This window comes from Streptomyces sp. JHA26 (assembly GCF_002005565.1).
Classification (GTDB): Bacteria; Actinomycetota; Actinomycetes; order Streptomycetales; family Streptomycetaceae; genus Streptomyces.
Genome location: NZ_BDJC01000019.1, coordinates 56,771 through 109,075, shown reverse-complemented (window position 1 = coordinate 109,075; position 52,305 = coordinate 56,771). Strand labels below are relative to the sequence as shown.

Below are 52,305 nucleotides of genomic sequence, written 5' to 3'. Positions count from 1 at the left end.
CTGATTCCCCGTCGGCGGGATTTGTCCAGGCTTTCGGGCTTTCGCTCGTCGGCCTTTCGACATTCACTACGTTAGCCGATCTCTCTGTCGACTCATAATCGAGCCGGTGAGTCGAAATTCAGGCATGCGGACACGCCGAAATCCGCCCCGCGAGGGGAATCGTTGTAGTGGGTTGGCCGCTCCGGCTGCAGGCGATCGCCGTACCCGGTTCAGCGGCTCGGGCTACGTTACGCGCCTCGTGGGGGCGAGTCAACTTCGGCGGCGCCGGGGCACGTGCGCGCGGTACGGGCTGACCGTCGGGTCGTCAGCGACCCAGTAGCGCCAGGGGTGGACGCCCCCCTCTCCGGCCACGCCGGTTCGCGGACCGTTGCGCACCTGGTCGCGGAGCACGGGGGTGCCGGTCAGGATGCGCAGCGGGGAGTCGTCGGTGCCGCACGCGTCCGTGCCGTTCAGGGCGCGGTCCACGCCGAGGGCGGTGGCCAGGCGGGCCGGCCCCTTGGCCAGTTCCTTGTCGTTGCGGGCCGAAAGCCGACGGGTACGGGCCAGCTCGGCGCCCTCGGTGATCTCGCCGGCGCGGAGGAGGACGGCGCTCGCCCTGCCTTCGGGGCCGCAGACCAGGTTCATGCAGAACCACATGCCATAGGTGAAGTAGACGTACACGTGTCCGGGGGGACCGAACATCACGTCGTTGCGGGGGGTGCGGCCTCGGTAGGCGTGGGAGCCGGGGTCGTTCTGGCCGTCGTAGGCCTCGACCTCGGTGAGGCGGAGGGCGATCGGACCGTCCGGGGTGTTCCGCAGGAGGATGCGACCCAGGAGGTCGGGGGCCACCTCGAGGACGGGGCGGTCGAAGAATTCCCGGGGCAGGGGCGTACGGTCAGGGGTCGCGATCATGCCGTCCGAGCGTAACGCAGGGGGCGGGTTCCCAAGGGTGGTCAGCGGACGCCCGCCTTGTCGGGGTGGGGGGCGCGGAACCGGACACGGCCTGATCGCGTTTCTAGGGACCGAGGGTTCACACACAGCCTGGAGAGGGAGAGACATGGCGTTCAAGAAGCTGCTCGCGAGCCTGGGGGCCGGCGGAGCTTCGGTGGAGACCGTACTGAGCGAGGTCAACGTCGTTCCGGGCGGTGTCGTCCAGGGTGAGGTGCGGATCCAGGGTGGTTCGGTCGACCAGCAGATCGAGGGCCTGTCGGTCGGTCTGCAGGCCAAGGTCGAGGTGGAGAGCGGCGACCAGGAGTACAAGCAGGACATCGAGTTCACGAAGGTGCGGCTCGGTGGTGCCTTCGAGCTGAAGGCCGGGGCCGTGCACGCGGTGCCGTTCGGGCTGGAGATCCCCTGGGAGACGCCGGTCACGATGATCGACGGGCAGCCGCTGCGCGGGATGGACATCGGGGTCACGACCGAGCTGGAGATCGCTCGTGCCGTGGACTCCGGTGACCTGGACCCGATCAACGTGCACCCGCTGCCGGCGCAGAAGGCGATCCTGGACGCGTTCATCCAGCTGGGCTTCCGCTTCAAGAGCGCGGACATGGAGCGCGGCCACATCCGCGGTACGCGGCAGAAGCTGCCGTTCTACCAGGAGATCGAGTTCTTCCCGCCGCAGCAGTACCGCGGGCTGAACCAGGTCGAGCTGAGCTTCGTGGCCGACGCGCAGGCGATGGACGTCGTGCTGGAGATGGACAAGAAGCCGGGCCTGTTCAGCGAGGGCAGCGACACCTTCCGGTCGTTCAAGGTGGGGCTGAACGACTACCAGGGGACCGACTGGGCGGCGTACCTCAACCAGTGGCTCTCCGAGGTCGGCAGCAAGCGGAACTGGTTCTAGTGGTTCTAGGCTCGGTCATCTCAGCACCACACGATCAGGAGGTACCGAGGTGACCGAGCTCAAGCGGCGTCCGCTCCCCCATGACTTCCACCCGCCCGTGCCGTCGTTCACGGTCACGAGTGACGACGTCCAGGAGGGGGCGGCGCTCAAGGACGCTCAGGTCTACGCGGCCGGCAACACCTCTCCGCACCTGCGGTGGGAGGGCTTCCCCGCCGGGACCAAGAGCTTCGCCGTCACGTGCTACGACCCGGACGCCCCGACGGGCAGCGGTTTCTGGCACTGGGTGGTGTTCGACATCCCGGCGTCGGTGACCGAGCTGCCGGCGGGTGCGGGCAGCGGCACGTTCGAGGGGTTGCCGAAGGGTGCCGTACAGGCGCGCAACGACTACGGCAGCAAGGAGTTCGGCGGTGCCGCGCCGCCGGCCGGGGACGGGCCGCACCGGTACGTGTTCACGGTGTACGCCGTGGATCAGGAGAAGCTCGGCCCGGACGCCGACGCGACGCCCGCCGCCGTGGGGTTCAACCTGCGGTTCCACACGATCGCGCGCGCCCAGCTCGTCGGTGAGTACGAGGTGCCCGCCGGCGACTGAGCAATCGGGCGTTCATGGAACGTTTGCCCGCCTCTGGTCTTGGAAGTGATCAGGGGCGGGCATTTTTGTCGCCGGGGAGCCTGGAGGTGATGCGGGGCGGCTCCCGTGATGAGCGGCGGATATTGCGTTGTCCATCCCGGCGTGCCCGGCCAGAGTTGATCCCAGCCCGCCAGGGGGTGGGCCGGTGCGCACGGGAGGTGGGCTGGTATGCGGGACACGCTGGTGCTGAACGCGAGCTTCGAGCCGCTGTCGACGGTGACGCTGAACCGAGCCGTCGTTCTGGTGCTCCAGGACAAGGCCGTCGTCGAGCAGGCCCATCCCGAGCTGCGGATGCGCGGAGCCGCACTGGACATACCGGCGCCCCGGGTGATCAGGCTGTGCCAGTACGTGAGGGTGCCCTTCCGAAGACGTGCGCCGTGGTCGAGGCGGGGTGTGCTGGTCCGGGACCGGCACCGGTGCGCGTACTGCGGTGGGCGGGCGACGACCGTGGACCACGTGGTGCCGAGGTCGCACGGCGGGCAGGACACGTGGCTGAACACGGTGGCGTCGTGTGCGGAGGACAATCACCGCAAGGCGAACCGGACTCCGGAGCAGGCGGGGATGCCGCTGTTGCGGGCGCCGTTCGAGCCGACGCCGGCCGACGCGATGCTGCTGGCGCTGGCCCGGGACGACTTCGACGCGCTGCCGGAGTGGCTGGCGTTGGACGCCGCGTGAGGGCTTCGCCGTAGGGGCTGGTGCGCGTCGTCGGCTGCCGGTTCGTCGTGGCTGGTCGCCCTCACGCGGCGAAGCCGCGATTCGACACGGTCCCGCGCCCCTCTCGGGGCGCGGGTGCGGCCTGGTGGCCCCGGGAAGGCGCTGTCAGTCGATCGACGGCTTCTCGCGGCGTTCCTGGGCCGGGACCGAGCTGCTCGTGGAGTTGCCGCCGCTGCCCGAACCGCCGCCCAGGCCACCGAAGTTGCCCATGGCGCCGGACAGGCCCTTGAGTGCGTCGCCGATCTCGCTGGGGACGATCCAGAGCTTGTTGGCGTCGCCCTCGGCGATCTTCGGGAGCATCTGGAGGTACTGGTAGGAGAGCAGCTTCTGGTCGGGGTCGCCGGCGTGGATCGCCTCGAAGACCGTGCGGACGGCCTGGGCCTCGCCCTCGGCGCGCAGGGCGGCGGCCTTGGCCTCGCCCTCGGCGCGCAGGATCTGGGACTGCTTCTCGCCCTCGGCGCGCAGGATCTCGGACTGCCGGACACCTTCGGCCTGGAGGATCGCGGCGCGCTTGTCACGGTCGGCGCGCATCTGCTTCTCCATCGAGTCCTGGATGGAGGTGGGCGGTTCGATGGCCTTGAGCTCGACGCGGTTGACGCGGATGCCCCACTTGCCGGTGGCCTCGTCGAGGACGCCGCGCAGAGCCGCGTTGATCTCCTCGCGGGAGGTCAGGGTCCGCTCCAGGTCCATGCCGCCGATGATGTTGCGCAGGGTGGTGACGGTGAGCTGCTCGATCGCCTGGATGTAGCTGGCGACCTCGTACGTGGCGGCGCGGGCGTCGGTCACCTGGTAGTAGATGACGGTGTCGATGTTGACGACCAGGTTGTCCTGGGTGATGACCGGCTGCGGCGGGAAGGGGACGACCTGTTCGCGCAGGTCGATGCGGTTGCGGATGGTGTCGATGAAGGGGACGACGATGTTGAGTCCCGCGTTCAGCGTCCGCGTGTAGCGGCCGAAGCGCTCGACGATGGCGGCGCTGGCCTGGGGGATGACCTGGATGGTCTTGATCAGGGCGATGAAGACCAACACCACCAGGATGATCAGAACGATGATGACCGGTTGCATCGTGGCTCCGCGTACCCTTCTCCGCCTGAGCGCTTCGGCGGATGTCCAAGGAATCTGTCGGCCCTGGTGACCCTGGTGACTGCTGATCCTACGGCTGTTGAAGATCTTGCTGGTCGAGTCTGACAGACCGTCGCATGCCCCGGGGCACGTTCGGGCCACTTGCGTCGGCAAGGGTTACATGATGATCGCCGTGGCCCCCTCGATGTCCACGACGTCCACTTCCTGGCCGGCTTCGTAGGCGCGGCCGGTGTCGAGGGCGCGTGCCGACCAGATCTCGCCGGCGAGTTTGATCCGGCCGCCGTTGCCGTCGACCCGCTCCAGCACGACGGCCTGTCTGCCCTTCAGGGCGTCGACTCCCGTGGCGAGTTGGGGCCGTTGGGAGCGGTGCCGGGCGGCGACGGGCCGTACGACGGCGATGAGGGCGACCGAGACGATGACGAAGACGAGTACCTGGACGACGAGGTCGGCCCCGACGCCGGAGGCGACGGCGGCCGCGACCGCACCGACGGCGAGCATCCCGAACTCCGGCATCGCGGTCACGACGAGCGGAATTCCGAGCGCTGCCGCGGCGACGAGCCACCACACCCATGCGTCGATGTCGTTCACGTCGTCATGGTAGGTCCGTGACCCGTGCCGGGGACAGGGCGCACGGGGGCGGTCAGGACAGGGGCAGCCCCTGTGCCGTCCAGCGGTCGCCGACCCGCTCGACGACGAGCGGGAGGCCGAAGCAGAGGGAGAGGTTGCGGGAGGTGAGTTCGAGCTCCAGGGGGCCCGCGGCCAGGACCTTGCCCTGGCGGATCATCAGGACGTGGGTGAAGCCCGGGGCGATCTCCTCGACATGGTGGGTGACCATGATCATCGAGGGGGCGATGGGGTCGCGGGCGAGGCGGCCGAGGCGGCGGACGAGGTCCTCGCGGCCGCCGAGGTCGAGGCCGGCGGCCGGCTCGTCCAGGAGCAGCAGCTCGGGGTCGGTCATCAGGGCGCGGGCGATCAGGGTGCGCTTGCGCTCGCCCTCGGAGAGGGTGCCGAACTTCCGGTCCAGGTACTCGGTCATGCCGAGGCGGTCGAGGAAGGCGCGGGCGCGCTGCTCGTCGATGTCCTCGTACTCCTCCTGCCAGCCGGCGGTCATGCCGTAGGCGGCGGTGAGCACGGTCTGCAGGACGGTCTGGCGCTTGGGCAGCTTGTCGGCCATGGCGATGCCGGCCATGCCGATGCGCGGGCGCAGCTCGAAGACGTCGGTGCCGGGCTTGCCGAGGGTCTCGCCGAGGATGGTGGCGGTGCCCTTGCTGGGGTAGAGGTAGCTGGACGCGACGTTGAGCAGGGTGGTCTTGCCGGCGCCGTTGGGGCCGAGGATGACCCAGCGCTCGCCCTCCTTGACCGACCAGGAGACCTGGTCCACCAGAGCCCGGCCCTCGCGGACCACGGATACGTCCTGAAGCTCCAGAACATCGCTCATGAGCGCAGTGTCTCCCCTTGCAGTGTGGCCGGTCTCGGCTGTCGCGTACGCCTGTGGCTCGGGCCGCCGCGCCGGTGGGCGCAGGCCCTCCAGGAAATCTACGCCACCGGTCGGCTTCGCTGTTCCATCGGTCCGGTCCTTAGGGTGGGGGCATGCTCTCGGAACCACGCGCAGGGCGCCTTGCCGCCTGGGGAAATGCCCTTATCGCCGGAATCGTCTCGCCGGATGACGCCGCGGTGGCGATCGTCGGCGAGGACGCGGTGCACCGGGTGGAGGGGTTGCCCGGTGAGGCGGGGCCCGTCGGTCTCACGCTGGCGCTCGGGCGGTTGCGCGTGCTCGGGGTGGCCGGGCTGCGGGTCGCGCTGCCCGCGCCGGGGCATCCGCTGGGGCTGAGCGGGCCGCCGGAGTTCAACGCGCGGGCGTTGGAGGCCGAGGAGGCGGTGGTCTGTCACGGCGTCGCGCTGGGGCTGGTGCCGGAGGTGTACGAGGCCGGGCCCGCGGGTGATGTGCACGTCGAGGTGGTCTGGCACTGTCTGCCGGTGCGGGAGGCCCCGCCGGCGGACGTGCCGTCGCTCGGGGAGGCGGAGCGGGAGCTGGCGGAGGCGTTGCGGGACGCGACGGAGGTGCTGACGCGGCTGGACGTGGCCGGGTCGGGGCCGGTGGCGGAGGCGGCGGTCGCGGCGTACCGGGCGAGGGCCGAGCGGGGGCGGGAGGTGCTGGCGCCGGGGTATCCGCCGCGGGCGGTGCGGGTGCTGGAGTTGGCGCAGCGGGTGGGGGCGTTGGTGGCACTGGCGTACGGGAGCGGGCACGGGGGTGCGGTGAGCGCGTCGGAGATGGCGGCGCGGGGGGAGGCGTTGCGGCCGGTGGAGCGGACGGCCCGGCGGGCGCAGGTCGCGGCGTACAACTCCGTTGTGGAGGAGCGGGGGCGGTGACGTCCCTTGGTGGGGGTGCCCGGCGTCGGTGGGGTGCGGGGGTGGGGAGCGCGGCCCGGCGCTGACGGGGTGCGGCCGGTACGGCCCGGGGGCGGGTGGGTGCGCGGCCCGGCGCTGACGGGGTGCCTCCCCCAGAGGGGGTAACCCCCAGCGCCCACCCGTGCCGCCCTGGGGGCACCTCCCAGGCCGTTCAGGCGCTGGGGGAGGCACGACTGCCCGCAGGCTGGGTGCGGGGTGTGCGAGCGGCCTCCCGGGTGGGGCCGGGAGGCCGGGGCTGTGGGGTGGGTCAGTGGTTGAGGCCCAGGTTGCCGAAGGCCGGGTTCAGGAGGCCGATGACGTTGACGCTGTTGCCGACGGCGTTCACCGGGATGTGGACCGGCGCCTGGACGACGTTGCCCGAGACGATGCCCGGGGAGCCGACGGCCTCACCGTGGGCGTGGGAGCCGTCGGTGGCGGAGGCCATACCCGCGCCGGCGGCGATCAGCCCGCCGGCCACCATCGTCACGGCCGCTGCCTTCTTCAGGTTCTTCACTTGCGAAACCCTCCCTAGCGATTGCCGCGGCACTCGCCGCGGCACGCACTGGAGAACGGCCGGGCGCGGGGGAGGATGCGCCATGTGGGGGACATTCCCACGACAGTATGAATCTCGGACCGGAGGGGAACCCTCCGAGTCACCGCGGCGTACCGGTCGGGCGGTCAGCCGGCCACACCGTGGCGCACGGCCCACAGCGCGGCCTGGGTGCGGTCCGCGAGGTCGAGTTTCATCAGGATGTTCGAGACGTGGGTCTTCACGGTCTTCTCGGAGAGGACCAGCGTCCGGGCGATCTCCCGGTTGGACCGCCCGTCGGCTATCAGGCCCAGCACCTCGCGCTCCCGCTCCGTGAGGGAGCCCCCTCTCCCCTGGCCGGAGCCGCTCTCCTCCTGGGACAGGAGGGCGCCCGCGATCTCGGGCTGCAGCAGGATGTGCCCGGCGTGGACGGAGCGGATCGCGCCGGCCAGCGCGTCGGGGTCGACGTCCTTGTACACGTAGCCCGCCGCGCCCGCCCGCAGGGCCGGGACGACCGTGCGCTGCTCGGTGAAGCTGGTCACGATCAGTACGCGCGCGGGGTGGTCGAGCTCGCGGAGCCTGCGCAGCGCGTCGACGCCGTCCATGCCCGGCATCTTGACGTCCATGAGGATCACGTCGGGTTTCAGCTGCTCTGCGCGCTCGACGCCCTCGGCGCCGTCGGCGGCCTCGCCCACGACCTCGATGTCGTCCTGCACCTCCAGGAAGGTGCGCAGCCCCCGGCGGACCACCTGGTGGTCGTCGACGAGCAGCACCTTGATCGCATCAGCCACCGGGAACCTCCATCTCGATCGTGGTGCCCTTGCCGGGCGCCGAGTCCACGGTCAGTCTGCCGCCCGCGCCGTTCGCCCGGTCCCGCATGGAGACCAGGCCCAGGTGGCGTCCCGCGCGGCGCACCGTGCGCGGGTCGAAGCCGCTGCCGTCGTCGGTGACCCGCAGCACGGCTCCGGGACCGCGCCGGTCCAGCGTCACGTCGACGTGTTCCGCCCCGGAGTGGCGCAGCGCGTTGTGCAGCGCCTCCTGGGCGACGCGCAGCACCGCCTCCTCCTGGGCGGCGGGCAGCGCCTTCACACCGCGGCCGGCGAAGGTCACGCGCGCGGTGTGGGCGCGGTCGAGGACCTGGACCTGGGTGCGGAGGGTGGCGACGAGTCCGTCCTCGTCCAGGGCTGCGGGGCGCAGCTCCACGACGGCGGCGCGCAGCTCGTCGGCCGCCTCGGCCGCGAGCGCGGCGACCTGCTGGAGCTCGCCCTTGGCCCGCGCGGGGTCGCGGTCGACCAGGGTGGCGGCGGCCTGGGCGGTCAGGCGCAGGGAGAACAGTTTCTGGCTGACGGCGTCGTGCAGTTCGTGGGCGAGGCGGGAGCGTTCCTCGGCGATGGTCAGCTCTCGGCTGCGCTCGTACAGGCGGGCGTTGGTGAGGGCGATCGCGGCGTGCTGGGCGAGGATGCCGAGCAGTTCCTCGTCCTCCTCGGTGAAGCCGCAGCCGCCCTGGGGCTTCTCGCACGGGGGGTGTGGGGGGTGTCCCCCCACAGGGCGCAGCTTGTTCGCCAGGAACAGCGCGCCGATGACCTCGTCGCCGTCGCGGATCGGGAGTCCCAGGAAGTCGGCCAGGTCGGGGTGGGCGGCGGGCCAGCCCTCGAAGCGGGGGTCCTCGCGGACGTCGGCGAGGCGCTCGGGCCGGGCCTCGTGCAGCATCGCGGCGAGGATGCCGTGCTGGCGCGGCAGGGGGCCGATGGCCTTCCACTGCTCGTCGCTGACGCCGTCGACCACGAACTGGGCGAAGCCGCCGTGGTCGTCGGGGACGCCGAGGGCCGCGTACTGGGCGTCCAGCAGCTCGCGGGCCGAGGCGACGATCGTCTTGAGGACGTCGCGCACCTCGAGGTGCCTGCTCATGGCCAGCAGCGCGGAGCTCACCGCGGCGAGGCCGGACCGGGGGCCGTGACTCATGTCCTCACGGTACCGGCGGGCCGTGACGGCGCGGATCGGTCGGGTGACGGCCGGGTCCTGGGGCGTTGGACCTAGGACCGGGATCCGGTCCGCGGGGCCTAGGGCGAAGGACCCCGCGGGGTTGGGGCCCGTGCCCGAGGCGGGTGGCGCGAGCCGGTTCCTAGGTTGGGGCCACGCCGATCAGGAGGCGCCGACGACGAGGAGACGGATCATGCCGGTGGCGATCATCACAGGGGCGTCGAAGGGACTGGGCCGGGCGCTCGCCGAGGGCCTGGCGGAGCGGGGCTGGGACCTGGTGCTCGACGCCAGGACGCCGGAGGTGCTCGAGGGGACGGCGGCGGCGCTGGCGTCGTACGGCACGCGGGTGGCGGCGCTGCCCGGGGACGTCACGGACGCCGGGCACCGGGCGGAGCTGGTGGCGGCGGCGTGGCGGCTGGGCGGGGTGGACCTGCTGGTCAGCAACGCGAGTGCGCTGGGCGCGGAGCCGCTGGTGCGGCTGGAGGAGCTGCCGCTGGACGGGCTGCGCCGGGCGCTGGAGGTGAACACCGTGGCCGCGCTGGGGCTGGTGCAGGAGGCGCTGCCGCTGCTGCGGTCGGCCGCGGCGGGCGCGGTGATCACCCTCAGCTCGGACGCCGCCGCCGAGGCGTACGAGACGTGGGGCGGTTACGGGGCGTCCAAGGCGGCCCTGGACCGGCTGGCGGCGGTGCTGGCCGTCGAGGAGCCGGGGCTGCGGGTGTGGGCGGTCGATCCCGGGGACATGGCGACGGACCTGTACGCGGCGGCCGTACCGGACGACGACGGTCCGCGGCCCGATCCGGCGGATGTCGTCCCGGCGCTGCTGCGGCTGCTGGACGAGCGGCCGGCGAGCGGGCGCTACGCGGCCCCCGCCCTGTTGGAGGGACGGCGGTGACGGTAGCTCTGCGCGTTCCCGAGGAGTTGTCGGCCCGGTTGCCGGCCGAGCAGCGGGGGCCGGGCCGTGACAGGGACGACGTGCGGCTGCTGGTGTCGCGGGGCACGGAGGTGTCGCACCACTCCTTCCCGGAGCTGCCGCGGCTGCTGCGGGCCGGGGACCTGCTGGTCGTGAACACGTCGCCCACGCTGGCGGCGGCCGTCGACGGGCGGGTGGGGGACGCGCACGTGGTGGTGCACTTCTCCACGCGCGGGGACGACGGCCGGTGGGCGGTGGAGCTGCGGGAGCCGGACGGGCGGGGCACCACCCGCGCGCGTGCGGGGGTGGGAGGCGGAGCGCCGTCCCGTGCGGGGGGCCGGCTCGCGGGGACGCGGGTGCGGCTGCCGGGCGGCGGGCGGCTGGTGCTGGAGGAGCCGCTGAGTGCCCGCGGGGAGCGGCTGTGGTGGGCGCGGGTGGCCGGGGCGGAGATTCCCGCGGTGCTGCGGGAGCACGGCCGGCCCATCCGCTACTCCTATACGGAGCGGGATCAGCCGTTGTCCGTGTACCAGACCGTGTTCGCGCTGCCCTCCGCCGACGGGACGGGCAGTGCGGAGATGCCGAGTGCCGCGCGTCCCTTCACGGCGCGGCTGGTGACGGAGCTGGTGAGCCGGGGGGTGCAGTTCGCGCCGGTGACGCTGCACACGGGGGTGGCGTCGGCGGAGGCGCACGAGCCGCCGTATCCGGAGCGGTTCCGCGTGCCGGAGGCCTCGGCGCGCCTGGTCAACGCCGCGCGGGCGGAAGGCCGGCGGGTCGTGGCCGTGGGGACGACGGCCGTGCGGGCCGTGGAGTCGGCGGCCGGTGCCGACGGGGTCGTACGGGCCCGGGAGGGGTGGACCGGTCTGGTCGTCACTCCGGAGCGCGGGGTGCGGGTGGTGGACGGCCTGCTGACGGGGCTGCACGAGCCGGAGGCGTCGCATCTGCTGATGCTGGAGGCGGTGGCGGGACGTGCGGCGATCGACCGCGGGTACGGGGAGGCGGTGCGCGGCCACTACCTGTGGCACGAGTTCGGGGACCTCCATCTCCTCCTGCCGTGAGAGAGCCCGGGAACACCCCTCACGCAGTGCATTGCTCAAGCAACTGGCAGTGAGACGGGCGGGGGTGCGATGTGAGCCCGCGCATAGGGTGCACGTCACGTACGAAGGGGAGTAGGAGAGCGACTCGTCCGTTTTGAGCGGGGCAGATGGTCCCGTCTGCCCCGTTTTGCCGGACCCTGATCCACTAGCCGGGATAGTACGTCACACCTTTGCCTCCCGATTTTGCGGTCGCTAAGAATTGCTCTCGTCGCTCAGCGCCGTGGGTTTCGCCCCGCGGTGTTTGTGCCCCGGAAGCACCCCTGTCCCCACCGGACGAGAGCGACCTCCGCGCTATCGAAGAGGTCTATCCCGCCATGCCCAAGAACATCCTCACCCGTGGTTATCGCCGTTCCCTGGACCGCGCTCAGCAGCTGAAGCGCACCCAGAAGATCGCCTTCGCCGGTGTCGGCACGCTCGGCGTCACCGCCGTCGCCCTCGCCGCGTTCCCGGCCGGCGCGCAGACGACGACCACGAGCGAGGCCGCTCCGGCGGCCAAGGTGGCGTACAGCAGCCAGCAGCAGATCAAGGACGTGCACGCCGGCGTCGCCGACCAGCTCGCCGGTGCGAGCCAGAAGGTCGCCTTCATCGAGGCGAAGCAGGAGGCGGCCGCGAAGAAGGCCGCCGCCCAGAAGAAGGCGGCCGCCGCGAAGAAGGCCGCCGCCGAGCGCGAGGCGAAGAAGACCGCGAGCCGGTCCGCCCAGCGCTTCGAGGTCAAGCAGGTCTCCGCGAAGTCCTACCCGAACAACCTGGACGGCTGGATCCGCGAGGCCCGGGCCATCATGGCCAAGCACAACATCCCGGGCAGCTACAGCGGCATCCACCGCAACATCCTCCGGGAGTCCTCCGGCAACCCGATGGCCATCAACGACTGGGACATCAACGCCATCAACGGCATCCCGTCGAAGGGCCTGCTCCAGGTCATCCCGCCGACGTTCAAGGCCTACCACGTGCCCGGTACGTCCTGGAACATCTACGACCCGGTCGCCAACATCGCCGCCGCCTGCAACTACGCCGCGGACAAGTACGGCTCCATGGACAACGTCGACAGCGCGTACTGAGGTCGGCGCGGACCTCTTCACGCCGGGCTCCGACGAACGCCGAAGGGCGGCACCCTCCTGACGGGGTGCCGCCCTTCGGGGCGTGGGGCCGGGCCTACTTGCGCATGACCTCGGGCTCGTGGCGGCGCAGGAAGCGGGCCACGAAGAAGCCGCAGATCACGCCGAGGACGATCAGCGCGGCCATGTCCATGCCCCAGGCGCCGACGGAGTGCTCCCACAGCGGGTCCGTCCCGGCGCCCTCCTCGGGCGGGCTGATCTTGTTGAAGTCCAGCGTGGCGCCCGCGGCGGCGACCGCCCAGCGCGAGGGCATCAGGTACGAGAACTGGTTGACGCCGACCGCACCGTTCAGGGCGAAGAGGCAGCCGGTGAAGACGACCTGGATGATCGCGAACATCACCAGCAGCGGCATGGTCTTCTCCGCGGTCTTCACCAGCGACGAGATGATCAGGCCGAACATCATCGAGGTGAAGCCCAGCGCCATGATCGGCAGGGAGAGCTCGACCATCGTGGCGCTGCCGAGGACCAGGCCCTCCTGCGGGATCTCCCGGCTGGCGAAGCCGATCACGCCGACCAGCAGGCCCTGGAAGACGGTGATCATGCCGAGCACGAACACCTTCGACATCAGGTACGCGGACCGGGACAGGCCGGTCGCGCGCTCCCGCTCGTAGATCACCCGTTCCTTGATCAGCTCGCGGACGGAGTTCGCGGCACCGGCGAAGCAGGCGCCGACCGCGAGGATCAGCAGGACCGTGGTGGCCGTGCCGTTCGGGATGATCCGGCCGGTCTTCGGGTTGGCCGGGTTGGGCAGCAGGCCCTTGTCCGCGTCGATGAGCAGGCTCACCGCGCCGAGCACGGCCGGCAGGATCACCATCAGGGCGAGGAAGCCCTTGTCGGAGGCGATCACCGACACGTAGCGGCGCACCAGCGTGACGAACTGCGACATCCAGCCCTGCGGCTTCGGCGGCCTCATGGCCTGCATCGGCGGGACCTGTACGGCCTGCGGTGCGACGGCGTCGATGTCCGCGGCGTACATCTGGTAGTGCTGCGAGCCCTTCCAGCGGCCCGCCCAGTCGTAGTCGCGGTAGTTCTCGAAGGCGGAGAAGACGTCGGCCCAGGTGTCGTAGCCGAAGAAGTTCAGCGCCTCCTCGGGCGGGCCGAAGTAGGCGACCGAGCCGCCCGGCGCCATCACCAGCAGCTTGTCGCAGATCGCCAGCTCGGCCACCGAGTGGGTCACGACGAGGACGGTGCGGCCGTCGTCGGCGAGGCCGCGCAGCAGCTGCATGACGTCGCGGTCCATGCCCGGGTCGAGGCCGGAGGTCGGCTCGTCGAGGAAGATCAGCGACGGCTTGGTCAGCAGCTCCAGGGCGACCGAGACGCGCTTGCGCTGGCCGCCGGACAGGGAGGTGACCTTCTTGTCCTTGTGGATGTCGAGCTTGAGCTCGCGCAGCACCTCGTCGATGCGGGCGTCGCGCTCCGCGCCGGTGGTGTCGGCCGGGAAGCGCAGCTTGGCCGCGTACTTCAGGGCCTTCTTGACGGTCAGCTCCTTGTGCAGGATGTCGTCCTGCGGGACCAGACCGATGCGCTGGCGCAGCTCGGCGAACTGCTTGTACAGGTTCCGGTTGTCGTAGAGGACCTCGCCCTGGTCGGCGGGCCGGTAACCGGTGAGCGCCTTGAGCAGGGTCGACTTGCCGGAGCCGGACGGACCGATGACGGCGATCAGCGACTTCTCGGGGACGCCGAAGGAGACGTCCTTGAGGATCTGCTTGCCGCCGTCGACCGTGACGGTCAGGTGGCGGGCGGAGAAGGACACCTCACCGGTGTCGACGAACTCCTCGAGCCGGTCGCCGACGATGCGGAACGTCGAGTGGCCGACGCCCACGATGTCGGTCGGGCCGAGCAGCTGGGAGCCGCCCTTGGTGATCGGCTGGCCGTTGACGTACGTGCCGTTGTGCGAGCCGAGGTCGCGGATCTCCATGCGCCCGTCGGGCGTCGAGTGGAACTCGGCGTGGTTGCGGGAGACCTGGAGGTCGGAGACGACCAGGTCGTTCTCCAGGGCGCGGCCGATGCGCATGACGCGGCCGAGCGAGAACTGGTGGAACGTGGTCGGGCTGCGGTCCCCGTGGACCGGTGGCGCCCCCGCCGCGCCGCCGGGTCCCTGCTGCTGGGGGAAGTGCGCCGCGGGCTGCTGCTGCTGCGGTGCGGGCTGCTGCGGCACGGCCTGCTGCGGCTGCTGCCAGCCGGCCTGCTGCTGCGGGGCCTGCGCCGGTGCCTGCTGCGCCCAGCCCGCGTGCGCGCCCTGCGCGGCGTACGGCTGCTGCTGCGGCTGGGCCTGCGGCGTGCCGGCGGCGGACTGCCCGGCGGTCAGGCTCAGGCGCGGTCCGTCGGTCGCGTTGCCCAGGTTCACCACCGTGCCGGCGCCGAGCTCCATGTGCTGGATCCGCTGCCCGTGCACGAACGTGCCGTTGGTGCTGCCGTGGTCCTCCAGGACCCAACTGCGGCCGTTGAAGCTGATCGTGGCGTGGCGCCAGGAGACCCTGGCGTCGTCGAAGACGAGTTCCCCCTGCGGATCGCGCCCGAGCGCGTAAGACCGGGACGGATCGAGCGTCCAGGTACGTCCATGAGATTCCAGTACGAGTTCCGGCACTCCATGCCCCACTAGTCGTCCCCCGAATTACCCCCGTCGCGGGGAGTCTAGGGATGTCGAACATCGAGGGGAACTATTCCAGGCCCGGGCCCCTGACCGAAAGTCGGGCCTTGTGAAGACCGCGCACAGGGCCACCCGCCGTTTCCGTTGACGGGGTTGAAACCTGCCCGGAGAGTGGTAATCCACGCGAGGGGGACATGCGCGGCGACCCCGCCGCGCAGCGGATCGGGGGGTCTGCCATGAGCGCGTCCACGAGCGTCGGGAACGAGGGACACGGCACGGGGGTGCCGTGGGCGGACGTGGTGCTGTCCGCGGTCGCCTCCGTGAGCTGGGCGTTGATCGGCATGGCGGGAACGGCGGCGCTGGGACTGCGGCTGCTGGACGCGGACGCGGCGGGCTCCCTGGGGCCGATGACGGCGGCGACCGTGGCGCTCGGCGCGGGCGGGTCGGTCACGCCGTCCGGCGACGTGTCCGCGTTCGGACTGAAAGGCGCCGAGGCGCACACCGCCATCGAGATCACGCCACTGGGCGTCGGCCTCGTCGGTGCGGTGCTGCTGTCGTTCTTCTTCCTGCGGTCCTTGCGGACGGCGGGAGTTGTGGTCACGCCCGCCGAACTCCTCGCCCGCGCGGGGGCGGTGACGGCCCTGTTCGTGGCGATGCTGGGCGGGCTGGCCCGGGCGGGGCACGACGTCGTGACGATCGACGGCGGCTCGCTCGGGCTCGACGACCTGCCCGGCGGCGCGGGCGGTGGCGGTGGCGCGGAGATCCCGGGGCTCGGTGACCTCGGGGACCTCGGCGGCTTGCTGCCCGACCGGATCGGTGACCTGGTCGGTGCCGAGGCCGCGGTCGCCTTCCGCGTCGAGACCGCGCCGACGCTGCTGGGGGGACTGGTCTGGTGCGTCGGGGTCCTGCTGGTCGCGCTGCTGGCCTCGCGCCGCACCCCCCTGCCGCGCGGGTGCGAGGCCGTGCACCGGGTGGTGCGGCCGGCCGCGTCCGCCCTGGTCACGGTGGCGCTGACGGCGGTGGCGGCCGGGTACGCGGCGGCGGCGTACGCGGCGATCGGCGACGACCGTCCCCGCCGGATCGCGGGGGCCGCGCTGCTGGGCGCGCCGAACGGCGTCTGGCTCGGCGTGCCGGTCGGCCTGTTCGTACCGTGGGACGGGCGGGCGAACGGTGCGCTGTCCCGGTTCCTGCCGGACCCGCTGGACGAGCTGCTGGGCAGCGGTGCCGACGAGCCGGTCACGCTGGGGCGGCTGGCGGATCTGGACGGGCGGGTGTGGCTGCTGGGCGTGGCGGCGGCGTCGCTGATGCTGCTGGCGGGAGTGCTGACGGCGGTGCGGACGCCGGTGGCGCCGTCCGATGCGCGCGGCCCGGGGCCTGTCGGGCGGTGTGCCCTGCGGCTGGGGATCGCCACCGCGCTGGCGCTGCCGCTGCTGGCCCGGTTGACGGAGGTGTCCGTGGACGCCTCGCTGTCGGTGCTCGGCATCGACGCGTTCGGCGCCGGTGTCGACCTGCGCGGCCACCTCGGCGCGGCGCTGCTCCTGGGGGCCGTGTGGGGCGCGGGCGCGGGGGCCACCGGGGCGCTGCTCGCGCGGGCGAGCGGAGCGACGGGACGGCGGGCGACGCCGTTGGCGCGGAGTGCCGTCGGGGCGGGCGCCGGCGGGGTGACGGGAGACGCTGGGGCGGCCGGAAGCGGTGGGGGCGGGCTCGGCGGGACGGCGGGAGACCCCGGCACGAGGTTCGCCGGGCCGGCGGGAAGCGCCGGGGCCGCTGAGCCCGCCGGGCCCATAGGCGGACGCAGGGCCGTGGGGCCGCCGGATGCCCCGACGCACCGGCCGTCGTACGGCGACGCCCCGGGCGCCGGGAGCGCGGGGCCGGGCGGGCCGTACGGGCCGTACGGGCCGTACGGCCCGTACGGTGCGGCGTACCGGCCGCCCGACCCGGACACCAACCCCTACCTGCGCGCGCCGGGCGCCCCGCGCGGACCGGAGGACGCCCGGCCCCCGGGCGCGGCCCCGCCGGGTGAGCGGCCGGGCGGGACGGGGCACGGTGAGCCACGTCCGCCGGAACCGGAGCAGCCGTCCGACGACGGCGACGACCTGTACGGCGCCCCGACCGTGGTCGGCCCCCTGGACCCGCGTCCGCCGGGGCGGCCTCCGCGTCCCGGGGAGCGGCCCGGGAACCGGTGGGGCGACCCCCCGCCCCCACCACCGCCACCGCCGCCACCACCTGCGCCTCCACGGCGGCCGAGGGGCGGCCGGTGACCCTGCCGCCTGCACAGGGCCGGGAGTGCCACCGGCCGGGCACACCGCGGCCGTCCGGACCGCGGCGAGCACCGCACCGAGCCGGCGGGGCAGCGGAGCGACGGGCCAGCGGAGCGGGTGCCCGCCGGGGTGCGGCGTCGGGGACAGGCGGTCGCCGGACGCGGCGTCCGGAACGGCCGGCGGCGTCGGCCCGGCACCGGTTCTCGTGACCGGATGCCGTACGGTCCGGCCGTGCCCGCGCAACCCGTGCGCCGTCGGGTGTTCCGTGTCCGTCAGGCGGACCTCGCGGGCGGGAGGCACCGGGTGCCGGATACGGTGGGAGCACCATGAGCGCTACGCAGACCTCTGACGTTCCCACTCTTCTCGTCAAGATCTTCGGCAAGGACCGGCCGGGCATCACGGCCGGCCTGTTCGACACCCTCGCCGCCTACTCCGTCGACGTGGTCGACATCGAGCAGGTCGTCACCCGTGGCCGGATCGTGCTGTGCGCGCTCGTGACCGAGCCGCCCCGAGCGCTGGAGGGCGATCTACGGGCGACCGTCCACAGCTGGGCGGAGTCGATGAAGATGCAGGCGGAGATCATCTCCGGCATCGGCGACAACCGGCCGCGCGGCCTCGGCCGCTCCCTGGTGACCGTGCTCGGCCACCCGCTCACCGCCGAGGCGACGGCCGCCATAGCGGCCCGGATCACCGGGACGGGCAGCAACATCGACCGTATCTTCCGGCTCGCCAAGTACCCCGTGACCGCTGTCGAATTCGCGGTGTCCGGTGTGGAGACCGAGCCGCTGCGCACCGCCCTGGCCACCGAGTCGGCGGCGCTCGGTGTGGACGTCGCGGTCGTCTCGGCCGGCCTGCACCGGCGGGCGCAGCGCCTGGTCGTGATGGACGTGGACTCCACGCTGATCCAGGACGAGGTCATCGAGCTGTTCGCGGCGCACGCGGGCTGCGAGGACGAGGTCGCCGAGGTGACGGCGGCGGCGATGCGCGGGGAGCTGGACTTCGAGCAGTCGCTGCACGCGCGCGTGGCGCTGCTGGCGGGGCTGGACGCCTCGGTGGTGGAGAAGGTGCGCGCCGAGGTACGGCTGACGCCGGGTGCCCGCACCCTGATCCGCACGCTGAAGCGGCTCGGATACCAGGTGGGGGTCGTCTCCGGCGGCTTCACCCAGGTCACCGACGACCTGAAGGAGCGGCTGGGGCTGGACTTCGCCCAGGCGAACACGCTGGAGATCGTCGACGGCCGGCTGACCGGCCGGGTCACCGGGGAGATCGTGGACCGGGCGGGCAAGGCGCGGCTGCTGCGCCGGTTCGCCACCGAGGCGGGCGTACCGCTGTCGCAGACCGTGGCGATCGGGGACGGCGCCAACGACCTGGACATGCTGAACGCGGCCGGGCTCGGGGTCGCCTTCAACGCCAAGCCGGTGGTGCGCGAGGCGGCGCACACCGCGGTGAACGTGCCGTTCCTGGACACGGTCCTGTATCTGCTGGGCATCACCCGCGAGGAGGTCGAGGCGGCGGACACGCTGGACGAGGACCTCGGCCTTCACCTCGACCGGCCCTGATCCACCCGGTCCCGATCCGCCCGGACCGCCGGAGGGCGTCGTGCCCGAAGGCCGGTACGGCGAGGGCCCGGACCGCGCGGGTGCCGGGCACTGCCGTGCCGGGTCGGATCAGTCGGTCGGTGCCCAGTAGTCGTCCAGCGAGGCCACGCCCGGCTCCAGGGTCTTCCAGGAGTCGGTGAAGGACAGGACGGCGAAGGCCGCGGTCGGGAAGCCGCGGCGGCCCATCCGCTCGCGGACGTCGTCCCCGGCCGAGCCGGCCAGGACCTCGGTGAGGCCCTCCATGCCGGGGTTGTGGCCGATCACCAGCACGTTCCGCAGGTCGTCGGGGATCTCGTTCAGCACGGCGATCAGTTCACCGGGCGAGGCCTCGTAGATCCGCTCCTCGTAGACCGTTTTCGGCCGGTGCGGGAACTCCGCGACGGCGATCTTCCAGGTCTCGCGGGTCCGCACGGCGGTGGAGCACAGTGCCTGATCGACGGGGATGCCGGTGTCGGCGAGCCGGCGCCCGGCCTCTGCGGCCTCCTTGCGGCCTCGTTCGGCGAGCGGCCGCTCGTGGTCGGACACCTGTGGCCAGTCGGCTTTCGCATGCCGGAAGAGGATGATCCTGCGGGGTTCTGCGACGCTCATGGCATCCAGCTTCGCATGAAACAGGCCACAGGGCGCAGGGAGTTGACATGCGGATTCACCGGGGGAACGTACGACCGGAGGGCGCCGTCGGCCTGCCGCGTGCCCCGGGTCCGCCGTCCGGCGTCAGCGGGCGACCAGGTGCTGCACCCGCTCCAGGAGGTGCGCGATCACCGGCTCGCCGCCGGCCGCGTGGGCGTCCGACGGGTTGAGCATCAGCAGGAGCAGCGTGACGAAGGCGAGCACGGGCAGGGCGATCGCCCACCAGGGCAGCCGCATCTCGACGCGCCCCCGGGTCGCCGGGTGGGGCCGGGTGCAGGTAGGGGCCGACATGAGTGCCTCCGGTGGTCTTCGGACGTCCCTGGTCCGTGCTCCGCGATCCGCCTGTCGCGGTCACGTCTCGACGCTACGGAATCCGCGGGGTCCGGCCCATCCGGAGGTCCACCCACTCGACCCTGACCCTCGCCCCCTAGGGGACGGGGGGTTAACCCCACCCCCGGCCGGTCACGGCGAGGCGATCGTCGCGATGATGCCGATGATCACGAAGATCGCGAGGAAGGCGCCGAGGACGAGCAGCAACTTCTTCTGGCTGTGCTGGGGGTTCGGATCCAGGACTGGCATGGTGCCAGTCTCGCACCCCGGCCCCGCGCCGGGGTCAGCGGGCCGCTTCCTCCTCCACGGTGCGGTCGCGTCCCGCGAGGACGCCCACCACCATCTGCGGCACCATCAGGGCGGCCATCAACGCGATCGGCAGGCCCCAGCCGCCGCTGTGCTGGTAGAGCACGCCCACCAGGAGCGGTCCCGGGATGGAGATCAGGTAGCCGGTGCTCTGCGCGAAGGCGGACAGCTGGGCGACGCCCGCGCCCGTCCTGGCCCGCATCCCGACCATGGTCAGGGCGAGCGGGAAGGCGCAGTTGGAGATGCCGAGCAGCAGCGCCCAGGCCCAGGCGCCGCCGGACGGGGCCAGGTACAGCCCGGCGTATCCGGCGAGCCCGCACAGGCCGAGGACCACCACGACGGGGCCCTGCTGGGGCAGGCGGGTGGCGACGCGCGGGATGACGAAGGCCAGCGGCACGCCCATCACCATGATGACGGCCAGCAGCAGGCCGGCGGTGCCGGCGGACACCCCGGCGTCCCGGAAGATCTGCGCCGCCCAGCCCATCGTGACGTAGGCGCCGGTGGCCTGGAGGCCGAAGAAGACGGCGAGCGCCCAGGCGGTGCGGCTGCGGGTGATCCGCAGGGCGGGCCGCCCGGTCGGGCCGTCCGTACCGGCGGGGGCGTCGGTGGGGGTCTCCTGGTCGGAGGGCGCCTTCCGGTTCCGTACGAACGGGATCCACGGCAGGACGGCCGCCGCCGCCAGCGCGGCCCACACCGCGAGGCCGGGCTGCCAGTCGCCGCCCAGCGCGTTCGTGACGGGCACGGTCGCCGCGGCGGCGATCGAGGTGCCGAAGGCGAGGGCCATCGAGTACAGGCCGGTCATGGAGCCGACCCGGTCGGGGAAGAAGCGCTTGACGATGACCGGCATCAGGACGTTGCTGACCGCGATGCCCATGAGCGCCAGCGCGCTGGCGGCCAGGAAGCCGGCCGTGCCGCCGGCGTACGGGCGTATCAGCAGGCCCGCGGCGACGGCGACCATGCCCGCGCACACCACCGCGCCGGGCCCGAAGCGGCGGGCGAGCCGCGGGGCGGTGACCCCGAAGACGGCGAAGCAGAGCGGCGGGACGGAGGTGAGCAGTCCGGCGACGCTGCCGCTCATGCCGAGTCCGTCGCGGACCTCCTCCAGGAGCGCGCCCAGGCTGGTGATGGCCGGGCGCAGGTTGAGCGCGGCCAGGACGATGCCGAGCATGAGCAGACGGGTGGTCCACGTCGTCCACGCGCGCGTGCCGGGCTGCCCGGCCCCCGGTGATTCCTCGGGTTCCCGGGCGTCGCGTGCTGCCGACCCGCCGAGGGCCGTGGGGTTCAGCGTCCGGGTTTCGTCACTAGCCATGAGACCCATCATAGAATCATGGGATGATTGGTTGTCCACCCGCGATTGTCCGCCGCGGGATCCGCGTGCGAAGGTGAGCCATGCCTCTGAGCCATCCCCGTCGTTCGGCACTGTCCGAGCAGGTCATCACGGCGTTGCGGCAGCAGATCGCCTCGGGCGAATGGCCGGTCGGCTCCCGCATCCCCACCGAGCCCGAGCTGGTCGAGCAGCTCGGGGTCGCCCGGAACACGGTCCGTGAGGCGGTCCGCGCGCTGGCGCACAACGGGCTGCTGGACATCCGCCAGGGCTCCGGCACCTACGTCGTGGCGACCAGCGAGCTGGCGGGCGTGATGCACCGCCGCTTCGCCGACGCCGACCCCCGGCACATCGCCGAGCTGCGCTCCACGCTGGAGTCGGCGGCCGCCAGGCTCGCGGCCGAGCGGCGCACGGAGAAGGACCTCAAGCAGCTCGACGCGCTCCTGGCGCGCCGGGAGGAGGCGTGGGAGTCGGGCGACACGGAGGCGTTCGTGACGGCGGACGCGACCTTCCACCTGGCCGTCGTGGCGGCCTCGCACAACGAGGTGATGACCGCGATGTACGCGGACCTCGGTGAGGTGATGCGGGACTGGCTGCGCGAGGACGTGGGCAGCGCGCTGACGCCGGAGACGCACATGGACCACACGCGGCTGGTCGACGCGATCCGCGCGTCGGACGCGGCGACGGCCGGCCGGGAGGCGGCGGACTACCCGTTCCTGTGCCGCCCGGGCCGGCTCGGTACGGCCGGCTCGCCCGCCTGAGGCCGGTGGGGTCCGCCCGCCGGCCGCTCCGCCCCACCTGCCGGTTCAGCCGAACGGGTGACAACGCGAAGGGCCCGCGCCCCGAAGGGGACGCGGGCCCTCGAAGGCGCTCGGTCAGGCGCCGATGGCGTGCAGGCCGCCGTCGACGTGGACGATCTCGCCGGTGGTCTTCGGGAACCAGTCGCTCAGCAGGGCGACGACGCCCTTGCCGGCCGGCTCCGGGTCCTTGAGGTCCCACTCCAGCGGGGCGCGGCTGTCCCACACCGAGGCCAGCTCGGCGAAGCCCGGGATGGACTTGGCGGCCATGGAGCCGATCGGACCGGCCGAGACCAGGTTGCAGCGGATGTTCTGCTTGCCGAGGTCACGCGCCATGTAGCGGCTGGTGGCCTCCAGCGCGGCCTTGGCCGGGCCCATCCAGTCGTACTGCGGCCAGGCGTACTGCGCGTCGAAGGTGAGGCCGACGACCGAGCCGCCGTTCTGCATCAGCGGCAGGCAGGCCATGGTCAGCGACTTCAGGGAGTACGCCGAGACGTGCATGGCCGTGGCGACCGACTCGAACGGCGTGTTCAGGAAGTTGCCGCCGAGCGCGTCCTGCGGCGCGAAGCCGATGGAGTGGACGACGCCGTCGAGGCCGCCGAGCTCCTCGCCGACGACGTCGGCCAGGCGCCCGAGGTGCTCGTCGTTGGTGACGTCGAGCTCGATGACCTTGGTGGGCTTGGGCAGCTTCTTGGCGATGCGCTCGGTCAGCGTGGGCCGCGGGAACGCGGTCAGGATGATCTCGGCGCCCTGCTCCTGGGCCAGCTTGGCGGTGTGGAAGGCGATGGAGGACTCCATCAGCACACCGGTGATCAGGACGCGCTTGCCCTCGAGGATTCCGCTCATGGTGTTCAGTGACCCATTCCCAGTCCGCCGTCAACGGGGATGACGGCTCCAGTGATGTACGACGCGTCGTCCGAGGCGAGGAACCGCACCGTCGCGGCGATCTCCTCCGGCTGGGCGTACCGGCCGAGCGGCACCTGCGACACGATGCCGGCCCGCTGCTCGTCGGTGAGCACCTTGGTCATGTCGGTGTCGACGAAGCCGGGCGCGACGACGTTGAAGGTGATGTTGCGCGAGCCCAGCTCACGGGCGAGCGAGCGCGCGAAGCCGACCAGCGCGGCCTTGGACGCCGCGTAGTTCGCCTGCCCCGCGGAGCCGAGCAGGCCGACCACCGACGAGATCAGCACGACGCGGCCCTTCTTGGCCCGCAGCATGCCGCGGTTGGCGCGCTTGACGACCCGGAAGGTGCCCGTGAGGTTGGTGTCGACGACGGAGGTGAAGTCCTCCTCGGACATGCGCATCAGCAGCTGGTCCTTGGTGACGCCGGCGTTGGCGACCAGGACCTCGACGGGACCGTGCGCTTCCTCGATCTCCTTGTAGGCCTGCTCCACCTGCTCGCTGTCGGTGATGTCGCACTTGACGGCGAGGAAGCCGGCGGGCGGCTCACCCGAGCGGTACGTGATCGCGACCTTGTCGCCGGCGTCGGCGAAAGCGCGGGCGATGGCGAGGCCGATGCCCCGGTTGCCTCCGGTGACGAGAACCGAGCGGCTCAACGGATCACCCTTTCAGTTGCGGTCTGATGTCCGCCCGCCCCCCGGTCGACGGGCGGCGGTGGCAGGCGGCTTCCCCGAAAACCTATCGGTCCCCACCCGCCCGCGAGGAATCGGGCACCCACAGTGGCTCACGGCACTCACTGTCGGGTCCCTACAGAAAGGCACCGGCTCCGGACGGAAAGGTGTGGTACTCGTACCGGCCGACGCGACATGATGCGGCGCAGCCCCCGGTACCGCCGCGGACGACCGGTCACGTCGACAGAAAGAGACACAGGTGCCTCATAGCATCGACGAAGCCTTCCTGGCCCTCCCCCTGCGCGCCCTCGCCGACGCCGCGCTCGCCCGCGCGCGTTCGCTGGGCGCCGAGCACGCGGACTTCCGGCTGGAGCGGGTGCGCAGCGCCTCCTGGCGGCTGCGGGACGCCAAGCCCGCCGGGTCGTCGGACACCACCGACCTCGGGTACGCGGTGCGCGTGGTGCACGGCGGGACGTGGGGTTTCGCGTCCGGTGTGGACCTCACGCTCGACGCCGCCGCCAAGGTCGCCTCGCAGGCGGTGGCGATGGCGAAGCTGTCCGCGCAGGTCATCAAGGCCGCCGGCTCGGACGAACGCGTCGAGCTCGCCGACGAGCCCGTGCACGCCGACCGGACGTGGATCTCGTCGTACGAGATCGATCCCTTCACCGTGCCCGGCGAGGAGAAGGCGGCCCTGCTGGCCGACTTCAGCGCGCGGCTGCTGGCGGCCGACGGGGTCGACCACGTCGACGCCTCGCTGCTCACCGTCCACGAGAACAAGTTCTACGCCGACAGCGCGGGAACCGTGACCACGCAGCAGCGCGTGCGGCTGCACCCGGTGCTCACGGCCGTGTCGGTGGACGACTCCAGCGGCGAGTTCGACTCCATGCGCACCCTCGCGCCGCCCGTCGGACGCGGCTGGGAGTACCTCACGGGCACCGGCTGGGACTGGGACGCCGAACTGGCGGAGATCCCCGGGCTGCTGGCCGAGAAGATGCGCGCCCCGAGCGTGGAGCCGGGCCTGTACGACCTGGTCGTCGACCCGTCCAACCTGTGGCTGACCATCCACGAGTCCATCGGGCACGCCACCGAGCTGGACCGCGCCCTCGGCTACGAGGCCGCCTACGCCGGCACCTCCTTCGCCACCTTCGACCAGCTCGGCAGGTTGCGCTACGGCTCCGAGCTGATGAACGTCACCGGCGACCGCACCGCCGAGCACGGCCTCGCGACGATCGGGTACGACGACGAGGGCGTCGAGGGCCAGTCCTGGGACCTGGTGAAGGACGGCACGCTGGTCGGCTACCAGCTCGACCGGCGCATCGCGAGGCTCACCGGGTTCGAGCGTTCCAACGGGTGCGCCTACGCCGACTCCCCCGCCCACGTGCCGGTGCAGCGCATGGCCAACGTGTCGCTGCGGCCGGATCCGGGCGGCCTGTCGACGGAGGACCTGATCGGGGGCGTGGACCGCGGGATCTACGTCGTCGGGGACCGGTCGTGGTCCATCGACATGCAGCGCTACAACTTCCAGTTCACCGGGCAGCGGTTCTTCCGGATCGAGAACGGGCGGCTCGCCGGTCAGCTGCGGGACGTGGCCTACCAGGCGACGACCACCGACTTCTGGGGGTCCATGGCGGCCGTCGGCGGCCCGCAGACGTACGTCCTGGGCGGTGCCTTCAACTGCGGCAAGGCCCAGCCGGGGCAGGTCGCGGCGGTCTCCCACGGCTGCCCGTCGGCCCTCTTCAAGGGAGTCAACATCCTCAACACCACGCAGGAGGCGGGTCGATGAGCGCGCGCACGGACAAGCCGCACGAGATCGTCGAGCGGGCGCTGGAGCTGTCCCGGGCGGACGGCTGTGTGGTCATCGCCGACGAGGAGTCCACCGCCAACCTGCGCTGGGCCGGCAACGCGCTCACCACCAACGGCGTCACGCGCGGGCGCACCCTCACCGTCGTCGCCACCGTCGACGGGCAGCAGGGCACGGCGTCCGGGGTGGTGTCGCGCTCGGCGGTGACCGCGGACGAGCTGGAGCCGCTGGTGCGGGCCGCGGAGGCCGCCGCGCGCGGCGCCGGTCCCGCCGAGGACGCGCAGCCGCTGGTCACGGGCGTGCCCGCCTCGCCCGACTTCACCGACGCGCCCGCCGAGACGTCGTCGGCCGTGTTCGCCGACTTCGCGCCGGCCCTCGGGGAGGCGTTCGCCCGTGCGCGTGCGGGCGGGCGGGAGCTGTACGGCTTCGCCCGCCACGAGCTGACGTCGACGTACCTGGGCACGTCCACGGGTCTGCGGCTGCGGCACGACCAGCCCACCGGGACGCTGGAGCTGAACGCGAAGTCCCCGGACCGCACCCGGTCGGCGTGGGCGGGGCGCTCCACGCGGGACTTCAAGGACGTCGACCCGGCCGCGCTCGACGCCGAGCTGGCCGTACGGCTCGGCTGGGCCGAGCGGCGGGTGGAGCTGCCCGCCGGCCGGTACGAGACGCTGCTGCCGCCGACGGCGGTCGCGGACCTGCTGATCTACCAGCTGTGGTCGGCCTCGGGACGGGACGCGGCCGAGGGGCGCACCGTGTTCTCGACGCCGGGCGGCGGCACGCGCGTCGGCGAGCGGCTCGGCGAGCTGCCGCTGACCCTGCGCAGCGACCCCCACGAGCCGGGCCTGGAGAGCGCGCCCTTCGTGATCGCGCACTCCTCCGGCGGTGACCAGTCGGTGTTCGACAACGGGCTGCCGGTGGCGGCGACGGACTGGATCCGCGCGGGCGAGCTGAACCGGCTGACCACCACCCGGCACAGCGCCGCGCTGACCGGGCTGCCGGTGGCCCCGGCGATCGACAACCTCGTCCTGGAGGGCGGCACCGGCCGTTCCCTGGAGGAGATGGTCGCCGGCACCGGGCGGGGGCTGCTGCTGACCTGCCTGTGGTACATCCGCGAGGTCGACCCGGCGACGCTGCTGCTGACCGGTCTGACCCGGGACGGCGTCTACCTCGTCGAGGACGGCGAGGTCGTCGGCGAGGTGAACAACTTCCGCTTCAACGAGTCGCCGGTCTCCCTGCTGGGCCGGGCCACGGAGGCCGGGCGCACGGAGAAGACGCTGCCCAGGGAGTGGGGCGACTGGTTCACCAGGTCCGCGATGCCCGCGCTGAGGGTGCCCGACTTCAATATGAGCTCTGTCAGCCAGGGCGTATAACCTCGTACCTGATTCCGAGCCCATCCGAGGAGACAAGAGAACCGTGACGGACATCGTCGACGAGCTGAAGTGGCGCGGGCTGTTCGCCCAGTCCACCGACGAGGACGCTTTGCGCAAGGCGCTCGCGGACGGTCCCGTCACGTTCTATTGCGGCTTCGACCCGACCGCGCCGTCCCTGCACGTCGGTCACCTGGTGCAGGTGCTCACCGTGCGCCGGCTCCAGCAGGCCGGTCACCGGCCGCTGGCGCTGGTCGGCGGTGCCACGGGCCAGATCGGCGACCCGCGGCCGACCGCGGAGCGCACGCTGAACTCGCCGGAGACCGTCGCGGGCTGGGTCGAGCGGCTGCGCGGCCAGATCGAGCCGTTCCTGTCCTTCGAGGGCGAGAACGCGGCCGTGATGGTCAACAACCTCGACTGGACCGCGAACCTCTCGGCGATCGAGTTCCTGCGGGACATCGGCAAGCACTTCCGGGTCAACAAGATGCTGACGAAGGACTCCGTCGCCCGGCGGCTGGAGTCCTCCGAGGGCATCAGCTACACGGAGTTCAGCTACCAGCTCCTCCAGGCGATGGACTTCCTCCAGCTCTACCGGCGCTACGGCTGCACGATGCAGCAGGGCGGCAGCGACCAGTGGGGCAACCTGACGGCGGGCCTCGACCTGCTGCACCGGCTGGAGCCGGACGCCACGGTCCACGCCTACGCGACGCCGCTGATGACCAAGGCGGACGGCACCAAGTTCGGCAAGACCGAGGGCGGCGCCGTCTGGCTGGACCCGGAGATGACCACGCCGTACGCCTTCTACCAGTTCTGGCTGAACGTGGACGACCGGGACATCTCGCGCTACCTGCGCATCCTGTCCTTCCGGTCCCGTGCGGAGCTCGAGGAGCTGGAGCGGCAGACCGAGGAGCGTCCGCAGGCCCGGGCCGCGCAGCGCGCGCTGGCGGAGGAGCTGACCACGCTGGTGCACGGTGCCGGTCAGACGGCCGCGGTGATCGACGCGTCCAAGGCCCTCTTCGGACAGGGCGACCTGGCCGGGCTGGACGACAGGACGCTGGCCGCGGCCCTCTCCGAGGTGCCGCACGTGAAGGTCGCCGAGCTCGGTCCGGTGGTGGACCTGTTCGCCGAGGTCGGCCTGGTGGCCAGCAAGTCCGCCGCGCGCCGCACGGTGAAGGAGGGCGGCGCCTACGTGAACAACGTCAAGGTCACCGCCGAGGACGCGGTCCCCGCCGCGGAGGACCTGCTGCACGGGCGCTGGCTGGTGCTGCGCCGCGGCAAGAAGAACCTGGCCGCGGTGGAGGTCACCGGCGCCTGACAGGCGCACGAAGGGGCGGTTCCCGGTGCCTCGCGGCGACCGTGGACCGCCCCTTCGCCGTGCCGCGTCAGGCGCGTTCCCTGCGCCTGTTGCCCCGCACCGCCATGTAGGCGGCGTCGCCGAGGCCGACGATGATGATCGCGGCCACCAGTTGGAAGATGTGCCGCCACCAGTCGATGCCGCGGGTCGCCTCGACCCCGACCGCGCGCGCGATCGCGTTGCCGGCGATGGCGCCGAGCATGCCGAAGATGGTGGTCAGCCACAGCGGACTGTGCTGCTTCCCCGGAATGACCGCCTTGGCGATCAGACCGAGCACGAATCCGACGATGATCGCCCACAACCAGCCCATGGCTGCCTCCTCATACGGCTCTACGCGAGCATTGCCGCCAGTCTTCGGCCGTACCGCGAACGGCGCACGCCGGGTACGGCCGAACAGGGGACCCGTCTACGCGACGCGGCGCACGCCGGGCGCGCGGGCCGGGGCCACCCGGTCTCGTCGCAGGCGTGGACGCGGCGTACCGTGGAGACGTCCGGGACCGGGGTCCCCGAGCGGCCGCGGACGCGAGCGGGGCGGGGAAAGACCGATACGGGCGGTTGGTGGAACGTGATGCGGAAGCTGGGCAGCGGGCAGAACACCGAGGTGTTCCGGATCACCGGGGCCCGTACGGGTCTCCAGGAGGACGTGCGCGGGCGGCAGCGCCGCTACGTCATCTCGATGACGGTCCGCACGGTTTCGGTCATCCTCGCCGCCTGCCTGTGGAACGTGGAACGGCACGTCGCGATCGTGGCGCTGGTGCTCGGCGCGGTCCTGCCCTACATCGCGGTCGTGATCGCGAACGCCGGTCGGGAGAACGCGCCCTCGTTGCCGTCGACGTTCGTGACCGTGCCGCCTCCGCCGATGATCACTGCTCCGCGCGCGGAGGACGGCTCGGCGGAATCGGTTGCGGAAGGCGTCGCGCCCGATGCCGCGCGGGGCGCGAGCGGTGAGCCGCACGGCCGGTCGTGACCGCGGGGCCGCCGCCGACGTGACGGCGGGGGCGGCGGGGACGGGGGTCGATTCCACGCCAAGGCTCAAGAAAAGCTCAGATCAATCATGTTGTTCCGGTGCCGGGTCGCGGGTGACCCGTGACATACTTCGTACGCGCTCCGCATCCCCCGTCGGAGCGACGGACCGACGCCGGGCAGCTCCCCCCGTGGCTGCTCGGCGTCGCCTTTTTCCGCGAGTTGTGAGACGAACCTGTGAGTGACGAGTCGACCCCGATCTGTTCCGCCAAGGGCTGCCGTGATGCCGCGGTGTGGGTGCTGGCGTGGAACAACCCGAAGGTCCACACGCCGGAGCGCCGCAAGACGTGGCTCGCCTGCGAGGAGCACCGGGAGCACCTGTCCCAGTTCCTCGGGGTGCGCGGCTTCCTGAAGGACGTCGCCCGGTTCGAGGACTGGCAGGCGGCCGAACCCTCCTGAGACCGTGGGCGCCCTCGCCCCCGGTCCCGGGCCTTGTCGTCGAACCCTCGTCCGCCTGCCGGCAGACCCTAGCCGCCGATCGCGGACATCGGCCGGTCGGGCTGGACGAACGTCGGGTCGTCCAGGCCCGCGCCCGCCTTCTTGCCCCACATGGCCAGCCGCCAGATGCGGGCGATCTCCTCGTCCGGGGCGCCGGAGCGCAGGGCGGCGCGCAGGTCGGTCTCCTCGGTGGCGAACAGGCAGGTGCGCACCTGGCCGTCGGCGGTCAGGCGGGTGCGGTCGCAGGCCGAGCAGAACGGGCGGGTGACGGAGGCGATGACGCCGACGCGGTGCGGGCCGCCGTCCACGAGCCAGCGCTCGGCGGGGGCCGAGCCGCGCTCCTCGGCGCCCTCGGCGGTCAGCTCGAAGCGGGTGCGCAGGGAGGTGAGGATGTCACCGGCGGTGACCATGCCCTCGCGCTTCCAGCCGTGCTGGGCGTCCAGGGGCATCTGCTCGATGAAGCGCAGCTCGTAGTCGTGCTCGACGGCCCAGGCCAGCAGGTCGGGGGCCTCGTCGGCGTTGAGGCCCGGCATCAGGACCGAGTTGACCTTCACCGGGGTCAGGCCGGCCTCGCGGGCGGCCGCCAGGCCCTCCAGGACGTCCTTGTGGCGGTCGCGGCGGGTGAGGGTCTTGAAGACGTCCGGGCGCAGGGTGTCCAGGGAGACGTTGACCCGGTCCAGGCCCGCGGCCTTCAGGGCGCTCGCCGTGCGCCTGAGACCGATGCCGTTGGTGGTCAGCGACATCTGGGGGCGCGGGGCGAGGGCGGCGACGCGCTCGACGATGCCGACCAGGCCGGGGCGCAGCAGCGGCTCCCCGCCGGTGAAGCGGACCTCCTCGATGCCGAGGGAGGTGACCGCGATGTCGATCAGGCGGACGATCTCGTCGTCCGTGAGCAGGTCGGGCTTGGCCAGCCACTGCAGACCCTCTTCCGGCATGCAGTACGTGCAGCGCAGGTTGCAGCGGTCGGTCAGCGAGACCCTCAGGTCGGTGGCCACTCGGCCGTAGGTGTCGATGAGCACGCGGGCCCCCTCCTCGACGCGGATCGGCGGAGCGCTTCTCTCCTCCGACACTGCGAGCCTACGTGACCGCGCCGACAACGACAGCGGCCCGATCCCCACGACGTGCGCCGCGGCCGCGTCGTAGGGATCTACGACGGGGCCGCGGCGGGGGTGGGATCAGTGGGCGCCCGTGCCGGTCAGCGACCGGACCTCGAGCTCCGCGTACTTCGCCTCGTCGGGTCCCTCCTTGGACAGGACCGTGCCGAGCCAGCCCATGAGGAAGCCGAACGGGATGGAGATGATGCCCGGGTTCTTCAGCGGGAACCAGGCGAAGTCGACGTCCGGGAACATCGCCTTCGGGTCGCCGGAGACGACGGGCGAGAACAGCACCAGGCCGACGGCGACGATCAGACCGCCGTAGATCGACCAGAGCGCGCCCTGCGTGGTGAACCGCTTCCAGAACAGGCTGTAGAGGATGGTCGGCAGGTTGGCGGAGGCCGCGACCGCGAAGGCCAGGGCGACCAGGCCGGCCACGTTCAGGTCGCGGGCGAGGGCGCCGAGCGCGATGGAGACGATGCCGATGAAGACGGTCGCCCAGCGGGCCGCCCTCATCTCCTCCTTCTCGGTCGCCTCCCCCTTGCGGATCACGTTGGCGTAGATGTCGTGCGCGAAGGACGACGAGGAGGCGAGGGTGAGGCCGGCGACCACGGCGAGGATGGTCGCGAAGGCCACCGCCGAGATCGTGGCGAGCAGGATCGCGCCCCAGGCCGAGTCGACGCCGCCGACGTGCAGGGCGAGCAGCGGCGCGGCCGTGTTGCCGGACGGGTTGGACGCGATGATCTCGTCCTTCCCGATGAGTGCGGCGGCGCCGAAGCCGAGGGCGATGGTCATCAGGTAGAAGGCGCCGATGATGCCGATCGCCCAGTTCACGGACTTACGGGCGGCCTTGGCGTTGGGCACCGTGTAGAAGCGGATCAGGATGTGCGGCAGCCCGGCGGTGCCGAGCACCAGGGCGATGCCCAGGGAGATGAAGTCGAGCTTGGAGGTGCCCGTCGCGCCGTACTGGAGGCCGGGCTCCAGGAAGGCGGAGCCCGCACCGCTGTTCTCCGCGGCCTTGCCGAGCAGGTCGGAGATGTTGAAGTCGAACTTCAGCAGCACCAGGAAGGTGATCAGGATGGTGCCGCCGATCAGCAGCACGGCCTTGACCATCTGGACCCAGGTGGTGCCCTTCATGCCGCCGATGGTGACGTACACGATCATCAGGACGCCGACGAGGGCGACGATGAGGATCTTGCCCGCGTCGGAGGTGATGCCGAGCAGCAGGGAGACGAGGACGCCCGCGCCGGCCATCTGGGCCAGCAGGTAGAAGATCGACACGACGATCGTGGAGGTGCCGGCGGCGGTGCGCACGGGGCGCTGGCGCATGCGGTAGGCGAGGACGTCACCCATCGTGTAGCGGCCGGAGTTCCTGAGCGGCTCGGCGACCAGCAGCAGGGCGACCAGCCAGGCGACCAGGAAGCCGATGGAGTACAGGAAGCCGTCGTAGCCGAAGAGGGCGATGGCGCCGGCGATGCCGAGGAAGGACGCGGCCGACATGTAGTCGCCGGAGACGGCGAGGCCGTTCTGGAAGGCGCTGAACTGGCGGCCGCCCGCGTAGAAGTCGGCGGCGTCCTTGGTCTGGCGGCCGGCCCAGACGGTGATGAAGAGCGTCGCGAGGACGAAGACGGAGAAGAGCGTGATGATCAGCGGCCGGTGCTCGCTGGCCTCGTTGGCGGCCAGCTCGGCGGCGAGAACGGTCTGTGCGGTGCTCATGCGCCGCCCTCCATCCGGGACTTGATGGCCTCGGCCTTGGGGTCGAGCTTCGCGGCGGCGTGCCGCGAGTACCACCAGGCGATGAGGAACGTGGTGACGAACTGGGCGATGCCGAAGACGAACGCGACGTTGATGTTGCCGAACAGCTTGGTGCCCATGAAGCCGCCGGCGTAGTTCGACAGCAGCACGTAGAGCAGGTACCAGGCGACGAAGGCGATCGTCAGCGGGAAGGCGAAGGAGCGGAAGGTGCGGCGCAGTTCGGCGAACTCCGCACTCTGCTGCACCTCGGAGAACTCCTCGGCGGTGGGGAGTCGGTGTTCCTCTTTCGAGGGGGGCGGTGCGTCGGTGGCCACGGAGTCTCCTCGTACGACGGACATGACGGCTTGGTCCTCGGTGTTCTCACGGGGCCCTGGTCGTGCTCGGGCTCCCTGTCCAACGACACGGCGCCCCGTCGAGCCCGGTTCAACACGCGCGGTACTTTCCCAAGTCCCTTGGGGGAAAACATTGCTGGCCAGCGACTTCGGGGATAGCTTCGCCCTGCACCACTGCGTCATGTACCTGCCCGAGGACCATCTGCGTCTCGGGCCGGTCTCGTTTCCGGATGATGTGGAGACCCCATGATTCATCTGCGTTCCAGACGGCGGCTCGTTCCCGCCGTACCGGTCGTGCTGTCGCTGACCATGCCGCTCGCCTTCCTGTCGGGAGCCGCGGGGTCGGGGACGTGCCGCGCGCGGTGAAGCGCTCCGCTCCGCTCGTCCCTTCCCTCCCCTCTCACGAACTGGAGACCTCGCACATGACAGCGCCTCACTCCCGTCGCCGCCGCGCCGTCGCGGTCCCGGCCGGCATGGCCCTGGCCACGGCCCTCGCCTTCCTGCCCGGCGTCCAGGCCTCCGCGACCGAGGCCCCCGCGGCCGAGGCCGCCCCGGCCGCCGCCGACGCCGGCGCGCTCAGCTACGTCGTCAACGTCCAGCCGGGGCACGGACCTTCGGCGCGGGTGAAGCGGGCGATAGCCCAGGCCGGCGGCACGATCGTGACGTCGTACGACCGGATCGGCGTGGTCGTCGTCCACTCGGCGAACCCGGACTTCGCGAAGACCGTGCGCAGGGTGCACGGCGTGCAGTCGGCCGGTGCCACCCGCACCGCGCCGCTGCCCTCGGCGGCGACGACCGACGTGGGCGCGCCGAAGGTGCTCAGCGCGCAGGAGGTCGCCGCCGCCCAGGCGGTCGAGGGCCAGGACCCGCTGGAGTCCCTCCAGTGGGACCTGCCCGCCATCAAGGCGGACAAGGCGCACGAGAAGTCGCTCGGCAGCAGCAGGGTGACCGTCGCGGTGATCGACACCGGCGTCGACGACACGCACCCGGACATCGCGCCGAACTTCGACCGGCGGGCGTCGGTCAACTGCGTGGCGGGCAAGCCGGACACCACCGACGGCGCCTGGCGGCCGAGCGCGGCGGAGAGCCCGCACGGCACGCACGTGGCCGGGGAGATCGCCGCCGCGAAGAACGGCGTCGGCATGACCGGCGTGGCGCCGGGCGTGAAGGTCGCGGGCATCAAGGTGTCCAACCCGGACGGCTTCTTCTACACCGAGGCCGTGGTCTGCGGCTTCATGTGGGCGGCCGAGCACGGCGTCGACGTGACCAACAACAGCTATTACACCGACCCGTGGTACTTCAACTGCAAGAACGACCCGGACCAGAAGGCGCTCGTCGAGGCCGTCTCGCGGGCCTCGCGGTACGCGGAGAAGAAGGGCGTCGTCAACGTCGCCGCGGCCGGCAACGAGAACTACGACCTCGCCTCCGACGAGATCCTCGACCCGTCCTCCCCCAACGACACCACTCCCGGTGACCGGGTGATCGACCCGTCCGAGTGCTACGACATCCCGACCCAGCTCCCGGGTGTCGTCACGGTGGCGGCGACCGGCGCGAAGGGCCTGAAGTCGTCCTTCTCCAACTACGGCCGGGGCGTCATCGACATCGCCGCGCCCGGCGGCGACTCGACCGCCTACCAGACCCCGGCGCCGCCGGCGACCAGCGGCCTGATCCTGGGCACGCTGCCGGGCGGCGGGTGGGGCTACATGGCCGGTACGTCGATGGCCTCGCCGCACGTCGCGGGCGTCGCCGCCCTGATCAAGTCGACGCACCCGCACGCCTCACCGGCCATGGTCAAGGCGCTGCTGTACGCGCAGGCCGACGCCACGCCGTGCACCGAGCCGTACGACATCGACGGTGACGGCAAGGTGGACGCGGTGTGCGAGGGGCCGAAGAACCGCAACGGCTTCTACGGCTGGGGCATGGCCGACGCGCTGGACGCGGTGACCCGGTAGGGAGACGCCGTACCGGCGTTCCCGTCGGTCCGGTCGGTACCGCGCGGTGCGGTGGTGACCGGCTTCGGGTCCGCCCGGTCCGCCGGGGGGGTGATCCCGTTCTCCTCCGGCGTGTGACGGCCGCCGTGCGGGAGGGTGCTCTTCCGGGGCACCCTCCCGTGCGGGAGCCCGCCCGGCCCCGTGCCGGCGCGGTGGTGGTCCCGCCGGTTTCTTTTCCTGAACTTGCCCGCTTCTGGGGGAGTTGGTGAAGATCTCGGGGTGACCCCGACAAGACCCTCGCCCCGGTCCGCCGACACCGGGCGGCACGCGCGGCCCTCCGGTACCGGCCGGGCCGTGGCCGTTCTCGTGCTGGTGGCGCTGGCCGCGCTGATACCCGTGCTCGGCCCGTCCCCCGCCCTGCACGGCACCGGAGAGGCCGAGGCGCCCGGTACCGGTGGCATCGGTCTGCTGCGCACGGTGCTGTTCGCCGCGCTGAGCGTCCCGCTCGGCGAGCTGTTCGTGAACCGGCTGGCCCGGTCCCTCCCCGGCGCTCCCCCGGACCGGCCCCGCAGCTGGTCCCCCGGGGCGAACGCCGCCGCGTTCGTCGCCGCGCTGGGGCTCGCCTCGGTCGTGGCCACCGGCAACCTGGTGCCGGGCGGCATCGCCGAGATCGACATCGGCGGCCTCTACGAGTCCCGCGACGGCAAGCTCGCGCTCCTGGAGGTCGACGCGTTCCTCGTGGCGGGCCTGTGCGCCGTCTCGCGCCGGCCGGGCACCCAGGTCTGGCCGCTGGCCGCCGTGGTCGTCGCGGAGGCCCTGCGCGCCCATCCCACCACCGAGGACGGCCCTCTGGTCGGCTCCGGTCTGACCCTGGTCCACCTGACGTGCGCGTCGCTGTGGGTGGGCGGTCTGCCGTACGCGCTGCGCGTCCTTCGCGTGTGGCGGGGCGCCGCGGCGGGCGCGGCCCTGCTGGGCCTCTACGCGCGCGTGGCGGCCGTTCTGCTCGCCGCCGTCACGGCGACGGGGGTGTGCAGTTCGCTGCGCCGGATGCCGGCGGACACGATCCTGGACCAGGTGACGGACACGGCGTACGGGAGGGTGCTGCTCGCCAAGGTGATCCTGGTGGCGGCCGTCGCCGCCCTCGCCCTGTGGGCCCGGATCCGGCTGGGCCGCGCCGCCGACCCGCTGTCCGCCCGCTCCCCCGCGCGCGGGGAGGTCGTCGCCCTCGGCGCGGTGGTCGCGGTGTCGGGACTCCTGACGGCGCTTCCGGTGCCGATCCGCTGGTGAGACCGGGTCCGGGGACCCTCGCCGCACGTGCGTCCCGTCACGCGCGCGGGGCGCCGTCCGGGTGCCGGGGGCCGCCCGCCGGCACCCCGGGACCGTGCCGGCGGTCATGGCCGCGGTGGCCCCGGTCCGGCCGGCAGGACGTGACGCGGCGGCGGTGCGCGGGGCCCGGCGGGGCACCTGCGGGGCGGGACTGTCGGTCGCGGCCCGTATCCTCATGGACCATGCTCGAAGACCGCACGACCGCAGCGCCGTCCGCCACCTCGTGGCCGGCCGCGTATCCGCAGGGGTACGCGGTCGTCGACGTGGAGACCACCGGCCTGGCCCGCGACGACCGCATCATCTCCGCGGCCGTCTACCGGCTGGACGCGCGCGGAGAGGTCGAGGACCACTGGTACACGCTGGTCGATCCGGAGCGGGACCCGGGCCCGGTGTGGATACACGGACTGACGCGCGAGGCGCTCGAGGGGGCGCCGCTGTTCCGGGACATCGCCCCGGAGTTCGCGGCCCGGCTCGAGGGACGGGTGCTCGTCGCGCACAACGCCGTCTTCGACTGGCAGATGATCGCCCGGGAGTACGCGCGCGCGCAGAGCGTGGCCCCGGTGCGGCAACGGCTGTGCACCATCGCGCTCTCCAAGGAGCTGGGGCTGCCGCTGCCCAACCACAAGCTGGAGTCGCTGGCCGCGCACTTCGGCGTGGTGCAGCGGCGGGCGCACCACGCGCTGGACGACGCGCGCGTGCTGGCGGAGGCGTTCCGGCCGAGCCTGCACGCCGCCGCGGCGGGCGGTCTGCGGCTGCCGCTGCACGAGTGCCGGCCGCTGACGGAGTGGTCGGACCGGCCCGCGCCCCGGATCAGTGGGCAGGGGGGCTTCGGCGGCCACCGGCAGACCGGTTGGCGCCCCTCCCGCAAGAGGCCCGCGTGCCCCTATCCCAACCCGGGGCGTTACGAAGCGGGCAAACGGCTCAAGCAGGGTATGCGGGTCGCCTTCTCGGGTGACACCTCGACCGAACGGGACCTGCTGGAGGACCGCGCCACCGAGGCCGGGCTGCACGTCGCCACCAGCCTCTCCCGGCTGACCAGCCTGCTGGTCACCAACGACCCGGACTCGGGCACGTCGAAGGTGGTCAAGGCCCGGCAGTACGGCACACCGGTGGTGGACGAGGCGGCCTTCGGGCAGCTGCTGGCGGACGTCGAGCCCGCGGACGGCTGACCCGTGCGGACGGGTGATTGCCGGGCGACTCGCCCGGCACCCGCTCGCCCGCGCCCCCGCCACGGCCCACCCTGTGCCCCATGGCGACATGCGAAGTCTGCGGCAACAACTACGGAATGACCTTCGAGGTCCACGCCCAGGGGGCGGTGCACGTCTTCGACTGCTTCTCCTGCGCGATCCACCGGATGGCCCCCATCTGCGAGCACTGCCGGGTGCAGATCATCGGCCAGGGCGTCGAGGTCGAGGGCCACTGGTACTGCGGCGCCCACTGCGCCCGCGCGGAGGGGAGGGCGGGCATCGTCGACAAGGTCTGAGGCCGGACGTGCTCCCCGCCGGCGCGGGGCTGCGGTCCTCGTCCGGCCCCACCGGCGAGGGCCGCGTTTCCGCAAGGTACCGTCGATGCGTGTACCGCTTCCTGTTGTCCCGCCAGTGGGTGATCCTCACACTGGTCGCCCTGCTGCTCATCCCGACGATGATCCGGCTGGGCTTCTGGCAGATGCACCGCTACGAGGAGCGCACCGCCCGGAACGACCTGGTCGCCGAGGCGCTCGGTGCGGAGCCGGTGCCCGTGGAGTCGCTGACCGCTCCCGGCAAGAAGATCACCACGCACGAGCGGTACCGCTCCGTGACCGCGAAGGGCCGCTTCGACACGGACCACGAGGTCGTCGTCCGCCGGCGCACGAACGCCCAGGACAAGATCGGCTACCACGTGCTGACCCCGTTCGTCCTCGACGACGGCAAGGTCCTGCTCGTCAACCGGGGCTGGATCCCCGCGGACGGCTCCAGCCAGACCGCGTTCCCCGAGGTGCCCGCGCCGCCCCGGGGAGAGATCACCGTCACCGGGCGGATGATGCCCGACGAGACGACCGCCGCGAGCGGCATCAAGGACCTCCAGGGCCTGCCGGACCGGCAGATCATGCTCATCGACAGCAAGCAGGAGGCCGCCCGCCTGGGCGCCCCGGTGCTCGGCGGCTACATCGTCCTGACGGCACCGGAGCCGAAGGGCGACACCCCGGAGCCGATCGGCAGGCCCGGCAACGAGGACGCCGCGCTGAACTTCGCGTACGCGATCCAGTGGTGGCTGTTCTCCGCGGCCGTCCCGGTCGGCTGGTGGATCCTGGTCCGCCGCGAGAAGCGCGACCGGGAGAGCGCCGAGGCCGTGGAGACCGCGGAGGCGGAACCCGCCTCCGTGTGACCGCGCGCCCGCGGGTGTGCGGTCGCCGGTGACGGACCCGATTGCTCCGTCACCGGCCGGGAAGACGGAACCCCGTGCACCCCCGCATCGAGGACTACGCGCTCATCGGCGACCAGCAGACCGCGGCCCTGGTCTCCGCGGACGGCTCCGTGGACTGGCTGTGCCTGCCCCGCTTCGACTCCGCCGCCTGCTTCGCCAAGCTGCTCGGCGACGAGGACAACGGCCACTGGCGCATCGCCCCCGTGGGCGTCGAGCGCTGCACCCGGCGTGCCTACCGCCACGACACCCTCGTCCTGGACACCGAGTGGGAGACCGCGGACGGCGCCGTCCGGGTCACCGACTTCATGCCCCAGCGCGACCGCGCCCCCGACCTGGTGCGGGTCGTGGAGGGCCTGCGCGGCGAGGTCACCGTGCACAGCGCGCTGCGGCTGCGGTTCGACTACGGCTCGATCGTTCCGTGGGTGCGCCGGGTCGACGGCCACCGCGTGGCCGTCGCGGGACCGGACTCGGCGTGGCTGCGCAGCGAGCCGGAGGTGCGCAGCTGGGGGGAGGACTTCGGGACGCACGCGGAGTTCACGGTCGCCGAGGGCGAGAAGGTCGCGTTCGTCCTGACCTGGCATCCCTCGCACGAGCCGCGCCCGCGGCTGATCGACCCGTACGAGGCACTGGAGCACAGCGTCGAGGACTGGCGGGCCTGGTCCGCGCACTGCCGCTACGACGGTCCGCACCGGGACGCCGTGGTCCGCTCCCTGATCACGCTGAAGGCCCTCACCTACCGGCCGACCGGCGGCATCGTGGCCGCCGCCACCACCTCGCTGCCCGAGGAACCGGGCGGCGTCCGCAACTGGGACTACCGCTTCTGCTGGCTGCGCGACTCCACGCTCACGCTCGGCGCCCTGCTGTCGGCGGGGTACCTGGAGGAGGCCGAGGCCTGGCGCGACTGGCTGCTGCGCGCGGTCGCGGGCAACCCGGCCGACCTGCAGATCATGTACGGCCTGGCGGGCGAGCGGCGGCTGCCCGAGTTCGAGCTGCCGTGGCTGTCCGGCTTCGCCGGGTCGACGCCCGTACGGGTCGGCAACGACGCCGTGAACCAGCTCCAGCTGGACGTGTACGGCGAGGTCATGGACTCCCTGTCGCTGGCCCGGCTGGCCGGCATGCACCCGCAGCCGCAGATGTGGGAGCTCCAGTGCGCGCTGATGGACTTCCTGGCCACGGCGTGGCGGCAGCCGGACGAGGGGCTGTGGGAGGTGCGCGGCGGGCGCCGGCAGTTCGTGCACTCGAAGGTGATGACCTGGGTGGCCGCCGACCGGGCGGTGCGCACCCTGGAGGCCCACCCGGGGCTGGGCGGCGACCTGGACGGCTGGCGCGCGCTGCGCGAGGAGGTGCACCGGGAGGTGTGCGAGAAGGGCTACGACCCCGACCGCAACGCCTTCACCCAGTTCTACGGCTCGACGGAGCTGGACGCCGCGCTGCTCCTCATCCCGCGGGTGGGCTTCCTGCCCGCGGACGACCCGCGCGTCGTCGGCACGGTCGACGCGATCGGGAAGGAGCTGACCCGGGACGGCCTGGTGCGCCGCTACAGCACCGAGAACCCGCCGGTGGACGGTCTGCCGGGCGGCGAGGGCACGTTCCTGGTGTGCTCGTTCTGGTACGCGGACGCGCTGCACGCGACCGGCCGGACCAAGGAGGCCCGGGAACTGTTCGAGCGGCTGGTCGGGCTCGCCAACGACGTGGGGCTGCTGGCCGAGGAGTACGACCCGGTGGCGGGTCACCAGCTGGGGAACTTCCCCCAGGCGTTCAGCCACATCGGCCTGGTGAACACCGCCCTCGCCCTGTTCGGCGGCGAAGAGGCAGGATAGGGGCCATGGATCTTGGACTGAAGGACCGGGTGTACGTCGTCACCGGAGCCACCCGTGGCCTGGGCAACGCCGCCGCGCGCGAGCTGGTCGCCGACGGCGCGAAGGTGGTCGTCACGGGGCGGGACGAGAAGAGCGTCGCGGACGCCGCGGCCGCGCTGGGCCCGGACGCGGTGGGCGTGGCCGCCGACAACGCCGACCCCGAGGCCGCCGCGCGGCTGGTCGCGACCGCCCGTGAGCGCTTCGGGCGCCTCGACGGCGTCCTGATCAGTGTGGGCGGGCCGGCGCCGGGCTTCGTCGCCGACAACACCGACGAGCAGTGGCGGACCGCGTTCGAGTCGGTCTTCCTCGGCGCGGTGCGCCTGGCCCGCACGGCGGCGGCCGAGCTGGAGGACGGCGGCGTGATCGGCTTCGTGCTGTCGGGTTCCGTGTACGAGCCGATCCCGGGTCTGACCATCTCCAACGGCCTGCGGCCGGGGCTGGCGGGCTTCGCCAAGTCCCTCGCCGACGAGCTGGGCCCGCGCGGCGTCCGCGTCGTCGGCCTGCTGCCGGGCCGCATCGACACCGACCGGGTGCGCGAGCTGGACGCCCTGTCCGCCGACCCGGAGGCGACCAGGGCGGCGAGCGAGTCCCGCATCCCGCTGCGCCGCTACGGCACCCCGGAGGAGTTCGGCCGCACGGCGGCGTTCCTGCTGTCGCCCGCGGCGGCTTACGTGACGGGCGTGATGCTGCCGGTGGACGGCGGGGCGCGGCACGGCTTCTAGGACCTGTCGTTCGGAACAGGTCGGCTGAAGGAAGCGACGCCTTTCGACCGACCCGGGCGGGGCGTGGTGCGTGCGGCCGCGCGGCGGAGGAGGGCGCCGGGGCGGAGGCCCCGGCGGCCGGCGACGCCGCCGCGGGCGCGCGTGCCGGCCCCCGCCGTGTGCGGGGCGGGGGCACCGGGCGGGATCAGCTGACCCGTTCGGCGTGGTGCCTGACGGCGTGGAGGCGTACCTCCGCCGGGAGGACGGCGAGGCCGGCCGAGTCGCGGGCGTGGGCGAGGGCGCGCGCGGTGAGGTCGTCCAGCGCGGTGCCGGGGTCGACGTGCGGGGCCAGCAGCAGCCGGACGCGGGCCCGCGGGGCGCCGCGCCGTCCGGTGAACCGGACCTCGGCCCGCTCGACCCCGTCCACCCGGCCCGCCTCCTGGGTGAGGACGTCCTCCAGGGCGCGGCCGCGGAGCACCGCGGCCGCGCCGTCGCCGGTGTCGACGAGGATCTCGGGGAGCCGGCGGCGGCGCAGCACCGCGACGAGCCACCACAGGGCGAGCAGCAGCAGGACGGCGAGCGCGGCGATGACGGCCGGCCACCACCAGTCGGCGTCCCGCCAGCGGGTCCGCTCGGCGTCGCCGAGGAGCACGTCGTGCGGCCCCTGGTGCACCCACCAGGGGGGCGGCGACACACCGGACCCCACCGCGAGGACGGCGCCGCCCACCGCGAGCAGGACCAGGCCCACGAGGCCCAGCAGCACACGGTCGACGATCCTGAGCACGGCCCTCACCCCTTCCGTCCCGGTCGCGCCACCCGGACCGACACGGCGGGCGGCCGGGCCAGCCCCAGCCCGCGCACCGTGTCGCCGAGCACGCCGTCCAGATCGGCTCGTACCTCGTCCAGTTCCCTGAAGTGCGCGACCGCGCGCACCCTGGCCCTCCTGCGGCGCATCCGCACGCGCGCCGACTGCACACCGGCGACCTCCACGGCCCGGTCGCGCAGCACCGCCGCGGCGGCGTTGCGGTGCAGCCCCGCGCGGACGTCCGGACGGGTGCGCCGCATCGGCAGCACCCTGCGCAGGCCGGGCGTGAGCGCCAGCACGAGCAGCCACAGCCCGAGGGCGGCGGCGACGCCGGCGCCGATCCGCACCCAGATGTCGTCGAGGGGCCGTTCGGCGAGCTGCCGGGCCAGTTCCCGGCGCGGGCCGAGGGCGGAGCGGCCTGCGCGGACGGCGACGACGTCGTAGAGGAAGGCGCCCGCGGTGATCAGGAGCAGCAGGGCGACGATGCCGGCGGGGACGCGGCGTGCCGACCAGAAGCGGCCACGTGGTCCGTGCCCGTCCTCGGCCGGGGGCCGCGGCTCGGGCGCGGTGCCGTCCGCCTCCTCCCCGACGGGCGGGTGCCGGGTGCTGCCCTGCGGGCCCCGGGGTTCGCTCATCGTGTCCTCCGCCGTCGCGCGCCGTACTCCGCCGCCAGGTGCAGCCGCTCCACCTCGACGCCGACCTCCGGCACCGCCATGCCGGCCAGCCCGCGCACCCGTTGGACGACCCGGTGGCGCACCTGCCCGCAGCGGGCGCCGATGTCGCAGGGGTAGTCGAGTTCGACGTGGACCCGCACGCGGGCGACGTCGTGGTGGACGACGACGGTGGCGTACGGACGCCCGGCGTCCGCGGGGCGCGCCCCGAGCGCTTCGAGGGCCGCCCGGGCGGCGATCTTGGCGACGACCCGGTCGGCGATCCGCGTGGCCCCCCGCTCGCCCGCCGGAACCGTCGCCGGGGCTTCACGGGCCGCGCCGGACCCTTCGCTCACGGCGGTCACCGTCGCCGGTCGTCACGGGCGCGGAACAGGTCGGCGAGGTCCATGTCCCCCTCCAGGAACCGGCCGGCGACGAACCCGACGGCCCCCAGGGCCGCCACCAGCAGGAAGGCCCCGAACCCGCCGAAGTACCCGGCGAATCCCAGCGCCATCCCGGCGATCATGCCGATCACCGCCATGCTCATGGTGCGCTCCCCTCGGTCCGCGTCCCCGTCACCTGATCCGCGGCTCCTGCGGCTCCTCGTCCTCCTCGTCCGGCAGCTTCACGTCGCTCACCGCGATGTTGACCTCGACGACCTCGAGGCCGGTCATCCGCTCCACCGCCGCCACCACGTTCTCCCGCACGTCCCGGGCCACGTCGCCGATCGACACGCCGTACTCGACGACGATCTCCAGATCGAGCGCGGTCTGCTTCTCGCCCACCTCGGCCTTCACGCCGCGCGTCACCGACCTGGATCCGCCGGGCACGCGGTCCCGCACGGCGCCGAAGGTGCGCGACATCCCGCTGCCCATGGCGTGCACACCCGCGACATCGCGTGCCGCCATCCCGGTGATCTTCTCCACGACACCGTCGGCGATGGTGGTCCGGCCGCGGCCGCCGGGGGCGCCGCCTCCGTGCCGGAGCGCCTGCGTCCTGCCGGTCTCCAGCGCGTTCTTCTCCGTCAGTTCGCTCATGGCCGCACGTCCCTTCGGTCGTCCTTCCCACCACCGTAAGCACGGTGGCGGGAACGCGCGCCGGGGATGCGGCAGGCTGAAGGGATGACAACGCCTGAACGGTGGACGCGGACGGTACGGGAGCAACTGCGACTCGGCAGGCTGCTGCCCCTGGGCGGGCCGCGGGACGGCGCGTGGGTCGCCGAACGCGCGGCACGGGAGGCGCTGCTGGCCGCGGCACGGGGGGTGCCGGGCGTCCGCCCCGAGCGTCTGCGCATCGCCCCGGCGGCCCCGGGGGAGACCCACGAACCGGTCGTGCCGGCGCCGCCGAGCGCGCTGCCGCCCGGTCCGCTGCGGGTGACGGCCGACTTCGCGGCGTCGGCGGCCGAGCCCCTGCCGGCCGCGGCCGCCCGTCTGCGCGCCGCGCTGGCCGAGGCGGCGACGCGCGGGATCGGTCTGACGGTGACGGACGTCGATCTCCGGGCGACGGAGCTGCTCGACGCGGTCCCGGAGCCGGAACCGGAACCGGTGTCCGGCACCGGACCCGCGGGCCCCCCGGTGGTCCCGGGGGAGGCGGACGGCACGGACGAGGGCCGCGCGGCGGGCGCCGCGCTGGCGGTCCCCGGCGTGCGGGGACTGACCGGCGCGCTGGGCCGTCCGGTGCACATCACGGAGCCGGACGCCGGGCGGGAGGCGGCCCTGCCGCGCCGTCACGTCCGGGTGGAACTGGCGGTCGACGCGGACCGGACGGCCGCGGAGGTGGCCCGGGCGGTCCGGGCGGCGGTGGCCGGCGCCCTGCCGGACCACCCCACGGTGGCCGTGCTGGTGACGGCGATCGGCTGACCGCGCCGGGGCGAGCCGGGCCCGCGGGACGTGCCGCGGACGGGGGGGCGGTACGCCCCGCGACCGTCCGGGGCGCGCGTTTCCCGCGGCGGGGTCGCCGGCCGGCGGCTCGGTCGCGCCGGAGACGGCGGTGCGCCCGTCCGCGCCCCGGGAGTCGTGGATGCCCCGCCCGGTTGCCGGAGGCTCAGTCGCCGAGCCCGGCCAGGTCGCGCAGGCGGCGGGCCTGGGCGGCGCGCTCCGCGGTGCGCTGGGCCTCGTAGTCCCGGTTCTGGGCGCCCTGGAGCAGCGCCTTGGTCTCGACGACCGCGTCGCGCGGCGCGGACAGGACCGCGGACACCAGGTCGTGCACGGCGCCGTCGAGCTGGTCCGCGGGCACGGCGAGGTTGGCGAGGCCGGTGTTCACGGCCTCCTCGGCCGTGACGAAGCGCCCGGTCGCGCAGATCTCCAGCGCGCGGGCGTAGCCGACCAGGGACACCAGGGGGTGCGTGCCCGTCAGGTCCGGCACGAGGCCGAGGCTGGTCTCGCGCATGGCGAACTGCACGTCGTCCGCGACGACCCGCAGGTCGCAGGCGAGGGCCAGCTGGAAACCGGCCCCGATGGCGTGTCCCTGCACGGCGGCGACGGACACGATGTCGCTGCGCCGCCACCAGGTGAACGCCTCCTGGTACTCGGCGATGGTCGCGTCCAGCTCGGCGTCGCCGCCCCGGGCGAGGTCGAGGAACGACGGTTCGCCGTCGAAGCCCTCGGGCGTGAACGCCTGCCGGTCGAGCCCGGCCGAGAACGACTTGCCCTCGGCACGCAGCACGACGACCCGGACGGAGCCCGGCAGCAGCCGGCCGGCCTCGGTGAGCGCGCGCCACAGAGCGGGGCTCTGCGCGTTGCGCTTGGCGGGGTTGGTCAGCGTCACCGTGGCGATCGCGTCGTCGACGGTGAGCCGCACGCCGTCCTTGTCGAGTGCGGGACCGGGGTCGTGGGCGGGCGAAGCCATGGGGCGCCTCCGAAGGGTGCGGTCGTCGTCACTGCCGTGCGCCGGCTGCACGCCGTACCACGACAGGGCTGAGTGACTGCACAGTAACCACCCGGCCGGCCGGACGACCGACCGGGTGGCCACCATCGGAGCCGAGGGGCCACCCGGGGTGGATCAGGCCGATGCGGCCTTCTTGCCCCGGGTCGCCCCGCCACGCCCTCGGAGCGTGACACCCGACTCGCTGAGCATGCGGTGCACGAAGCCATACGAGCGGCCGGTTTCCTCGGCCAACGCCCGGATGCTCGCACCGGCGTCGTACTTCTTCTTCAGGTCTGCCGCGAGCTTGTCGCGCGCGGCGCCGGTCACCCGGCTGCCCTTCTTCAGAGTCTCGGCCACCCGTGCCTCCTCATGGGAAGTGCGCTCTGGTCTCCTCATGATCACCCCTCATGGGCCTCATGGCCACCCATTCGGCAAGGTCGATGAGACAAGGTGGTGACGACAGGAGTGCGTCCCCACATGCGGAATGCGAGATTCCAGAGGTTCGGGCGCCTGCGGCCGAACAGGTTCTCCGGTGAAGCCGCAGGTCAGAAGCCGACACGGCCGGGGCCTCCACGATGGAGGCCCCGGCCGCGAAATCGATGTAGGACGCACCTCGTGATGAGGAGATCTCACACAGATGGTGGATCACGGATCGGCCGAATGATCCATACCCGGTGGATCATCCATTCGATCAAGCGAGGGCGACGAGATCCGCGTAGTCGGCGCCCCACAGGTCCTCGACGCCGTCCGGGAGCAGGATGATCCGCTCCGGCTGGAGCGCCTCGACGGCGCCCTCGTCGTGGGTGACGAGCACGACCGCGCCCTTGTAGGTGCGCAGCGCGCCGAGGATCTCCTCGCGGCTGGCCGGGTCGAGGTTGTTCGTCGGTTCGTCGAGCAGCAGCACGTTCGCCGAGGAGACCACGAGGGTGGCGAGCGCCAGGCGGGTCTTCTCACCGCCGGAGAGGACCCCGGCCGGCTTGTCGACGTCGTCACCGGAGAACAGGAACGAGCCGAGCACCTTGCGGACCTCGACGAGGTCCATGTCGGGTGCGGCGGAGCGCATGTTCTCCAGGACGGTGCGGTCGGGGTCGAGGGTCTCGTGCTCCTGGGCGTAGTAGCCGAGCTTGAGGCCGTGGCCCTCGATGACCTTGCCCGTGTCGGGCTTCTCGGCGCCGCCGAGCAGGCGCAGCAGGGTGGTCTTGCCGGCGCCGTTGAGACCGAGGATGACGACGCGGGAGCCCTTGTCGATGGCCAGGTCGACGTCGGTGAAGATCTCCAGCGAGCCGTACGACTTGGACAGGCCCTCCGCCATCAGCGGGGTCTTGCCGCAGGGTGCGGGCTCGGGGAAGCGGAGCTTGGCGACCTTGTCGGACTTGCGGACCGCGTCCAGGCCGGACAGCAGCTTGTCCGCGCGGCGGGCCATGTTCTGCGCGGCGACCGTCTTGGTGGCCTTGGCGCGCATCTTGTCGGCCTGCGAGTGCAGGGCGGCGGCCTTCTTCTCGGCGTTGGCGCGTTCGCGCTTGCGGCGCTTCTCGTCGGCCTCGCGCTGCTGCTGGTAGAGCTTCCAGCCCATGTTGTAGACGTCGATCTGGGAGCGGTTGGCGTCCAGGTAGAACACCTTGTTGACGACCGTGTCGACCAGGTCGACGTCGTGGGAGATGACGATGAAGCCACCGCGGTAGGTCTTCAGGTAGTCCCGCAGCCAGACGATCGAGTCGGCGTCGAGGTGGTTCGTCGGCTCGTCGAGCAGCAGCGTGTCCGCGTCCGAGAACAGGATGCGGGCCAGTTCGACGCGGCGGCGCTGACCGCCGGAGAGCGTGTGCAGGGGCTGGCCGAGCACGCGGTCGGGCAGGTTGAGCGCGGCGGCGATGGTGGCGGCCTCGGCCTCGGCGGCGTACCCGCCCTTGGTGAGGAACTCCGTCTCCTGGCGCTCGTACTGCCTGAGGGCCTTCTCGCGGGTGGCGCCCTGGCCGTTGGCGATGCGCTGCTCGTTCTCGCGCATCTTGCGGATCAGGGTGTCCAGGCCGCGGGCGGACAGGATGCGGTCGCGGGCCAGCACGTCGAGGTCGCCGGTGCGCGGGTCCTGCGGGAGGTAGCCGACCTCGCCGGAGCGGGTGACGGTGCCGGCGGCGGGGATGCCCTCGCCGGCGAGGACCTTGGTGAGGGTGGTCTTCCCTGCGCCGTTGCGGCCGACCAGGCCGATGCGGTCGCCCTTGGCGACGCGGAAGGTGGCGTTTTCGATGAGCACGCGGGCACCGGCGCGCAGCTCGATGCCGGAGGCGGAGATCACGGACAGACTCCAGGGCGGGTGGTTGACGGGATGGGCGGCTGAGGACGTTTCCCGCCGTCTAATGCGCGAGGAGAATGGCCATGGGGCCAGTCTAACGGGGCCGTGCAACCACTTTTCCCGGGCGCGGGTCCGCGCGGCCGCCCGCCCGGGGCTCTCCTGCTCGGATGCGCTGGTCACGGGCGCGGACGGCGGCTGCCGGGGCGGCTCCGGGGCGACGGTGCGGTCGTGCCCGGTCCCGAGGGTCCGGGCAGCCGCTTCGACGGGGCGGCGGGGAACGTCGGCACGGCGGGGTGTACGCCGGTAGGGGACGACGTCGGCGTACACCACCGACAGAGCGCGGCGCGGAGGCCCTGGTGTCCCGGTGCCCCCGACAGGCGCCCGCCCGGCGGGACGTCCCGTCAGTCGCCCCCCGTGTGCACCTGGAACGCCGCCCGGCGCACGGCCTTCGCCAGGGCCGGGTCGGGGTGGGCGGCGGCGAGGGCGACCAGGACCTGCACGGTGCGCGGGTGCCCGACGGCGCGGACCTCGTCGAGGAGGGCCGGGACGGTGGGCTGCACGGCGGACTCCAGGTGCCGGACCAGCAGGGGGGCCTCGCCGTGGTCGGCGACGGCGGCCGCGGTGTCGACCCACAGCCAGGTGGCCTCCTGGCGGGTGAGGACCTCGTGGGCGTCCTCGGGGTCGGCGCCGTCGTGCTCGGCCAGCCACAGCAGGGCGTACGGGCGCAGCGTGGGCTCGTCGAGCACGGCGCGGACCTCGGGCTCGGCGGGGGCGCCGACCACGCGCAGCGCCTCGAAGGCGAGGCCGCGCAGCAGGGCGTCCTCGCCGCGGGCGGCGGCGAGCAGCTCGGTGACGGCACTGCCGACGGGGCGGGCGGCGAGCCAGGCGCGGTACTCGGCGCGGGCCGCGTTCGGGCGGAGCCGGCCGCAGCCGCGGAGCATGGCCTCGGCCGACTGCTCGATGTTCCCGGCGGGGCTCTGCGCGGCCACGCAGATCTGCTCCAGCTTGACCCAGACCGCCCAGCTGCCCAGCGGGGTGAGGGTGGCGTGGCCGTCGCCGCAGGTGAGGGCACCGACGGAGGCCAGGGCGTGCAGGGCCCAGTCGAGAAGGGGGGCGAGCGGGGTGCCGTCGGCGGCCTGCTGGGGCTGCGGGGTCTCGGGGGTTCCCGGTTCGAGCCGGGGGCCGTAGGGGACCTCGCAGCGTTCGGTGCGCAGTTCGGTGACGCGCTGCTCCAGCAGGTCCAGGAGCTGTGCCACGGGGACGGGCCCGGCGGACAGCTGGAGGAAGGAGAGCACCTGGGGCATCGCGGAGACGACCTCGGCGACGGCGGCGGGCTCGTGGCCGTCCGGCTCGGGGTGGGCGAGCGACCAGGCGTCGAAGAGGGCGACCCAGCCGCGCAGTACGGCGCCGTCGTCGCGGTTCCAGGCGCGCAGGCGCCAGCCGGGGCGGGCGGTGTCGCCGTGGACCTCGATCAGTCCGGCGAGGCGGGCGGTGTCCCAGTCGGCACGGACCTGGGCGACGGTCAGGCCCAGCTCGCGGGCCGCGTGTTCGGCGGTCGCGTCGGACAGGGTGGCCTTGCCGTCGGCGGTCGCGCTGCCGCGGCCGGGGCCGAGGGCGGCGTCGGCCCAGCGGGCGATGCGGGCGGCGTCGGCCAGGCCGGAGCGTGCCATTCGGGCCAGTTCCGACCGGGCCGGTGTGCCCTCCGGTGGGCGCGGTGCGGCGCGGTGCGGGCGGCGCTGGTTCATCGCTCTGGGGGCGGCGGCCAGGGGTCGCGGACGGACGAGTCGAAGCCTGGAGTCGCGCGGGATACGGGACGTCACGGGTGCAGTCTTGCGGTTGACGGTCCGAAAACCCAAACGGAATGCCGGGAGCGGCGACGGGGAGGGCCGGCGCGGGCCTCCGGTGGGCGGCTCGGGCGACAGAACCGGCCACCGGTACGGCTTTGAACGGAACCTGAACGGAACCTGTGCGGCGCAGGGCGGGACGAGGGCCCGCCGGGCTCACACGAGAGGGGTCAGGAAGCGGCGCAGGGTCTCCAGGTAGGAGTCGGGATCGGCGTTCCACATGGCGCCGTGCGGGGCGCCGGGGACGGTGTGGAGGGAGACCAGCCGCGGGTGCGCGTCGGCGAAGCGGCGGGTGAGGCGCCAGGGGGCGACCCTGTCGTCGGGACCGTGGAAGACGAGGGTCGGCACGGTGAGGGCCTCCCGTACGGCCTGGCCCGCGACGCCGTCGGCGTGCAGTCCGGCGCGGCCCTGCGCGGCGCGGACCGCGAGCGGCAGCAGCACGCCGGGCGTGTGGCGGGCGGCGGCCAGGGCGCGCAGGGTGGTCTCCCAGCTGAGGACCGGGGAGTCCAGGACGAGCCCCGCGATGCGGTCGCGGGCGGCGGAGCGCGCGGCGGTGCGCAGAGCCATGGTGGCGCCGGTGGACCAGCCGAGCAGGACGACCTGGCGGGCGCCGTGGTCGAGGGCGTAGTGGACGGCGGCGTCCACGTCCTGCCACTCGGTCTCGCCGAAGTGGTGGAGGCCGTCGGGCGAGGGCGGGGCGCCGGCGTCGCCGCGGTAGGCGAGGGCGAGCACCGGGACGTGCCGGTCGTGCAGGGGTGCCATGAGGTTCAGGGCGTGTTCGCGGGTGGTGCCCAGGCCGTGCACGGCGATGACCCAGGTGGGGCGGGCGCCGGGCACGAACCAGGCCGGGAGCGGGCCGAGTCCGCCGGGGACGTCGACGTCGGTGTACTCCAGGCCGAGGGCGGTGCCGGGCGTGCCGACGTGCAGGTTGGGCGTGAGCCAGACCTTGTCGCCGGCGCTGAAGGTGCCGTGCGCGACGCCCTCCAGGCGGCGCACGACGGTGTCGGCGCCGTGCTGGGCGGCGCTCAGGACCGGGCCGACGATCGCGTGGGACGCGTCGCCCGCGAGGCCGTAGCGGCCGGGGCGCAGCGCGGCCAGGTCCCGGGTGAGGGTGATCTGCCCGGCGGCGGTTCCGTGCACGGTCAGCCGGGGTTCGGTGGGCAGGGGCCGACCGGAGGGTGCCTTGAGCGCGGCATCGCTGGCCAGCCGGCCGGCGGCGACGCTCGCCGCGCCGGCCGCCGCCAGGGCTGCGGTGACTGCGGCGGCCGTTGCTGTGACAGTGCGCATGGGGCCAGTCTCCCGGTGGAGTCCGTGGGCGGCCAGCGGGCGGACGACACGGAGTGACGGCGCCCGGCCGGGCCCGGGACCACGGGCCGGCTCGACTGCCGGTACCCCCGAACGCGCTCGGCAACCCCCTGGCTCCACCACCCCGTCCCGCCCCGCAGCGGACCCTCCGCCCCCGCGCCCGGGCCGCGGGCACCGCGCGCCGCATCCGCACCCGTGTGTTCGGCGGAGCGGAGTCCGGCCGGAGGTGGGGGATCGCCCCGCCGCCGGCGCGGGCACCCGGCAGTCGGCACCCGTGTCGGCTCGCCCGGCCGTGCGGTACTCGGCGTCACCACGGTCCGGGTCCCGGCCGGGTCCCGTCAGGTCGGCTGGCCGTAGCCGTGCAGGCGTTCCGCCACCTCGTCGAGCTGGGCCCGGGTGAGCAGGGACGGGGTGTGGCCCGGGACCGAGGAGGCCGTCAGCCACAGGCGGCACATCCACTCCAGCTGGGCGGTGCGGTCGTAGGCCTGGTCGAGGGTGGCGCCGTAGGTGATCGTGCCGTGGTTGCGCAGGAGGCAGCCGGTGCGGTCGGTGAGGGCGGCCAGCATGCCGCGGGCGAGTTCGCCGGTGCCGTAGGTCGCGTAGGGCGCGACCCTGACCGGGCCGCCGAGCGCGGCGGCCATGTAGTGGACGAGCGGGAGCTCGGGGACGAGCAGCGAGACCGCCGTCGCGTGCACGGCGTGGGTGTGGACGACGGCCCGGGCGTCGGTGGTGCGGTACACGGCGAGGTGCATGGGCAGCTCGCTGGTGGGGACCAGCGTGCCGAGCACCTGCCGGCCGTCGAGGCCGACGCCGGTCACGTCGCCGGGGGCCAGACGGTCGTAGGGCACGCCCGAAGGGGTGACCAGCACCGTGTCGCCGACTCGCACCGAGACGTTGCCGGAGGTGCCGACCACCAGCCCGTCGGACACCGTCCGCCGGGCCGTCGCGACGAGCGCCTCCCAGGCCTCGGACTCCTCCGCGGACACCCGTCCGCCCCGCGATTCCGTCACAGTTCCCGCCTCCTGCCGGGCGTCCCGCACGCCCCTCGCCGCGCCGCGCGTCGGCGCCTCGCGGCGATCCTGCCAGGCACGTCTCCGGAGAGCGTCGGCGCGGGCACGCAGCGCAGGCGTTCGCGGAGGTCACCACGCCGTTTCCGGTCACGATGAAGCCCGGCCCAGTTCACCTTCCGTTCACTCTGGTTACCTACGTTCAACGCGCCAATGACCTCGAACGATTGCCTGGGTAAATGGAAAGCTTCTCGCTGATCCTCGCGATTGTGGTGGTAACCGCACTCGCGTTCGATTTCACGAACGGTTTCCACGACACCGCGAACGCGATGGCGACGACCATTTCGACCGGTGCGCTCAAGCCCAAGGTGGCGGTGGCGATGTCCGCCACCCTGAACCTTGTCGGCGCCTTCCTCTCGGTGGAGGTCGCCAACACGATCTCCAAAGGTCTCGTCGACGAGACCGGCATCCGTCCCGAGGTCATCTTCGCC

General features: G+C 73.0%; 53 protein-coding genes (1 of these 53 running past the window's edge). 24 read left to right on the top strand and 29 right to left on the bottom strand.

Annotated features, from left to right (window positions below; genetic code table 11):
• Window positions 1–249: 249 nt before the first annotated feature.
• Complete coding sequence (locus tag JHAT_RS14640) at window positions 250–891, bottom strand: DNA-3-methyladenine glycosylase (RefSeq protein WP_077798601.1); 642 nt, start codon at window positions 889–891, stop codon at window positions 250–252.
• 145 nt (window positions 892–1,036) lie between these two features.
• Between JHAT_RS14640 and JHAT_RS14635 the strand changes: the two genes are divergently transcribed.
• The 3 genes from JHAT_RS14635 (at window position 1,037) to JHAT_RS14625 (ending at window position 3,122) form a co-directional block, all read left to right on the top strand.
• Window positions 1,037–1,819, top strand: coding sequence for a sporulation protein (locus JHAT_RS14635; RefSeq protein WP_077798600.1), 783 nt, complete (start codon window positions 1,037–1,039; stop codon window positions 1,817–1,819).
• Between the two features lie 49 nt (window positions 1,820–1,868).
• Window positions 1,869–2,408, top strand: coding sequence for a YbhB/YbcL family Raf kinase inhibitor-like protein (locus JHAT_RS14630; RefSeq protein WP_077798599.1), 540 nt, complete (start codon window positions 1,869–1,871; stop codon window positions 2,406–2,408).
• Between the two features lie 207 nt (window positions 2,409–2,615).
• Window positions 2,616–3,122, top strand: coding sequence for an HNH endonuclease (locus JHAT_RS14625; RefSeq protein ID WP_077798598.1), 507 nt, complete (start codon window positions 2,616–2,618; stop codon window positions 3,120–3,122).
• Window positions 3,123–3,266: 144 nt separating this feature from the next.
• On the opposite strand, the gene JHAT_RS14620 is transcribed toward JHAT_RS14625, so the two are convergent.
• The 3 genes from JHAT_RS14620 to JHAT_RS14610 form a co-directional block, all read right to left on the bottom strand.
• A complete protein-coding gene (locus JHAT_RS14620; RefSeq protein ID WP_077798597.1) occupies window positions 3,267–4,226 on the bottom strand; it encodes an SPFH domain-containing protein in 960 nt (319 codons plus the stop codon).
• Between the two features lie 174 nt (window positions 4,227–4,400).
• Window positions 4,401–4,832 carry an NfeD family protein gene (locus tag JHAT_RS14615; RefSeq protein ID WP_077798596.1) on the bottom strand — a complete coding sequence of 144 codons (432 nt, stop codon included), beginning with the start codon at window positions 4,830–4,832 and terminating at the stop codon, window positions 4,401–4,403.
• A 52-nt stretch (window positions 4,833–4,884) separates the two neighbouring features.
• On the bottom strand, window positions 4,885–5,682 hold the full coding sequence (locus JHAT_RS14610) for an ABC transporter ATP-binding protein (RefSeq protein ID WP_077798595.1): 798 nt from the start codon (window positions 5,680–5,682) through the stop codon (window positions 4,885–4,887).
• A 152-nt stretch (window positions 5,683–5,834) separates the two neighbouring features.
• Between JHAT_RS14610 and JHAT_RS14605 the strand changes: the two genes are divergently transcribed.
• On the top strand, window positions 5,835–6,614 hold the full coding sequence (locus tag JHAT_RS14605) for a hypothetical protein (protein WP_077798594.1): 780 nt from the start codon (window positions 5,835–5,837) through the stop codon (window positions 6,612–6,614).
• Between the two features lie 286 nt (window positions 6,615–6,900).
• Here JHAT_RS14605 and chpE read toward each other — a convergent pair whose 3' ends face one another.
• From chpE to JHAT_RS14590, 3 genes are all read right to left on the bottom strand, one after another.
• A complete protein-coding gene (gene chpE, locus JHAT_RS14600) occupies window positions 6,901–7,146 on the bottom strand; it encodes a chaplin ChpE (protein ID WP_077798593.1) in 246 nt (81 codons plus the stop codon).
• 164 nt (window positions 7,147–7,310) lie between these two features.
• On the bottom strand, window positions 7,311–7,952 hold the full coding sequence (locus JHAT_RS14595) for a response regulator transcription factor (RefSeq protein WP_077798592.1): 642 nt from the start codon (window positions 7,950–7,952) through the stop codon (window positions 7,311–7,313).
• The gene (locus JHAT_RS14590) at window positions 7,945–9,123 is read right to left on the bottom strand and encodes a GAF domain-containing sensor histidine kinase (protein WP_077798591.1); all 1,179 of its coding nucleotides are present in this window, start codon (window positions 9,121–9,123) and stop codon (window positions 7,945–7,947) included. The genes JHAT_RS14595 and JHAT_RS14590 overlap by 8 nt, the downstream gene beginning before the upstream one ends.
• Before the next feature lie 211 nt (window positions 9,124–9,334).
• Between JHAT_RS14590 and JHAT_RS14585 the strand changes: the two genes are divergently transcribed.
• From JHAT_RS14585 to JHAT_RS14575, 3 genes are all read left to right on the top strand, one after another.
• The gene (locus JHAT_RS14585) at window positions 9,335–10,033 is read left to right on the top strand and encodes an SDR family oxidoreductase (protein WP_077798590.1); all 699 of its coding nucleotides are present in this window, start codon (window positions 9,335–9,337) and stop codon (window positions 10,031–10,033) included.
• Window positions 10,030–11,106: an S-adenosylmethionine:tRNA ribosyltransferase-isomerase gene (locus tag JHAT_RS14580; protein WP_077798589.1), complete on the top strand. Its 1,077-nt coding sequence runs from the start codon at window positions 10,030–10,032 to the stop codon at window positions 11,104–11,106. Before JHAT_RS14585 ends, JHAT_RS14580 begins: the two co-directional genes overlap by 4 nt.
• A 353-nt stretch (window positions 11,107–11,459) precedes the next feature.
• The gene (locus JHAT_RS14575; RefSeq protein ID WP_077798588.1) at window positions 11,460–12,203 is read left to right on the top strand and encodes a transglycosylase SLT domain-containing protein; all 744 of its coding nucleotides are present in this window, start codon (window positions 11,460–11,462) and stop codon (window positions 12,201–12,203) included.
• A gap of 94 nt (window positions 12,204–12,297) precedes the next feature.
• Here the strand turns inward: JHAT_RS14575 and JHAT_RS14570 are convergent, their stop codons facing one another.
• Window positions 12,298–14,847 (bottom strand): FHA domain-containing protein, encoded by a 2,550-nt coding sequence (locus tag JHAT_RS14570; protein ID WP_171990896.1) that lies wholly within the window; start codon window positions 14,845–14,847, stop codon window positions 12,298–12,300.
• 239 nt (window positions 14,848–15,086) lie between these two features.
• On the opposite strand from JHAT_RS14570, the gene JHAT_RS14565 reads away from it, so the two are divergent.
• A complete protein-coding gene (locus tag JHAT_RS14565; RefSeq protein WP_171990895.1) occupies window positions 15,087–17,111 on the top strand; it encodes a streptophobe family protein in 2,025 nt (674 codons plus the stop codon).
• A gap of 326 nt (window positions 17,112–17,437) precedes the next feature.
• Window positions 17,438–18,670, top strand: a complete 1,233-nt coding sequence (gene serB, locus JHAT_RS14560; protein ID WP_077798585.1) for a phosphoserine phosphatase SerB — start codon at window positions 17,438–17,440, stop codon at window positions 18,668–18,670.
• Between the two features lie 108 nt (window positions 18,671–18,778).
• Here the strand turns inward: serB and JHAT_RS14555 are convergent, their stop codons facing one another.
• From JHAT_RS14555 to JHAT_RS14540, 4 genes are all read right to left on the bottom strand, one after another.
• Window positions 18,779–19,297 (bottom strand): histidine phosphatase family protein, encoded by a 519-nt coding sequence (locus JHAT_RS14555; RefSeq protein WP_077798584.1) that lies wholly within the window; start codon window positions 19,295–19,297, stop codon window positions 18,779–18,781.
• A gap of 123 nt (window positions 19,298–19,420) precedes the next feature.
• Window positions 19,421–19,627 carry a hypothetical protein gene (locus JHAT_RS14550; RefSeq protein ID WP_077798583.1) on the bottom strand — a complete coding sequence of 69 codons (207 nt, stop codon included), beginning with the start codon at window positions 19,625–19,627 and terminating at the stop codon, window positions 19,421–19,423.
• Window positions 19,628–19,798: 171 nt separating this feature from the next.
• On the bottom strand, window positions 19,799–19,915 hold the full coding sequence (locus JHAT_RS35260) for an SGM_5486 family transporter-associated protein (protein WP_077798582.1): 117 nt from the start codon (window positions 19,913–19,915) through the stop codon (window positions 19,799–19,801).
• A gap of 34 nt (window positions 19,916–19,949) precedes the next feature.
• Window positions 19,950–21,281 (bottom strand): CynX/NimT family MFS transporter, encoded by a 1,332-nt coding sequence (locus JHAT_RS14540; RefSeq protein ID WP_077798610.1) that lies wholly within the window; start codon window positions 21,279–21,281, stop codon window positions 19,950–19,952.
• An 80-nt stretch (window positions 21,282–21,361) separates the two neighbouring features.
• On the opposite strand from JHAT_RS14540, the gene JHAT_RS14535 reads away from it, so the two are divergent.
• The gene (locus JHAT_RS14535) at window positions 21,362–22,057 is read left to right on the top strand and encodes a FadR/GntR family transcriptional regulator (protein WP_077798581.1); all 696 of its coding nucleotides are present in this window, start codon (window positions 21,362–21,364) and stop codon (window positions 22,055–22,057) included.
• 114 nt (window positions 22,058–22,171) lie between these two features.
• Here JHAT_RS14535 and fabI read toward each other — a convergent pair whose 3' ends face one another.
• Entirely contained in the window at window positions 22,172–22,939 is a 768-nt protein-coding gene (gene fabI, locus JHAT_RS14530) for an enoyl-ACP reductase FabI (protein WP_077798580.1), read from the bottom strand.
• 5 nt (window positions 22,940–22,944) lie between these two features.
• Window positions 22,945–23,649, bottom strand: coding sequence for a 3-oxoacyl-[acyl-carrier-protein] reductase (fabG, locus tag JHAT_RS14525; protein WP_077798579.1), 705 nt, complete (start codon window positions 23,647–23,649; stop codon window positions 22,945–22,947).
• A 274-nt stretch (window positions 23,650–23,923) separates the two neighbouring features.
• On the opposite strand from fabG, the gene JHAT_RS14520 reads away from it, so the two are divergent.
• From JHAT_RS14520 to tyrS, 3 genes are read left to right on the top strand one after another with little or no spacing between them, the layout of a single operon-like run.
• On the top strand, window positions 23,924–25,447 hold the full coding sequence (locus tag JHAT_RS14520; protein WP_077798578.1) for a TldD/PmbA family protein: 1,524 nt from the start codon (window positions 23,924–23,926) through the stop codon (window positions 25,445–25,447).
• The gene (locus tag JHAT_RS14515; RefSeq protein ID WP_077798577.1) at window positions 25,444–26,838 is read left to right on the top strand and encodes a metallopeptidase TldD-related protein; all 1,395 of its coding nucleotides are present in this window, start codon (window positions 25,444–25,446) and stop codon (window positions 26,836–26,838) included. Before JHAT_RS14520 ends, JHAT_RS14515 begins: the two co-directional genes overlap by 4 nt.
• Before the next feature lie 43 nt (window positions 26,839–26,881).
• Entirely contained in the window at window positions 26,882–28,150 is a 1,269-nt protein-coding gene (gene tyrS / locus JHAT_RS14510) for a tyrosine--tRNA ligase (RefSeq protein ID WP_077798576.1), read from the top strand.
• A 67-nt stretch (window positions 28,151–28,217) separates the two neighbouring features.
• On the opposite strand, the gene JHAT_RS14505 is transcribed toward tyrS, so the two are convergent.
• Complete coding sequence (locus tag JHAT_RS14505) at window positions 28,218–28,499, bottom strand: GlsB/YeaQ/YmgE family stress response membrane protein (RefSeq protein ID WP_077798575.1); 282 nt, start codon at window positions 28,497–28,499, stop codon at window positions 28,218–28,220.
• A 258-nt stretch (window positions 28,500–28,757) separates the two neighbouring features.
• Here JHAT_RS14505 and JHAT_RS14500 point away from each other — a divergent pair, with 258 nt between their 5' ends.
• On the top strand, window positions 28,758–29,156 hold the full coding sequence (locus JHAT_RS14500; protein ID WP_077798574.1) for a DUF3099 domain-containing protein: 399 nt from the start codon (window positions 28,758–28,760) through the stop codon (window positions 29,154–29,156).
• Between the two features lie 233 nt (window positions 29,157–29,389).
• Entirely contained in the window at window positions 29,390–29,611 is a 222-nt protein-coding gene (locus JHAT_RS14495; RefSeq protein ID WP_077798573.1) for a hypothetical protein, read from the top strand.
• 68 nt (window positions 29,612–29,679) lie between these two features.
• Here the strand turns inward: JHAT_RS14495 and moaA are convergent, their stop codons facing one another.
• From moaA to JHAT_RS14480, 3 genes are all read right to left on the bottom strand, one after another.
• Window positions 29,680–30,669: a GTP 3',8-cyclase MoaA gene (gene moaA, locus JHAT_RS14490; protein ID WP_077798572.1), complete on the bottom strand. Its 990-nt coding sequence runs from the start codon at window positions 30,667–30,669 to the stop codon at window positions 29,680–29,682.
• A gap of 156 nt (window positions 30,670–30,825) precedes the next feature.
• The gene (locus tag JHAT_RS14485; RefSeq protein WP_077798571.1) at window positions 30,826–32,460 is read right to left on the bottom strand and encodes a cation acetate symporter; all 1,635 of its coding nucleotides are present in this window, start codon (window positions 32,458–32,460) and stop codon (window positions 30,826–30,828) included.
• On the bottom strand, window positions 32,457–32,813 hold the full coding sequence (locus tag JHAT_RS14480) for a DUF485 domain-containing protein (protein ID WP_077798570.1): 357 nt from the start codon (window positions 32,811–32,813) through the stop codon (window positions 32,457–32,459). Before JHAT_RS14480 ends, JHAT_RS14485 begins: the two co-directional genes overlap by 4 nt.
• A 440-nt stretch (window positions 32,814–33,253) precedes the next feature.
• Between JHAT_RS14480 and JHAT_RS14475 the strand changes: the two genes are divergently transcribed.
• From JHAT_RS14475 to JHAT_RS14440, 7 genes are all read left to right on the top strand, one after another.
• Complete coding sequence (locus tag JHAT_RS14475) at window positions 33,254–34,783, top strand: S8 family serine peptidase (protein ID WP_077798569.1); 1,530 nt, start codon at window positions 33,254–33,256, stop codon at window positions 34,781–34,783.
• Window positions 34,784–35,041: 258 nt separating this feature from the next.
• Window positions 35,042–36,049, top strand: a complete 1,008-nt coding sequence (locus JHAT_RS14465; RefSeq protein WP_077798567.1) for a CopD family protein — start codon at window positions 35,042–35,044, stop codon at window positions 36,047–36,049.
• 221 nt (window positions 36,050–36,270) lie between these two features.
• Window positions 36,271–37,257 (top strand): DEDDh family exonuclease, encoded by a 987-nt coding sequence (locus JHAT_RS14460; RefSeq protein ID WP_077798566.1) that lies wholly within the window; start codon window positions 36,271–36,273, stop codon window positions 37,255–37,257.
• 80 nt (window positions 37,258–37,337) lie between these two features.
• Window positions 37,338–37,571 (top strand): hypothetical protein, encoded by a 234-nt coding sequence (locus JHAT_RS14455; protein ID WP_071528763.1) that lies wholly within the window; start codon window positions 37,338–37,340, stop codon window positions 37,569–37,571.
• Between the two features lie 89 nt (window positions 37,572–37,660).
• Window positions 37,661–38,452, top strand: coding sequence for an SURF1 family protein (locus tag JHAT_RS14450; RefSeq protein WP_171990894.1), 792 nt, complete (start codon window positions 37,661–37,663; stop codon window positions 38,450–38,452).
• A gap of 74 nt (window positions 38,453–38,526) precedes the next feature.
• Window positions 38,527–40,311 carry a glycoside hydrolase family 15 protein gene (locus tag JHAT_RS14445; RefSeq protein WP_077798564.1) on the top strand — a complete coding sequence of 595 codons (1,785 nt, stop codon included), beginning with the start codon at window positions 38,527–38,529 and terminating at the stop codon, window positions 40,309–40,311.
• Between the two features lie 5 nt (window positions 40,312–40,316).
• On the top strand, window positions 40,317–41,072 hold the full coding sequence (locus tag JHAT_RS14440) for an SDR family oxidoreductase (RefSeq protein ID WP_077798563.1): 756 nt from the start codon (window positions 40,317–40,319) through the stop codon (window positions 41,070–41,072).
• Window positions 41,073–41,256: 184 nt separating this feature from the next.
• Here the strand turns inward: JHAT_RS14440 and amaP are convergent, their stop codons facing one another.
• Genes amaP through JHAT_RS14415 form a run of 5 tightly spaced genes read right to left on the bottom strand, consistent with a single transcriptional unit; the run spans window position 41,257 to window position 43,543 of the window.
• The gene (amaP, locus tag JHAT_RS14435) at window positions 41,257–41,844 is read right to left on the bottom strand and encodes an alkaline shock response membrane anchor protein AmaP (RefSeq protein WP_077798562.1); all 588 of its coding nucleotides are present in this window, start codon (window positions 41,842–41,844) and stop codon (window positions 41,257–41,259) included.
• Window positions 41,841–42,491: a DUF6286 domain-containing protein gene (locus JHAT_RS14430; protein WP_107481926.1), complete on the bottom strand. Its 651-nt coding sequence runs from the start codon at window positions 42,489–42,491 to the stop codon at window positions 41,841–41,843. The genes amaP and JHAT_RS14430 overlap by 4 nt, the downstream gene beginning before the upstream one ends.
• Window positions 42,488–42,871, bottom strand: coding sequence for a hypothetical protein (locus JHAT_RS14425; protein WP_077798561.1), 384 nt, complete (start codon window positions 42,869–42,871; stop codon window positions 42,488–42,490). Before JHAT_RS14425 ends, JHAT_RS14430 begins: the two co-directional genes overlap by 4 nt.
• Window positions 42,868–43,053 (bottom strand): hypothetical protein, encoded by a 186-nt coding sequence (locus JHAT_RS14420; protein WP_077798560.1) that lies wholly within the window; start codon window positions 43,051–43,053, stop codon window positions 42,868–42,870. The genes JHAT_RS14425 and JHAT_RS14420 overlap by 4 nt, the downstream gene beginning before the upstream one ends.
• 28 nt (window positions 43,054–43,081) lie before the next feature.
• Window positions 43,082–43,543, bottom strand: a complete 462-nt coding sequence (locus tag JHAT_RS14415) for an Asp23/Gls24 family envelope stress response protein (RefSeq protein WP_077798559.1) — start codon at window positions 43,541–43,543, stop codon at window positions 43,082–43,084.
• An 84-nt stretch (window positions 43,544–43,627) separates the two neighbouring features.
• On the opposite strand from JHAT_RS14415, the gene JHAT_RS14410 reads away from it, so the two are divergent.
• Window positions 43,628–44,365 carry a nucleopolyhedrovirus P10 family protein gene (locus tag JHAT_RS14410; RefSeq protein ID WP_077798558.1) on the top strand — a complete coding sequence of 246 codons (738 nt, stop codon included), beginning with the start codon at window positions 43,628–43,630 and terminating at the stop codon, window positions 44,363–44,365.
• 184 nt (window positions 44,366–44,549) lie between these two features.
• Here JHAT_RS14410 and JHAT_RS14405 read toward each other — a convergent pair whose 3' ends face one another.
• The 6 genes from JHAT_RS14405 to JHAT_RS14380 form a co-directional block, all read right to left on the bottom strand.
• Window positions 44,550–45,353 carry an enoyl-CoA hydratase/isomerase family protein gene (locus JHAT_RS14405; protein WP_077798557.1) on the bottom strand — a complete coding sequence of 268 codons (804 nt, stop codon included), beginning with the start codon at window positions 45,351–45,353 and terminating at the stop codon, window positions 44,550–44,552.
• A gap of 153 nt (window positions 45,354–45,506) precedes the next feature.
• Window positions 45,507–45,728, bottom strand: coding sequence for a helix-turn-helix domain-containing protein (locus JHAT_RS14400; RefSeq protein ID WP_018567695.1), 222 nt, complete (start codon window positions 45,726–45,728; stop codon window positions 45,507–45,509).
• Between the two features lie 334 nt (window positions 45,729–46,062).
• Window positions 46,063–47,661, bottom strand: coding sequence for an ABC-F family ATP-binding cassette domain-containing protein (locus JHAT_RS14395; RefSeq protein ID WP_077798556.1), 1,599 nt, complete (start codon window positions 47,659–47,661; stop codon window positions 46,063–46,065).
• A 398-nt stretch (window positions 47,662–48,059) separates the two neighbouring features.
• A complete protein-coding gene (locus tag JHAT_RS14390) occupies window positions 48,060–49,403 on the bottom strand; it encodes a hypothetical protein (protein ID WP_077798555.1) in 1,344 nt (447 codons plus the stop codon).
• 255 nt (window positions 49,404–49,658) lie between these two features.
• A complete protein-coding gene (locus tag JHAT_RS14385) occupies window positions 49,659–50,789 on the bottom strand; it encodes a S9 family peptidase (RefSeq protein ID WP_077798554.1) in 1,131 nt (376 codons plus the stop codon).
• Between the two features lie 356 nt (window positions 50,790–51,145).
• On the bottom strand, window positions 51,146–51,817 hold the full coding sequence (locus JHAT_RS14380) for a class II aldolase/adducin family protein (RefSeq protein ID WP_171990892.1): 672 nt from the start codon (window positions 51,815–51,817) through the stop codon (window positions 51,146–51,148).
• 236 nt (window positions 51,818–52,053) lie between these two features.
• On the opposite strand from JHAT_RS14380, the gene JHAT_RS14375 reads away from it, so the two are divergent.
• Window positions 52,054–52,305 carry the 5' portion of an inorganic phosphate transporter gene (locus JHAT_RS14375; protein ID WP_077798552.1) on the top strand. 1,002 nt of this gene lie beyond the right edge of the window, so only the first 252 of its 1,254 coding nucleotides appear in the window; its start codon is at window positions 52,054–52,056; its stop codon lies off the right edge, out of view.

Bases quoted from the DNA above. Each gene is read 5' to 3' on its own strand.
- JHAT_RS14385 (WP_077798554.1), bottom strand. From the start codon at position 50,789: ATGCGCACTGTCACAGCAACGGCCGCCGCAGTCACCGCAGCCCTGGCG.
- JHAT_RS14515 (WP_077798577.1), top strand. From the start codon at position 25,444: ATGAGCGCGCGCACGGACAAGCCGCACGAGATCGTCGAGCGGGCGCTG.
- JHAT_RS14575 (WP_077798588.1), top strand. From the start codon at position 11,460: ATGCCCAAGAACATCCTCACCCGTGGTTATCGCCGTTCCCTGGACCGC.
- JHAT_RS14605 (WP_077798594.1), top strand. From the start codon at position 5,835: ATGCTCTCGGAACCACGCGCAGGGCGCCTTGCCGCCTGGGGAAATGCC.
- JHAT_RS14565 (WP_171990895.1), top strand. From the start codon at position 15,087: ATGAGCGCGTCCACGAGCGTCGGGAACGAGGGACACGGCACGGGGGTG.
- JHAT_RS14405 (WP_077798557.1), bottom strand. From the start codon at position 45,353: ATGGCTTCGCCCGCCCACGACCCCGGTCCCGCACTCGACAAGGACGGC.
- fabI (WP_077798580.1), bottom strand. From the start codon at position 22,939: ATGAGCGGAATCCTCGAGGGCAAGCGCGTCCTGATCACCGGTGTGCTG.
- JHAT_RS14420 (WP_077798560.1), bottom strand. From the start codon at position 43,053: ATGAGCATGGCGGTGATCGGCATGATCGCCGGGATGGCGCTGGGATTC.
- JHAT_RS14430 (WP_107481926.1), bottom strand. From the start codon at position 42,491: ATGAGCGAACCCCGGGGCCCGCAGGGCAGCACCCGGCACCCGCCCGTC.
- JHAT_RS14540 (WP_077798610.1), bottom strand. From the start codon at position 21,281: ATGGCTAGTGACGAAACCCGGACGCTGAACCCCACGGCCCTCGGCGGG.
- JHAT_RS14535 (WP_077798581.1), top strand. From the start codon at position 21,362: ATGCCTCTGAGCCATCCCCGTCGTTCGGCACTGTCCGAGCAGGTCATC.
- JHAT_RS14390 (WP_077798555.1), bottom strand. From the start codon at position 49,403: ATGAACCAGCGCCGCCCGCACCGCGCCGCACCGCGCCCACCGGAGGGC.
- JHAT_RS14550 (WP_077798583.1), bottom strand. From the start codon at position 19,627: ATGTCGGCCCCTACCTGCACCCGGCCCCACCCGGCGACCCGGGGGCGC.
- JHAT_RS35260 (WP_077798582.1), bottom strand. From the start codon at position 19,915: ATGCCAGTCCTGGATCCGAACCCCCAGCACAGCCAGAAGAAGTTGCTG.
- JHAT_RS14555 (WP_077798584.1), bottom strand. From the start codon at position 19,297: ATGAGCGTCGCAGAACCCCGCAGGATCATCCTCTTCCGGCATGCGAAA.
- JHAT_RS14500 (WP_077798574.1), top strand. From the start codon at position 28,758: ATGCGGAAGCTGGGCAGCGGGCAGAACACCGAGGTGTTCCGGATCACC.
- JHAT_RS14455 (WP_071528763.1), top strand. From the start codon at position 37,338: ATGGCGACATGCGAAGTCTGCGGCAACAACTACGGAATGACCTTCGAG.
- JHAT_RS14415 (WP_077798559.1), bottom strand. From the start codon at position 43,543: ATGAGCGAACTGACGGAGAAGAACGCGCTGGAGACCGGCAGGACGCAG.
- JHAT_RS14585 (WP_077798590.1), top strand. From the start codon at position 9,335: ATGCCGGTGGCGATCATCACAGGGGCGTCGAAGGGACTGGGCCGGGCG.
- JHAT_RS14460 (WP_077798566.1), top strand. From the start codon at position 36,271: ATGCTCGAAGACCGCACGACCGCAGCGCCGTCCGCCACCTCGTGGCCG.
- JHAT_RS14440 (WP_077798563.1), top strand. From the start codon at position 40,317: ATGGATCTTGGACTGAAGGACCGGGTGTACGTCGTCACCGGAGCCACC.
- JHAT_RS14505 (WP_077798575.1), bottom strand. From the start codon at position 28,499: ATGGGCTGGTTGTGGGCGATCATCGTCGGATTCGTGCTCGGTCTGATC.
- JHAT_RS14475 (WP_077798569.1), top strand. From the start codon at position 33,254: ATGACAGCGCCTCACTCCCGTCGCCGCCGCGCCGTCGCGGTCCCGGCC.
- JHAT_RS14410 (WP_077798558.1), top strand. From the start codon at position 43,628: ATGACAACGCCTGAACGGTGGACGCGGACGGTACGGGAGCAACTGCGA.
- JHAT_RS14640 (WP_077798601.1), bottom strand. From the start codon at position 891: ATGATCGCGACCCCTGACCGTACGCCCCTGCCCCGGGAATTCTTCGAC.
- JHAT_RS14620 (WP_077798597.1), bottom strand. From the start codon at position 4,226: ATGCAACCGGTCATCATCGTTCTGATCATCCTGGTGGTGTTGGTCTTC.
- JHAT_RS14485 (WP_077798571.1), bottom strand. From the start codon at position 32,460: ATGAGCACCGCACAGACCGTTCTCGCCGCCGAGCTGGCCGCCAACGAG.
- JHAT_RS14635 (WP_077798600.1), top strand. From the start codon at position 1,037: ATGGCGTTCAAGAAGCTGCTCGCGAGCCTGGGGGCCGGCGGAGCTTCG.
- JHAT_RS14590 (WP_077798591.1), bottom strand. From the start codon at position 9,123: ATGAGTCACGGCCCCCGGTCCGGCCTCGCCGCGGTGAGCTCCGCGCTG.
- serB (WP_077798585.1), top strand. From the start codon at position 17,438: ATGAGCGCTACGCAGACCTCTGACGTTCCCACTCTTCTCGTCAAGATC.
- JHAT_RS14610 (WP_077798595.1), bottom strand. From the start codon at position 5,682: ATGAGCGATGTTCTGGAGCTTCAGGACGTATCCGTGGTCCGCGAGGGC.
- JHAT_RS14625 (WP_077798598.1), top strand. From the start codon at position 2,616: ATGCGGGACACGCTGGTGCTGAACGCGAGCTTCGAGCCGCTGTCGACG.